The sequence below is a fragment of the Microterricola gilva genome (assembly GCF_004217495.1).
GTDB lineage: Bacteria > Actinomycetota > Actinomycetes > Actinomycetales > Microbacteriaceae > Microterricola > Microterricola gilva.
In genome coordinates this window covers 398,940-456,610 of sequence record NZ_SHLC01000001.1, presented here as the reverse complement: position 1 = coordinate 456,610, position 57,671 = coordinate 398,940, and the positions used below count along the sequence as shown (strand labels likewise).

Sequence of the window (57,671 nt, the reverse complement as noted above, 5' to 3'; positions counted from 1 at the left end):
GTGATCGGGTGCACGTAGAGCCGGTGCACCTGCGCCTGGGCGTGCTCGCGCCGGAGCAGTCCGACGGGGTCGGTGCGCAATGTCGTGACCGGCCCGATGTCGATGATGCCGCGGTGCGGCGTCGGGATCGTGACGACCTCGCTGTGGTGGGCACCCGGCCGCAGCAGGGGAACCGAGATCTCGGTCGTTCCGTGCCCGATCGGCACGTCGATGCGCCCCGGCAGCTCGAAGTTCTTCGCGACGTTCGTGACGTCGAGGGTGCCGAGCACCTCCCCACCTGCCACGACGCGTTCGACGGGAACATGGAAACTGACCGAGTAGGCCTTGCCGCCGGCGAGGAACGGCAGGGCGATGAGCAGGATGCCGGCGGCGATGGCCCCGGCGACAATCAGCTCCGTCCAGCCCAGCACCAGGCCGACGGGCAGCGCAAGCACGGCCAGCAGCGCGAGACAGCCGGCGGCCGTCACCGTCTCCCGCAGCCAGCCCCAGGTCGCGACGGCCGCAGAGCGCGCGGCCTCCCACACGCGGACACACCAGACGAGCGCGCGCACGAACAGCCCTCGACGCGACGTCGAGTAGCGTGTGTGCGTCGTGAGGCCCGTCGACGTCGCGGTCTGAGTGCCCCGCGACTCGGTGTTGAATGTCACGCCCGGTCGCTCCCCTGGCTTGCCTGCTTCACGCCTATGCCAACTCGCTGCGGAGCGGCGGAACGATGTCGAGCAGGATCTGGCCGATCACGGCGTTGGCCGTGACGCCGTCGAACTCGGCCTCCGGGTCGACGACGACGCGGTGCGCGAGGATGTGCTCGGCGAGCATCTTGACGTCATCCGGGATCACATAGGAGCGCTCGTGCGCGGCCGCCCAGGTCTTGGCGGCCTTGGTCAGGGCCCGCGCACCGCGCACACTGACACCCATGCGCAGCTGGTTCGTGGTGCGGCTGGCTTCGACGATGCGGGCGATGTAGTCGAGAACGAGCGGGTTCACGAACACACCACGCGCGAGGTCGCTCATGCCGACGAGTGCCTGCGGCGTGATGACCGGGTTCACCGTCACCTGCGCCGAGCTGGTGCCCTCGAGGATGCGGATCGTCGAGGCGAGATCCGGGTAGCCGAGGGAGGTCTTCATCATGAAGCGGTCGAGCTGTGCCTCTGGCAGGCGGTAGGTGCCGGCCTGCTCGATGGGGTTCTGCGTCGCGATCACGAGGAACGGCGACCCGGTGCTGCGGGTGATGCCGTCGACCGTGACCTTCCCCTCCTCCATCGCCTCGAGCAGCGCCGACTGCGTCTTCGGGCTCGCGCGGTTGATCTCGTCTGCGAGCACGATGTTGGCGAAGATCGGGCCGGAGTGGAACTCGAACTCGCCGCGCTTCTGGTCGTACACGGTGATGCCGGTGACGTCACCCGGCAGCAGGTCTGGTGTGAACTGGATGCGCGAGTTCGTGCCGTGCACCGTCTGGCCCATTGCCCGCGCGAGCGAGGTCTTGCCCGTGCCCGGGAAGTCCTCGAGCAGCAGGTGGCCCTCGCTGATCATCGCGGTGAAGGCGAGCTCGATGACGTGACGCTTGCCGAGCACGACCGTCTCGACGTTCTCCACCATCGAGCGGAACGTCGCGGCGAACCAGGCTGTCTGTTCTGGACTGATTGTCATCGTGTTGTCGCCTTCTGAGGGGTTGGTGCTGTCTGAGCTGTCGGTCGTGCGTTGTGGTCGTGATCCGTGGTGCGGATGCCGCAGGCGTCAGCCACAGCTGAACTCGCCTTTCAGCGTTCCGCCGAATGGCGCAAAGCCCTGTGCTTGCTGCGCTCCCCACGCGAGCGTCCACGCGATCTTGCGGACAGCGGTCGCGCTGCTGGGCAGGATGCGGTCGGCCGGCGCCGGCAGCCACTGGTCGGGGGTCGCGGGGACGGCGGGGATCGCCGGGCTGCCTGGGGTGGGGTTGCCATCGGCATCCTCTCCCGCCGGCACTTCTGGCACCGCCGGGTTGCCGGGCACGAAGTACTCGTAGCCGTCGGCGGTGACCGTTGGCGCGGCACTGGCCGTTCCCCGCCCGCTGATGGCGAAGGCGAGGAGAGTGCCCGGCGTGCAGGACGAGAGCGACACCGGGTCGAGCGTCATCTGCCATGCCTTGTTCGGGTCGGCGGCTGGCACGGCAGCCGCCGGGCTGCAGCGCTCCGGGTTGCCGACAACGCAGTACCTGACCGTGATGCCGGGGTCGGCTCCCCAGACGTCGCTCGGGTAGCCGCTCAACACGGCCTCGTAGCCCCGCGCCGGCCGCTCGGCGCTCGTCGGTTCGTCGATCCTGTAGTCGCCGTTCGATCCGCTGACGGTGTAGCTGTACCCGGTGGGCGCGGACGGCTGGTTCCACGTGTATGCGGCACCCAATGACTGCTGCGCGTACCCGAAACCGTTGGAGAAGCAGACGTCAACGGTGTAGTTCGTGAACGGCGACAGGCCGGTGATCGTGCTGCTGGACGAGACGACGCTCCCATGGCCGGTGGCGCGGAGGTTGCCGCCATCCCCATCGACCCGGCACACCGCGGCTGCAGGCGCCGGCGTTGCGATGTAGAGCATCGTCTGCCCCCGGTCGCTGTAGTTGCTCGCGCCGCTGGCGGCCGGCACCGTGATGGAACTCTCCGTCGCACTCAGCCCACCGCTGACGCTGAGACCCGGCTGGCCGGCCACGCGCACGCCCACCGCGTCCAGCTTGTCATTCGGGCCTGTTCCGCTCGGCCGTTCGAAGCGGCTGAGCGGCTGGATCGTCACCGTGTTCGGGCCGACGGGCAGCACGAGGGTGAGTTTCGTGGCGCCGCTGCCCGCGGAGGACGCCGGGAACTCGCGGTCGCCGACGAGGTAGGAGCGCGTCGACGGATCGGTGTTCTGGATCGTGACCTCGGCGACGCCCTGGGTGAGCGTCGTCTGGGCGGAGTCGTAGACGGGTTCGGCAGAGACGGACCCCATTCCGGGAACCTGATACGCCCAGGCCGTGACGCTGACCGCGCCCTGCGAGCGACCGGTCGCGTTGACCGCACGCGCCTCGTAGAGCGACTGTTCGCCGTTCTTCACGCCGGTGATGGGTGGGCAGACGCCACTCGCGTTGCAGCTGACCACGTCGGTGCCGCCGCGGGTGATGACGAAACCCTGCAGGGCCGGGTGCGCGGTGGTCGCTCCGCCAGGGGCCACGGCCAGTGTGAGCGTGCCGTCGCCGTAGGCCACCTGGGTCACGGCATCCGGAGGCCTCGGCAGGCCCTGCAGGTCGAGAGTCACGGAGCCGTTGCGCTCTGCGGCGCTGCGCTTGCCCTGCGCGTCTTCGACGACGAAGCTGGCCTGGCAGATGCCGCCTGGCGCGTCGGACGACCAGCTCGCGCGCACCTGAGAGCTGCCCTCGCCGGCGAAGCTCACACCGGCGCAGCTGTTGACTGCGCTCACCGAGACCAGCTTGAGCGGGGTGTTCGCGAAAGCGTTCGCCTCGCCCGGGGCGCCGATCACGTCGATGACGCAACTGCTGCCCGCCGTCTGGCTGCACTCCTGGGCGACGGTTCCGCCCTTCGGCAGCGCACTCGGTGCGGGGCCGACGCGCAGCGAGAGCACGGCGGGCGGGGTCTCTGGGTGGCTGCTGAGGCGCACAGTCACCGGGTTCTCCCGGCCGGGAACGGCGGCGTCGAGCGCCGTGACCGTGAGGCGGGCGCCATCCTGTGTCACCGTGAACTGATCGGCTGCCTGTTCGATGGCGAAGACGAGCGAGGCGGGGTCGGCCTTGCCCTGCCACTGCACCATCTGCTTCAGGTCGTAGCTGACGGCGCTCGAGCCAGGGCTCGCGGTGATCGAGGCCGGACGCAGCTCCGGCTGCGGGTCCTTCGGCGTGACCTCGATCGGCACGACGAGGTGGGTGTAGTCATCGCCGCCGGCCAGGCGCACCGGTACGACGCAGGAGTCTGTCCACGGCTGGCCCTCGCCCGCCTCGTAGCCGATCCGGGTTCCGCTGCCCGCCTGGCAGCTGCCGCCAGGGCGTTGACCGGATGCCGCGACCTCGCCGCGCCCGATCTCGAGCGTCTCGCCGGCCGGGATGGCCACAAGTGGCGCCATGTCGAAGGTGAGTGATTCGCCCTCCTTGACCTTCTGCGGGGCGAGGTCCGGCTTGAGCGAGAGGATCACGTCCCGCACGGGCGGGATGCGCAGGAAGCCGTAGCTGGTGACCTCGACGCCGGCGAAGTTGGTGCCGGTCAGGGCGAACGGCAGCAGCAGGCCGGCATCCGGTGCCTCGCCTCTCAGCTTCCACCCTGATGCGCGCACGCCGTGCGGATCGCCCCAGATGCTGAGGGTGAGGTCGTTGACGTCGCCGGCCGTCCACGACACCTTGCCGGTGACGACGTCGATGCCGGATTCGAAGGTCGCGCGCTCGTCGAGGGTGACGATGGTGTCGGCGATGACGGGGTGGTCGGGGATCGATGCGCGCAGGACGGTCATCACGATGAGGCCGACCCCGACGTCGCCGCGGCTGTTCTCGACGGTGTAGGTGAACGCCATCGTGCCTGGCTCCGTCCCCGCCTTGAGCACGACGTCGTTCCCGCCGTCGCCGTTCACCGAGAGGATGTGGGTGGCGAGCTCCGCATGCTCCTCCGTGCCCTGCACCGCATCGGGCAGCACCGCGGTCAGGCTGAGCTCGCCGCCCGTCGGGTCGACGTCGTTGGCGGCCGGGTGCAGCACGACCTGACGGTCGGCACCGGCCTGCACCTGCACGTAGTCGCTGAAGGTGATCGGGCTCGGGTCGGACTGCTCGTCGAGCACGCCGATGCGCACCGTCGCGGTACCCGTGTCGCCCTGCGCGTCGCGCACGCGGTAGTCGAATTGGACCGGGCCACGGAAGCCCTTGACGCTGCTGTAGACGATGGCGTCGCCTGCGGCCGAGATCGAGGCCGTTCCGCTGCTGGGCTGGCCGAGCACGCGGTCGAGCGACACCTCGTCGCCATCCGGGTCGATGCCGAAGCTGTCGAAGGGGATGCGAACGGTCTCGCCGGAGAGCACGCGCCCGGTCAGCATGCGCGGCAGCGGCTTCTGGTTCTCGCCCTCCGGGGTCACGGTCACGGTGACGGCGGCGGTGTCACTGAGCTCAGGGGCGCCGGCGATCGAGATCGAGTAGCGCAGCTCGTAGTCGCCAGGCGTGCTCGGCGCCAGGTAGCGCAGAGTCGTTCCAGCGGCGAACGCCAGACCTTCGCCGGACTGGTTGACGATCGAGTCGGGATTCAGCGTGATCCGGTTGCCGTCCGGTGCCAGGTCGTTGGCGAGAACCGGAATGTCGATCTGCGTTCCCGCACGCACACGGATGCTGTCGCCGACGGCGATCGGCGGTTGCGGTGTCGGCGCAGGGAGCAGGTAGACGCTGGCCTCGCCCTCTGTCTGGAATCGCGGATCGCCCGTGCCGTCCGAGACCGTGTACGCGACGACACCGAGCAGGCCGGGCTGCTCATCGGCCGTCGTCCCGCGCATGCGCAGGAGCTTCTGGCCGACGACGCTCACCTCGAGGGCCGCTCCGGGTTCCGGGCGCGGCAACGGGTCGCTCACGAGCAACACCCGGCCGGACGGGTTCGACACCGCCGTGAACACGTCGACGCTGGCATCGGCCTTGGGTCGCACGAACACCGTCACGGGTGCGGTGCTGAGGCTGACGGCATCCCGGGCGAGCACGGTGACCCGCACGAAGGAGGCCACCTCGCCGACGGCGTCAGCCACCGAGTAGCGCACGATGTAGTCGCCGGGGTTCGTCGCGCTGAAATCGAGGGTCGATGCGCCGCTGTTCACGCTGACGGCCACACCCTGCGCGGTGGGCGGTGCGGTCGCCGAGACGATCCGGTAGCTGCCGGAGACGCCGTCGAGGTAGGAGCTCGGGTCGATGGTGAGCGACTCACCGACGGCCGTCGTGAGGGCGAATGGGGTCGCGACGAGGCGCGGCGACGGCGTGACGAGCAGCGTGAGCGTCTTCTCGGCCGTTGCGCCCCTGGTGTCGGAGACGGTGACGAGGATCGACACGCTGAGGGGCTCCGCGAGCGCCGGGTTCGGATGCCGGTACACGACCTCGCCTGCCTGCGTCGTGCCGACGCTGCCGACACCGCTCTGGTTGATCGCGGAGGAGACGAACAACGGGTCGCCGTCCGGGTCGACCCAGCCGGGGAGTACAGGCACGCTCACGGTCCCGCCCGGGGCCAGCTCCGGGGTCGGCCAGGCGGCGAGGCAGCGTTCCGTTCCGCACCAGACGGGTGCCTCGTTGCTGAGCTCGTCGCGCACGGTGAGCGTGACGGTCGTGGGTTCCGAATTCAGGCCGTCTGCCCTGGTTCCGTCGGTGACGGCATAGCTGAAGCTCGCACTGCCCTGCGCATCGGCGGGAACCCGCACCGCGATGCTCTGCGACTGCTCTGTGAGGCTCACGGTTCCGAACTCGGCGGGCAGCCCGCTGATGGAGCCGGGCAGCACGGTGAGCACGTCGGCGTTCGGGTCGTGGTCGTTCAACAGCACCGGCAGCATGACGAGAGCGCCCGCCCGTACTCCGAGGTTGTCCGGCTCCGCGATGGGCGGCTTCGGGTCGAGAACCTCGGCCGTCTGCTCCTCCTCTGCGCTGCTCTGCTCCTGCTCGGCCGAGAGCACACCCCAGTCCTGCGAGCTCGGCACGAGGGCGCCGTCCGGCAGCGTCCACACCCAGCCGCTCTGGGTGTCATTCAGGATCAGCCTGGCTCCGTTGCTCTGGAACACCGGTTGCGCGTCGTCGCTCAGCGTCTGCGCGCCGAAGTCGAGCGGGAGTTCACCGCCATCGCTCGTCCACAGCGTGCCGTCGGAGGTACCGCTCGGCAGCCAGGCCGCGTAGCTCTGTCCGCGGAACACGGTGGGCTTGGCGGGTACGCCGAGCCGCGGCGATGCCGTGCCGTCCGGCTCCCCGAGAATCCGATCGACCGCGCCGTCGGCCATGCCGACGCTCAGCAGGCCGCGATCGTCGGCGATGAAGAGCTGGCGGCCGGTGCTGCTCGGCTGCTGCAGCACGAAGAGCTCCGACACGAGCGGATCGATGGGCGCGTCGCGTCCACGCAGCCAGAGCGCGTCCCCCTCCTCTGAGGCCAGGGCCCAGCCGTCGCCGACGAGGCTGAGCTGCGGGGAGCCCTCAGTCGGCCCGTCGGCAACGGGGTCGACGCCGGCGACGGCGGCATCCGCGATCGAATAGCGGAGAACACTCTGGTCGGCCGCCGAGTAGCTGACGAGGGTGCCGTTGTCGCTGATTGCGATGGCGTCGGAGCGGTAGAAACGGCGTTCCTGCCCCGGCTCGACCTCGTCGGCGGCGTAGGGGTCGACGGCGAGCGGCACGGCCGCGGCCCCATCGCTCAACTTGGCGACGTAGACGCTGCCCGTGCTCGTGCGGTAGGCGATGGTGTCGCGCGAGCTGACGACCTGCACCGTGCCGGCCGGGGTGTGGCCGAACTCCGAGCTCGTGGCGTCGAGGTCGATGGGGCGAACCGCGTCGATGTCGACGAGTTGCTCGTTGTTCTGCGCGAGCAGCAGGGTGTGCTCGGCGTTTTGGGCCAGGGCGCTCGGATTGCGCACCGTCTTGATGGTGTCGAGTTCGCCGAGGTCGGTGTTCACGCGGGCGTAGCGGTTGCCATCGCCGCTCTGCAGGGCCCAGATCGAGGCGTCGTTCACCGGGGTCTGCTTCACGTCGAACCCCGCCGCGACCACGGCCGCGCCAACGAGCACGGCGCCGATCACACCGACGGCGATGCCCTGGAACACGCCTTTGGGCATCCGGCGACGCCCGGCGCGGCTCACTGGCGCGCTCCGAGCTGCATCAGATCAGCCCCAGCATGGCCATGACGCCGACACTCAGGCCCACGCCGACGACGGCCGCCGCCCCCAGCTTGAGCCAGAGGTGTGCGCCGGCCGTGCCGTTCTGCGTGCTGCCGTCATCGCTCGGCTGCGCCGTCACGGAGCGGGGTCTGGCCGCCCTGGCACGCGCCCTCGCGCGAGCGCGGGCACGCGAATCGTCGACGAGAACGGAGGCGACGACGGGTTCGCGCACGACCGTGTTGGCGAAGTCGATCGGGGCGCCGGCCGATGCCCACTCGTCGACGGCCACCTCGAGCGCTGTCGGGGTGAGCCCGATCTCCGCCTGGATCGCGCGCAGCATCTCGGCGCACTCCAGCAGGCTCGCCGGGCGCTTGCGCGGATCGGCGCTCATCATGCGTGAGAGTGCCGTTTCGAGGCTGGCCGGAACGTCTGCGCGGTTGATCGGGGTGTACTTGGCGCGCCGGATCCGTTGGCGCAACTGCTCCGTCGTCACCTTGCCGCCGTCGGCCGGCTCGAACGGGGTGCGCCCGGCCAGGAGCGAGTACAGCGTCGCGCCGAAGCCCCACACCTCGCTGGCGACGGTTCCGGTCGTGCGCTCCTCGATCACCTCCGGTGCGCTCCACGGCACGCTCATGGCGAAGAGTTCGGCGGAGCTCGAGTGTGAGAGTGAGCTGGCGATGCCGAAGTCGCTCAACACGGCCGCCCCGTATGCCGTCGCGAGAATATTCGACGGCTTGATGTCGCGGTGCAGCACACCCGCGCGGTGGGCGGTCTCCAGCGCGCTGGCGATGCGCACGCCGACGTCGAGCGCATCGGTCGTGGCGAATGGGGTGCGACGGAAGCGGCCGGCCGGGCCGCTCGGGCAGTACTCCATGACGAGGTACGGCCGGCCGTCGGCGGAGATGCTGGCGGAGTAGACGGTGAGGATCGACGGGTGCGAGCTGAGTCTGGCCATCACGTCGGCCTCGGCGTTGAACATGCGCAACACTTCGGCGTCGACGACGCTCTGCAGGAGCACCTTCACGGCGACGGATCGGCGGGGCAGGTTCTGCTCGAACAGGAACACGTCGGCGAAGCCGCCCGCACCGAGCGGGCGCACATAGTTGTAGCCGGAGAGCACAGGGGGAGTCGAAGGCAGCCGACTGGCCATTGCAGCGTCCCCTTCCCTCGCGGCCGTCGGCCGTGACATATGCCCCTCTAGCCTAAATTACCCTCGGCCCGATCGCGGACTCCCCCAACACCCGGAAACCCCCGGCGTCTTCTCGCCGAACTCCCGGGCATGCAGAAAGGCTCCGGACACCGCGTGACGCGGCATCCGGAGCCTTTCTGGTGACGTTCTACAACGCCCGGCTGCTACAAACTAGCTGTAGTTGCCAGGGGTGAAGTCGTCGGAGCTGAAGCTGTCGAAGTCGACAAAGCTCAGGTCACCCTCGTTGAACGTGGCATCGTCGGTGAAGATGCGGTTCGGGTAACGCTCGGCCTTGGCCTCCTCCGTCGCCTCGACGGTGACGTCGCGGTACCGCGGCAGACCCGTTCCGGCGGGGATGAGCTTACCGATGATGACGTTCTCCTTGAGGCCGACCAGCGGGTCGCTCTTGCCTTCCATGGCCGCCTGCGTCAGAACGCGGGTGGTCTCCTGGAAGGAAGCGGCCGACAGCCACGACTCGGTCGCCAGCGAAGCCTTGGTGATACCCATGACTTCCTGACGGGCCGAAGCCGTCTTCTTGCCCTCGGTGAGCGCAGCACGGTTGAGCTCGTTGTACTTCATCCGGTCGACGAGCTCGCCAGGCAGGAGCTCGGTGTCGCCGTGGTCGACGACGGTGACCTTGCGCAGCATCTGGCGAACGATGACCTCGATGTGCTTGTCGTGGATCGGAACACCCTGCGAGCGGTAGACGCCCTGGACGCCGCCGACGAGGTGCTTCTGCACCTCGCGGACACCCTTGACGCGAAGAACTTCCTTCGGGTCGAGCGTGCCGACGATGACCTGCTGACCGAGCTCGACGTGCTGGCCATCCTCAACGAGAAGCGTGGAACGCTTCAGGACGTTGTAGATGATCGGCTCGTCGCCCGAGTCGGGGGTGAGGATCACGCGACGGTTGCGGTCGGTGTCTTCGATCGTGATGCGGCCGGGGGCCTCGACGATCGGCGATGCACCCTTGGGGGTACGGGCCTCGAAGAGCTCCTGCACGCGGGGCAGACCCTGCGTGATGTCATCGGCGGATGCCGAACCACCGGTGTGGAAGGTACGCATCGTGAGCTGCGTTCCTGGCTCACCGATCGACTGGGCCGCGATGATGCCGACGGCCTCTCCGATGTCGACGAGCTTGCCGGTTGCCAGCGAACGGCCGTAGCACTTCGCGCAGACACCGACGGCCGACTCACAGGTGAGGACGGAGCGCACCTTGATGCTGCCGACGCCCTTCTCGATGAGCTGGTCGATGAGCACGTCACCGACGTCCTCACCGGCCTCGGCGACGACCTCACCTGCGGCGTTGACCGCTGCTGCGGCCAGGCTGCGGGCGTAGACCGCGTTCTCGACGTTGGAGTCGCGAACCAGAACACCGTCGACCTCGGCCGCGATGGGCAGCTCGAGGCCCTTGCCGGTGCCACAGTCGTCCTCACGGATGATGACGTCCTGCGACACGTCGACCAGACGACGCGTGAGGTAACCCGAGTCTGCGGTACGCAGAGCCGTGTCGGCCAGACCCTTACGAGCACCGTGAGTAGCAATGAAGTACTCGGCGACGGACAGGCCTTCGCGGTAGCTCGAGATGATCGGGCGAGGGATGATCTCACCCTTCGGGTTGTTCACCAGACCACGCATACCGGCGATGTTGCGCACCTGCAGCCAGTTACCACGAGCACCAGAGGTCACCATGCGGTTGATGGTGTTGTCCTCGGGGAAGTTCGCCCGCATGGCCTCGGCGACGTCCTCGGTCGCCTTGGTCCAGATCTTGATGAGTTCCTGACGACGCTCGAGGTCGGTGGTCAGACCCTTGTCGAACTGGCCCTGGACCTTGGCGGCCTGCTTCTCGTAGCCGGCAACGATCTCGCGCTTGTTCGGCGGCGTGAGGATGTCGCTGAGCGCGACGGTCACACCGGAACGGGTTGCCCAGCGGAAACCGGCGTCCTTGATGTTGTCAAGGGCGGCGGCAACTTCCACCTTCGGGTACCGCTCGGCGAGGTCGTTGACGATCTCCGAGATGGTGCCCTTGTCGGCCACCTTCTCGAAGTACGGGTAGTTGGCGGGAAGCGCCTCGTTGAAGAGGGCGCGACCGAGGCTGGTCGAAACCAGAACCGTGCCGACTGCCTTGCCGTCAACCAGCTCGACGCCATCGGGCTGCGTGCCCTCTGCGAAGTGCTGGTCGGTGAGACGGATGCGAACCTTGGCGTTCAGGTCGAGCGACTTCTGGTCGAAGGCGAGGATCGCCTCGGAGACAGAGGAGAACGCGCGGCCCTCACCCACGACACCATCCTTGACGGTGGTGAGGTGGTGCAGACCGATGATCATGTCCTGGGTGGGCAGGGTCACCGGGCGGCCGTCGGACGGCTTCAGGATGTTGTTCGAGGCGAGCATCAGGATGCGGGCCTCGGCCTGGGCCTCGACCGACAGCGGCAGGTGAACAGCCATCTGGTCACCATCGAAGTCGGCGTTGAACGCGGCACACACGAGCGGGTGCAGCTGAATGGCCTTACCCTCGACGAGCTGAGGCTCGAAGGCCTGGATGCCCAGGCGGTGCAGGGTTGGTGCGCGGTTCAGCAGAACGGGGCGCTCGCGGATGATCTCCTCGAGCACGTCCCACACCTGCGGGCGTGAACGCTCGACCATGCGCTTGGCAGCCTTGATGTTCTGAGCGTGGCTCAGGTCGATCAGGCGCTTGATCACGAACGGCTTGAAGAGCTCCAGGGCCATCTGCTTGGGCAGACCACACTGGTGCAGCTTCAGCTGCGGGCCGACGATGATGACCGAACGGCCGGAGTAGTCAACGCGCTTTCCGAGCAGGTTCTGACGGAAACGACCCTGCTTACCCTTGAGCATGTCGCTCAGGGACTTGAGGGCGCGGTTGCCGGTACCGGTGACCGGGCGGCCACGACGACCGTTGTCGAACAGCGCGTCAACGGCCTCCTGCAACATGCGCTTCTCGTTGTTCACGATGATCTCGGGGGCACCGAGGTCAAGCAGACGACGCAGACGGTTGTTGCGGTTGATCACACGACGGTAGAGGTCGTTGAGGTCGGAGGTCGCGAAGCGGCCACCGTCGAGCTGCACCATCGGGCGCAGCTCCGGCGGGATCACGGGAACCACGTCGAGCACCATCGCGGCCGGCGAGTTGCCGGTTGCGAGGAAGGAGCTGACAACGCGCAGACGCTTGATGGCGCGGATCTTCTTCTGACCCTTGCCCTCGGTGATCTGCAGGTGCAGGTTCTCGGCCTCGGCGGCCAGGTCGAAGGCCTCAAGACGCTTCTTGATGGCCTCGGCGCCCATGTAGGCCTCGAAGTACATGCCGAAGCGGTCCTGCAGCTCGTGGAAGACGGCATCCTCAGGCTTGAGGTCGCCGACCTTCAAGTTGCGGAAGTCTTCCCAGACGCGCTCGAGGTGGGCGATCTGCTCGTCGGCCGCCTTGCGGGTCTGAGTCATCTCCTTCTCGGCTGCGTCCTTGGTGCGCTTCTTCTGGTCGCTCTTGGCGCCTTCCGCCTCGAGGGCGGCGAGGTCTTCCTCGAGCTTGGCCAGGCGAGCCGCAATGCGGGAGTCGCGACCGTCGCCGAGCGTCTTGATCTCGAGACGGAGCTCGTTCTCAAGGCCGGGCATGTCCTGGTGGCGGCCGTCCTCGTCCACGTCGATCACCATGTAGGCGGCGAAGTAGATGACCTTCTCCAGGTCCTTCGGAGCCATGTCGAGCAGGTAGCCCAGACGGCTCGGAACGCCCTTGAAGTACCAGATGTGCGTGACGGGGGCGGCGAGCTCAATGTGGCCCATGCGCTCGCGGCGCACAGACGACTTGGTGACCTCTACGCCACAGCGCTCACAGACGATGCCCTTGAAGCGGACACGCTTGTACTTGCCGCAGGAGCACTCCCAGTCACGGCTCGGGCCGAAGATCTGCTCACCGAACAGACCGTCCTTCTCGGGCTTGAGGGTGCGGTAGTTGATGGTTTCGGGCTTCTTGACCTCACCGTGCGACCAACGACGGATGTCGTCAGCGGTGGCCAGGCCAATACGAAGCTCGTCAAAGGTGGTTGCGTCGAGCAATTTCTCTCCTTGGAAAGTTTCTGAAGTCTTCACTGAGGCCGGGCTTAGATCTCGTCAACAGACGAGGACTCAAACCGGGCGGAGATGTTGATGCCGAGCTCTTCCGCAGCGCGGAACACCTCGTCATCCGTGTCGCGCAGGCTCACCGCGGTGCCGTCGGCCGAGAGCACCTCGACGTTCAGGCAGAGCGACTGCATCTCCTTGATCAGAACCTTGAAGGACTCGGGGATGCCGGGCTCCTGGATGTTCTCGCCCTTGACGATGGCCTCGTAGACCTTGACGCGGCCGAGGATGTCATCCGACTTGATCGTGAGGAGCTCCTGCAGTGCGTAGGCGGCGCCATAGGCCTCGAGGGCCCACACCTCCATCTCACCGAATCGCTGTCCACCGAACTGCGCCTTACCACCGAGCGGCTGCTGGGTGATCATCGAGTACGGGCCGGTCGAACGAGCGTGGATCTTGTCGTCGACGAGGTGGTGCAGCTTCAGGATGTACATGTAACCGACCGAAACCGGGTGCGGGTACGGCTCGCCGGAGCGACCATCGAAGAGCTGGGCCTTGCCGGTGCGGTCGATCAGACGGTCGCCGTCGCGGGTGAGCGTCGTGGAGTCGAGAAGACCCTCGATCTCTTCCTCGGACGCGCCGTCGAACACGGGGGTCGCAACCTTGGTGCCAGGGGCAGCCTCGTGAGCCTGCTTGGGCAGCTTCTTGGCCCAGGCGGGGCTTCCCTCAACCTTCCAGCCCTGCTTGGCGATCCACCCGAGGTGGGTCTCCAGGACCTGGCCGAAGTTCATTCGACCCGGGATACCGAGCGGGTTCAGGATGACGTCGACGGGGGTGCCGTCGGCGAGGAATGGCATGTCCTCGACCGGGAGGATCTTGGAGATGACACCCTTGTTGCCGTGACGACCGGCGAGCTTGTCACCCTCGGTGATCTTGCGCTTCTGGGCGATGTAGACGACAACGCGCTGGTTGACGCCAGAGCCGAGCTCGTCGTCCTGCTCCGAGTCGAACACCTTGACACCGATGATGGTGCCCTGCTCGCCGTGGGGAACCTTGAGGCTCGTGTCACGGACTTCGCGGCTCTTCTCGTTGAAGATCGCGCGCAGCAGGCGCTCCTCGGCGGACAGCTCGGTCTCGCCCTTCGGCGTGACCTTGCCGACGAGGATGTCGCCGGGGCGAACCTCGGCACCGATGCGGATGATGCCACGCTCGTCGAGGTCGGCCAGCAGCTCCGGGCTCACGTTCGGAAGGTCACGCGTGATCTCTTCCTTGCCGAGCTTGGTGTCGCGGGCGTCGACGTCGTACTCCTCGATGTGAATCGAGCTGAGCACGTCATCCTTCACCAGGTTCTGGCTCAGGATGATGGCGTCCTCGAAGTTGTGACCCTCCCACGGCATGAACGCGACGAGCAGGTTCTTACCGAGAGCAAGCTCACCGTTGTCGGTCGCCGGGCCATCAGCGATGACCTCGCCGGCCTCGATGCGGTCACCCGCGGAGACGATGACGCGGTTGTTGTAGCTGGTGCCCTGGTTGGAGCGGTCGAACTTGCGCAGGAAGTAGCTCTGCGTTCCACCCTCGTCGAGCTGGATGGTGACGGCGTCGGCCGAGACCTCGGCAACGACACCGGACTTCTCGGCGGTGACGACGTCGCCGGCGTCGATGGCCGCGAAGCCCTCCATGCCGGTTCCGACGAGCGGCGAGTCGCTGCGGAGCAGCGGGACAGCCTGACGCTGCATGTTGGCACCCATGAGGGCGCGGTTCGCGTCATCGTGCTCGAGGAACGGGATGAGCGAGGTTGCCACCGACACCATCTGGCGCGGCGAGACATCCATGTAGCCGATCTCGTCGTGAGCGAAGAGGTCGACCTCTCCACCCTTCTTACGAGCGAGGACGCGGTCCTCGGCGAAGCGGCCGTCTGCCTTCAGCGGCGCGTTGGCCTGGGCGACGATGTAGTCGTCCTCTTCCATCGCGGTGAGGTAGTCGATCTGCTTGGTCACGACACCGTCGACGACCTTGCGGTACGGCGTCTCGATGAAGCCGAAGGAGTTGATGCGCGCGAACGATGCGAGCGAACCGATCAGACCGATGTTCGGGCCTTCAGGCGTCTCAATCGGGCACATGCGGCCGTAGTGGGACGGGTGAACGTCTCGCACCTCGACGCCGGCGCGGTCACGGGAGAGACCACCCGGGCCAAGGGCCGACAGGCGGCGCTTGTGGGTCAGACCCGCGAGCGGGTTGTTCTGGTCCATGAACTGCGACAGCTGCGACGTTCCGAAGAACTCCTTGATCGCGGCGACGACGGGGCGCACGTTGATCAGGGTCTGCGGCGTGATCGCCTCGATGTCCTGCGTGGTCATGCGCTCGCGGACGACGCGCTCCATGCGGGAGAGACCGGTGCGAACCTGGTTCTGGATGAGCTCGCCGACGGCGCGGATGCGACGGTTGCCGAAGTTGTCGATGTCGTCGGTGTCGAGACGCAGGTCAACAGCCTTGCCCTGACGGGTGCCACGCATGGTGGTCTGGCCGTCGTGCAGCGACACGAGGTACTTGATCGTCGCGATGATGTCCTGGACGGTCAGCACCGAGTCGGTCAGCGGGGCTTCGAGGCCGAGCTTGTTGTTGATCTTGTAACGACCCACCTTGGCGAGGTCGTAGCGCTTCGGGTTGAAGTAGAAGTTGTCGAGCAGCGCACGCGCGGCCTCAGCGGCAACCTGCTCGCCCGGGCGGAGCTTGCGGTAGATGTCCTTGAGCGCCTCTTCCTTGGTGAGGATGGCGTCCTTCTCAAGGGTGAGCTCGATGGACGCGAAGCCCTTGAACTCCTCCATGATCTCTTCGGAGGTGAGTCCGAGAGCCTTGAGGAACACGGTGACAGACTGCTTGCGCTTGCGGTCGATGCGAACGCCGACCTGGTCGCGCTTGTCGATCTCGAACTCGAGCCATGCACCACGGCTGGGGATCACGCGGGCAGAGAAGATGTCCTTGTCGGAGGTCTTCTCCTGCTGACGCTCAAAGTACACACCGGGCGAACGAACGAGCTGCGAAACGACGACGCGCTCCGAGCCGTTGATCACGAAGGTGCCCTTGGGGGTCATCAACGGGAAGTCACCCATGAACACGGTCTGAGTCTTGATCTCGCCGGTGAGGTGGTTCATGAACTCGGCGTTCACGTAGAGGGGCGCAGAGTAGGTCTTGCCCTTCTGCTTGCACTCGTCGATCGTGTACTTCTCAGGCTCGAGCTCCGGGTTGGTGAAGCTGAGCTGCATCGTTTCGCCGAGGTCCTCGATGGGCGAGATCTCCTCGAAGATCTCGTCGAGGCCGGTGTGCTCCGGCAGGTCTGTCCGGCCGGCGGCCTTCGCCTCTGCAAGACGCGCCTTCCAGGCGTCGTTACCGACGAGCCAGTCAAAGCTCTCGGTCTGCAGAGCCAGAAGGTCCGGGACCGTCAGGGTGTCAGTGATCTTTGCGAACGAGAGACGCGATGCGGCGCGACCGTTCTTGGGTGAGTTGGTGGTTGCGTTGCGCGCAGCAGCCAAGGAAATAACCTCCGTGGACCCCGTCGGGTCGTAACGATCAGTAAGGAGAACTCCGCAGACGCTATGTGCGTGGCGCCTGAATGAAATCAGGAGACACAAGGCCGACCGCAATATGAAGGCATAGTTATGTCTGGGAGCGCAAAGAACAAGCATACGGCTTTTGACGCGCCGTGTCCAGCCAAATCTTGACCTGATTTCGATTCTCCGGTATAACGGCGCGTCGCGCTCCGATCGGCATCGTTCGCGGGCCCTCATGCGCGGCCGCTCGTTACGCTGGACACATGAGTTCACGGCGCGGCAACGACGACATCCCGAGCGTCACGCTCGCCCTCAGCGGGCACAAGGCGGAGATCACCCCGGACAGCTACGTCGAGGGCGCGTACCAGCTCGTCGTCGACGGCACACCGCAGTCGCACGTGAACATGGACGACCCGAGCGAGCTGTTCTTCGAGTACATCCAGCGCATGGGCCACGTGATCGACCTGATCGGCGATCCGGGCGAACCGATCACGGCGGTGCACCTCGGCGCCGGCGCGCTCACCCTCCCCCGCTACGTCGAGGCGACCAGGCCGGGCTCCCGCCAGCAGGTCGTCGAGATCGAGAGCGACCTCGTCGACCTCGTGCGCTCGGCTCTGCCGTGGTCGAAGCGGGCGCAGATCCGGGTGCGCCACGGCGACGCCCGCGAGGTGCTCGGCAAGCTGCCACCTGGGCTGCACGGCACCGTCGACCTCGTCGTCATCGACATCTTCTCCGGCGCGCGCACCCCGGCCCACGTGACCAGCCGCGAGTTCTACGCGCTCGCCGCTCCCCTGCTCTCCCCGCGCGGCGTCATGGTCGTCAACGTCGCCGACGGTCCGGGTTCCGCCTTCGCCAAGTCGCAGGCCGCGACGCTGCGCTCCGTGCTGCCGAACGTCATCGCGATGGCGGAGGCACAGGTTCTGAAGGGCCGCCGCTTCGGCAACTTCGTGTTCGTGGCAGCGCCGAACCCGATCGACACCGACTGGCTGCCCCGGCTGCTCGCCGGCGGGCCGCACCCGGCCAAGGTCATCGACGGGGCGGAGCTCGACGCCTTCGCGAACGCCGGCACCGTCGTGACGGATGCCACGGCAACCGCCTCGCCGCTGCCGGAGCGCACGATCTTCCAGCTGAAGCGCTAGCTGGATTCGGCGCGCGCGAGCGCGCAGACTGGAGAGAACCGACGGCGGGAGGACCGGTGCACGGCAGAGGACGGCAGGGACTCGTTGCGGCGCTGGGCGCGCTGGTGCTGTCCGTGGCCGCGCTGACCGGATGCACGGCGACCGTGCCGGAGCGCGCGCCGAGCCCGGCGCCGTCGAGCCCCGCTCCGCGGCCGACGGCGAGCGCGCCGGCATCCGCCCAGCCCGTGCTCGTCCCTGTGCAGCCGAGCGGGGAACCGGGGGCCGTGGCGGGTGGCCTCGATGCGCCGTGGTCGATCCTGCGGATGACGGCAGCCGGCGTCGGCGCGGCGGGCGACGCCGCGTCCGGGGCGGAGCCTGCCGTCACGACGGCTGACGGCACCGTGATCCCCGACGGAACGACCCTGCTGAGCGAGCGCGACACCGGCGACATCCTGGAGCTGCTCGGCGACGGCAGCACCCGCGTCGTCGGAACCGTCGACGGCGTCGCCCACGGTGGAGAGGGCGGCCTGCTCGGGCTCGCAGCACGCTCGGTCGGCGCGGCGCTGGCGCCCGGCGCCGGTGCTGGCACGGCCACGCAGCCGCCTGCGGCATCCGGCACCTGGGTCTACGCCTACTTCACGAGCGACTCGGACAACCGCATCGTGCGGATGCCGCTGCAGGGGGCGGCAGGCGCGCTGGCGCTCGGGGCGGCAGAGCCGGTGGCGAGCGGGATCCCGCGCGCGAGCAACCATGACGGCGGGCGCATCGCCTTCGGTCCGGACGGCATGCTCTACGCGACGGCCGGTGACGCGGGCGACAGCGCCAACGCGCAGAACGTCGACAGCCTCGGCGGCAAGATCCTGCGCATGACGCCGAGCGGGACGGTGCCGGACGGCAACCCATTCGGCACGCTGGTCTGGAGCATCGGCCACCGCAACCCACAGGGCATCGGATGGGACTCGCGCGGGCGGCTCTGGGCGAGCGAGTTCGGCCAGAACACGTGGGACGAGCTCAACCTCATCACCCCCGGCGCCAACTACGGCTGGCCGGTCGTCGAGGGCGCAGCGGGCGACCCGAGCTTCGTCGACCCCGTGCTGCAGTGGTCGACCAGCGACGCCAGCCCGAGCGGCCTGGCCGTCATCAGCGACACCGTCTTCATCGCCGCGCTCCGCGGCGAGCGCATCTGGCGCTGGGTTCCGGATGCCGGCCAGGCGCCGACCGCGCTGTTCACCGGGGAGTTCGGGCGCATCCGCGACGTGGCGGCCGGGCCAGACGGAACGCTGTGGTTCCTCAGCAACAACACGGACGGGCGGGGCGACCCGGCCGTTGGCGACGACCGGCTCTGGCAGGTCGCGCTCGTGCCGGCCGGCGGCTGAGGCGCAGACGCGGCTCCCGCGATGGGCGTGGCGGCCCCCGTCCGTGGGCCCTCACCGGGTTATCGTGGAGAGGAACACCCCGCCACGCGAGAGCATCGCGACGCACGTCTGGATAATCCACTGAGCATCATTCTTGGCTACGACCCCGTCACACTGCGCGAGAAGGTCGACACGGCAGCCGCCGCAGACCGGCTCGCCGAGATCGCCGAGCTGCGCAGCCTCAGCGCGCTGGCCGAACGCACCTCGCTGCTGCGCCTGCTCGGGCGCCTCGACGAGGCATTCGACGTCGCGAACGAGGCACTGCGCCTCACCCGCTTCACCGGCCAGCGCAAGGATCTCGCCGCCGCCAGGCTGCGCCGCGCGCAGGTGCTGCAGTTCCAGGGCAAGCTGGCCGAGGCGGAGGCCGAGATGACAGCAGTCGCCGAGGATGCCGCGACGCACGAGTGGACCCGGATCGAGGCCTTCGCCCGCCAGCACCGCGGCAAGGTGCACTTCGACGGCGGCGACCTGCCAGCAGCACTCGCCGACTTCAAGGCCGCGGTCTTCCTCCGTGAGAAGCACGGCGCCCCCGCCGACCAGATGGAGACGTCGCTCACCTCCGTGCTCGTCGTCGAGTCCCTGATCGCGGAGTCCATGTCGGCCACCGTTCCGCTCATCGGCCGCGTCGAACGCAGCGCCTGAGCACCCTGCCGCAACGCACCGGGCGGCGGGCATTCCGTCACGTCGGTGCTCGGCAGTATTCTCATGCCATGGCAGATCTCGAACGGGTGAGGCACTGGGCGAACGCGCTCATCGCCCTGCACCTCAACCCTGCCATCTGGACCTTCGGCTTCGACAATGCCAAGAAGCGCGCCGGCCTCTGCAATTTCACCGCCAAGCGCATCACGGTCTCCCGCTATCTCGCCGCCCGCTACGACGACGACGAGATCCACCAGATCCTGTTGCACGAGGTCGCGCACGCGCTGGCCGGCTCCAGGGCCGGCCACGGTCCGCGCTGGGCGGCGATCGCCCGCGATCTCGGCTACGAGGGCGAACGCACCCACCACGGCGAGATCGCCGACGAGCTCGCCCCCTGGCTCGGCCTCTGCCCCGCCGGCCACACGCACTACCGCTACCGCAAGCCGGTGCGCCAGCTCTCCTGCGGCGTCTGTGGCCGCGGATTCTCGATGGCCAACCTCATCGTCTGGGAGCACCGCGTGATCACCCCGGCCGCCAGGCGCCTGGCGGCGGCGCGCAGCAGCTGAGGCGGTCGGCCCTTCACCCGCCCCGTCCGGCGAGCCCCCGGTAACCCGATACCGTAGTTACATGGCAGTTGCGAGTGTTGTGATCCCCACGGGTCAGTGGTTGGCCCCGGATGACGGCACACGCTGGTGGTTCGATTCCGGCTCGGCCGCGCTCGATTTCGCGTACACCGGCAGCATCGTCGCCGAGCAGGCAGACGGCGGTCCGCGCGACGATTCCGGTGCGGGCGTCGAGCTGCTGCACAGCCTCGACAACCTCATCGCCTGGCTGGCCGAGCGCTTCGGTTCCGTGCAGGGCGCGCCCAGGCCGGGCGACCTCGACGATGCGCGGGGCCTCCGTGACTCGATCGCGCGCCTGGCGGTCGCCTCCTCCCTCGGCGAGGAGCTCGCGGCATCCGACATCGACATCGTCAACCTCTTCGCCGCGACCCCCGACGTTCCGCCAGCCCTGTCCGGCGGAACGCGCCAGGCCGGGCACGCCAGCGTGCGAACGCAGCAGGCGCTCTCCACCCTCGCCCGCGAGGCCGTGCGCCTGTTCGGGCCGGAGGCGGGCGGGCGGATCCGCAGCTGCTCGGCCGAGGACTGCTCGCTGATCTATCTCGACACCTCGCGTGCCGGCAGCCGGCGGTGGTGCTCGATGCAGCGCTGCGGCAACCGCGCCAAGGTGCGCAAGCACCGCGCCAAGGCCGCCAGCGCGGCGTAGGCCGCGCCGCGCTCCGCCGCGACATCACGATTGCCGAACAGTGCAATGTCACACATCAGCACGCTATCGTTGAGCCATGACGATGACGCCATCACTCTCTGTCCGCACGGTCGACTACCACACGGCCGGCGAGCCGTTCCGGATCATCCTCGACGGGATGCCGGCCATCCCCGGCGAGACGGTCGGGGCGCGGCGGGTGTTCGCCCAGCGCAGTGAAGAGATCGACCGCTACCGCCGCCTGCTCTGCAACGAGCCGCGCGGCCACGCCGACATGTACGGCGGATTCATCGTTCCGCCCGACGACGACGGAGCGGACCTCGGCGTGCTGTTCTGGCACAAGGACGGCTTCTCGACGGCGTGCGGGCACGGCACCATCGCCCTGGGCGTGTGGGCCGTCGACTCCGGGCTGGTCGACGCCGCGGATGACGGCGTCACCACGGTCACCGTCGACGTCCCGTCCGGACGCGTCGCCGCCAGGGTCGAACGGGTCGGCGGCCGCACGACGCGGGTGACGTTCCGCAATGTGCCGTCCTACGTGATCGCCCGCGGCGTGCCCGTCTCCACCAGCCGCGGTGACGTGCTCGTCGATCTCAGCTACAGCGGGGCGATCTACGCCTCGCTGCGCGCCTCCGACGTCGGGCTCGCGGTCACGCCGGAGAACTACACCGATCTCATCGCGATCGGGCGCGAGGTCAAGTGGTTGCTCAACGACTCCGACCACGCCAGGCACCCGGCCGACGAGCGGCTCTCCGGCGTCTACGGCACGATCCTCTTCGACGAGCTCACCGCCACGGCATCCGGCCCGCACCAGCGCAACGTCACCGTCTTCGCCGACGGCGAGGTCGACCGCTCCCCCTGCGGCTCCGGCACCGGCGCCCGCGTCGCACTGTTGGCCGATGACGGAACGCTGCGGGCGGAGCAGACGCTGCGCCACGAATCGATCGTGGGCACGGTCTTCGAGGCCGGCTTCGAGCCCGGCCCGCTCGCCGAGCACGGCGCCGCCACCGTCATTCCAGAGGTGACCGGCTCCGCGCACAAGACCGGAGAGCACCTCTTCGTCCTCGACGGCGACGACGAGCTCGGCACGGGATTCGTGCTGCGATGAGCGCCGCGCCCCGCTTCATCTCGGCCGACGAGGTCTTCGGCTCCGTCGACTTCGCTCGTGCGGTCGCCGCCATCGACGCGGCGCTGCTGGCCGGCCTCGACCCGGCCGCCGGCTCGCCGCGCAGCATCGTGGACGTGCAGAACGGGCAGCTCCTGCTCATGCCGGCTGAGGGTACCGGCTTCACCGGGGTCAAGCTGGCCTCCGTCGCTCCAGGCAACCCTGGCCGCGGTCTCGAGCGCATCCAGGCCGTCTACCTGCTGATGGATTCGGACACGCTGACGCCGCTGGCCCTCGTCGACGGCACCGCCATCACCACGCTCCGCACGCCGGCCGTCTCGGCGGTCGCGGCCGACCACCTCGCGGAGCCAGGCGCAGCCGAGCTCGTGGTGTTCGGATCCGGGCCGCAGGCGTGGGGGCACGTGCAGGCGTTGCGCGCCGTGCGCCGACTGGACCGCGTGACGATCGTCGCCCGCAACGCCGACCGCGCGGGGGCGCTGGCCGCGCGGCTGCGGGGCGAAGGCCTGCATGCCGGCGTCGGCGATGCAACGGCCGTGGCGACCGCGACGCTCATCGTCTGCGCGACGACCGCGAGCGAACCCGTCTTCGACGGCGCACTGGTGCGGGATGACGCGTGCGTGATCGCGGTCGGCTCGCACGAGCCGACGATGCGCGAGCTGGACTCGACGCTGATGGCCCGCAGTCAGGTCGTCGTCGAGGATCGGGCGACGGCGCTGCGCGAGCCGGGCGACGTCATTGTGCCGGTGAACGAGGGCGTGCTGGATGCCGCAGCGCTCGTGCCCATCGCCGAGCTCGTGACCGGGCGCGTTCCGACCGACCGCTCCCGCCCGCGGGTCTTCAAGAGCGTCGGACAGGGCTGGCAGGACCTCGTCGTCGCCGCCGAGGTGTTCCGGCTGCTCCCCGCGGCATCCGCCGACGCGGCTCAGGCGCCGAGGTAGGCCTCGATCACACGGGGGTCGGCGGCGAGTTCCGCCGCCGGCCCCGACATCGTCACCGCTCCGCTCTCGAGCACGTAGGCGCGGTCGGCGATCCGCAGCGCGGCACGCGCGTTCTGCTCGACCAGGAGCACCGTCGTGCCCTGCGCCTTGACGGCGGCGATGATCTCCATCACCTGCTTCACCACGAGCGGGGCCAGCCCCATCGACGGTTCGTCGAGCAGGAGGAGCTTGGGGCCTCCGACCAGGGCGCGGCCGAGGGCGAGCATCTGCTGCTCGCCGCCTGACAGCGTTCCGCCCTGCTGCGCCCGGCGCTCGGCCAGGCGCGGCATCAGCGCATAGGCCTGCTCGATGCGGTCGAGCACCAGCTTCTGGTCGGCGACGAGGTAGCCGCCGATGAGCAGGTTCTCGTGCACCGTCATCGTGGAGAAGATGCGCCTGCCCTCCGGGATGTGCAGCAGCCCGGCGCCGACGATGTCCCACGGGTTCATCGCGGTGAGGTCGGCGTCACCCCAGCGCACCGTGCCGGAGCGCGGGCGCACGAGACCGGAGATCATCGACAGCGTCGAGGTCTTGCCTGCGCCGTTGTTGCCGAGCAGGGCGACGATCTCGCCCTCGTGCACCTCGATGCTGAGCCCGCGCAGCGCCTGCACCCTGTGGTAGAACAGCTCGACCTGGTCGAGTACGAGCACGCTCATTCCGTCTCCTCCGCTCCGAGGTAGGCCTCGATGACAGCCGGGTTGTTCTTGATCTCGACGGGGGTTCCGTCTGCGATCTCCTTGCCGAAGTTCAGCACCACGATGCGCTCAGACACCTCCATGACGAGACCCATGTCGTGTTCAATCAGCACGATCCCGACCCCGAGCTGCTGGATCCGCCGGATCAGCACCATCAGCTCGGCCTTCTCCTGGTGGTTGAGACCGGCTCCGGGCTCGTCGAGCAGCAACAGCCGCGGCTGGGAGGCGAGGGCACGGGCGATCTCGACGCGGCGCTGCTCGCCGTATGGAAGCTGGGTGACGAACAGCTCCTCGTCGCCGCGGAAGCCGACGAAGTCGAGCCAGCCGCGGGCGTCGAGCGTGCACCTCCGCTCGCTCTCCCGGTAGCGCCGCGTGTGCAGGAGCTGGTCGAAGACGTTCTGCCTGATCCGGCTGTGCATCGCGGTCTTCACGTTGTCGAGAACGCTCATGTCGGAGAACAGGCGGAGATTCTGGAAGGTGCGCGCCATGCCGTTCATGGTGATGGTCGACGGCCGCACCCGCGTGATGTCCTCGCCGCCGAAGAGCACGCGGCCGGCATTCGGGCGGTAGAAGCCCGTGATGCAGTTGAACGCGCTCGTCTTGCCCGCTCCGTTCGGCCCGATCACCGAGACGATCTCACCCTCGTGCACATCGAAGCTCAGTCCGTCGACGGCGCGCACGCCGCCGAAGTGCACGGCCAGGTCGCGCACCGAGAGCAGGAGCTCGCCCCGCTGCGCTGCGTCGCTCGGCTGGGTCTCCGTCACCTGGGTCATTGCCGGCTCCCTTGCTCGGTGGCATCCTGCTGGCTCACGGGGCCCTGCCCGGCCAGGGGCGCGGCCGGTGGCCCTGGCGCTGCGGCGTCCAGCTCCTCCTCCGCGGCGGCGATGTCGGCCTTGGACGCCGCGGCCCACGGGATGTTCGTGGTCGGCACCGGCGGGGCGACGCGCTTCTTCAGGAACGGCAGCACGTAGTTCGCCGGCCAGAGTCCAGCCGGCCGGAAGATCATCACGACGACGAGCAGCACGCCGAAGATCAGGTAGCGCCACTCCGCGAAGTCACGGAGGAACTCTGGTGCGAGCGAGACGAAGAGCGCACCGATGATGACGCCGGGGGTTGAGCCCATTCCGCCGAGTACGACGGCCATGAGCACGAGTGCCGAGTAGAGGAACTCGAAGCTCGGCGGCGAGATCGCGCTCAGGTGGGTCGCGAGCAGGGAACCGGCGACGCCGCCCCAGACCGCGCCGATCACGTAGGCGGAGAGCTTGGCCTTGTAGCCGTTGATGCCCATCGCCTCCGAGGCGTCCTCATCGTCGCGCACCGACTTCCACGCCCGGCCGAGCTTGCCGCCTGCCAACCTCGCTGCGCCGACGGTCGCGACGCCGAGTGCGATGAACACGACGAAGTAGTAGAACAACACCTTCGCGCTGAAGAAGATGCCGCCGAGCTCGACCCCGTCGGCGAACGACCAACCGAAGAACTCCCAGGTCGGGATGCCGTGGATGCCGCTGGCGCCACCGGTCACCTCGAGGTTGGTGGCCGTGATGCGAATGATCTCGCCGAAACCGAGGGTGACGATCGCGAGGTAGTCCGAGCGCAGCCGCAGCGTCGGGCCGCCGATGATCAGGCCGGCGAGGATGCAGGCGAGGATCACGAACGGGACCGTCTCCAGCATGGTGAAGCCGAACTGGGTCGAGAGGATGCCGGAGGTGTACGCGCCGACGGCGACGAAGGCGATGTAGCCCAGGTCGAGCAGGCCGGCGTAGCCGACGACGACGTTCAGCCCCATCGCGATCATCACGTAGATGAACGCCGAGGTGAGGATGGAGATGACGTAGGGCGAGGCGGTGATGAATGGCAGCAGCAGCGCGCAGAGGAAGAGCACCAGGCCGAGCATGCTCATGAACCGCTTCGGCGCCAGCAGGCCGCTGAGCGCAGGAGGGCGCTCGCGCATCGGCAGCGGTGCCGTGATGCGGGAGAGGCGGTCCAGCCGCGGGAGCAGGGTCTTGTCGGTCACGCAGATCACATCCTTTCCACGACGCGGGCGCCGAGGATGCCGGTCGGTCGGATCGAGAGGAACAGGATCAGGCAGGCGAAGGTGAACACATCGCGCCACTCACCACCGAGCACGAAGGTGCCGAACGACTCGAGCAGGCCGAGCACGAGCCCGCCGAGCATGGCGCCGTAGAGGTTCCCGATCCCGCCGATGACGGCGGCCGTGAAGGCCTTGAGCCCGATGGTGAAGCCCATCAGGAAGTCGATGGAGCCGTAGTAGGCGCCGGCCATGACGCCGGCAGCTCCGGCGAGGGCCGAGCCGATGAAGAAGGTGCGCGAGATCACCCGGTCGACGTTGACGCCCATCAGGAGGGAGGCCCGAGGGTCCAGCGCGATGGCGCGCATCGCCCGCCCCTCACGGGAGCGCATGATGTACGCCTGCAGGATCCACATCAGGCCGCCGGCGATCAGCATCAGCACGACCTGGGGCAGCGAGATCCGGCCGCCGAGGACCGAGAACGTCTCGCCGCCCATCCGGAACGGGAAGACCTTGGGCTCCGCGCCGAAGATGAGACGCACGCCGTACTCGATCGTGAATGACACGCCGACGGCGGTGATGAGCACGGCCAGCCTGGGGCTCGAGCGCAGCGGCTTGTACGCCACCCGCTCGATCAGTACGCCGATACCGCCGGTGAGGATCATGGTGATCAGCAGCACGAGCAGCAGGATCGGCAGCGATGCCGTTCCGAGCAGTCCGACCGCTCCGCCGAGCACGACGAAGGCGATGAACGAGCCGAGCATGTAGATGTCGCCGTGGGCGAAGTTCAGGAGTTTGATGATGCCGTAGACCATGCTGTAGCCGAGGGCCACGAGCGCGTAGAACGAGCCGACGAACAGTCCGTTCCACACCAGCTGGAACAGCTGGTCGCTGAAGAAGTCAATCACGGGAGGGCGATCCTCACTGCAGGGTGCGGGCGCGGCACGGTGGCCGCGCCCGCACGCGGTCGGTTAGCTCTGGAGGTCGTCCTTCAGCACGAAGGTGCCGTCCGGGCCGATCTGCACGATGGCGAAGCCGCCCTCGCTGAGGGTGCCCTCCTCCGTGAAGGTGAGCGGTCCGGAGAAGATCGGGAACCCGTCGAGCTCGCGCAGCGCGGCGACGACGGCATCCGTCTCGGTCGAGCCGGCGTTCGAGATGGCCTCGGCCATGACCCGCACGGCGTCGTACGACTGAGTCGAGTACGGGCCGGGGTCTGCGCCGAAGGCCTCGGTGTACGAGGCGATCCAGTCGCCAGCGCCCTCGAGCATGTCCGGCGTCTGGGTGAAGGTGCCGACAACGGTGTCGGTGTAGCCGGGGCCGGCGATCTCGGCGAACTTCTTGTCGACGCTGCCGTCACCGACGAGGATCGGGCCGGTGTAGCCGGCGTCGATGAGCTGGCGCGTGATGAGAGCGCCCTCCTGGTAGTAGCCGGTCCAGACCACGAAGTCCGGGTTGGCGTTCATCACGTTGTTCACGTTCGCCGAGTAGTCCTTCTCGCCCGGCGTGACCGACTGGTCGAGCACGATCTCCAGGGTGCCGTCCTCCGTTGCCTGGTTGACGAACGACGTCGCCAGGTCCTTGGAGTAGTCAGTGTTGTCGTTCAGCACCGCGACCTTGGTCGCGCCGGACTTGAGCGCGTACTTCAGCGTCGCCGCCGCCTGCTGCGTTCCGGTTCCATTGATGAGGAACACCGTGTCGAGTCCGGCGTCGACGAGCTTGTTCGAGTTCGCGGCCGGGATCACCATGGGGATGCCGGCATCGTTGAAGATCGGCAACGTCGGCAGGGTCGCGCCGGAGCAGTAGCCGCCGACCGAGGCGACGATGCCCTGGGTGACGAGCTTGTTCGCGGCGGCGACGGAGGCGGTCGCGTCGCAGGCGTCGTCCTCTGTGATCAGTTCGAGCTCGCGCCCGTCGATGCCGCCTGCCGCGTTGATCTCGTCGACGGCGAGCTGGCCGCCGTTCTCCATGTAGACGCCGAATGCCGACTCCGAGCCGGAGAACGGCGCGAGCATGCCGAGCTTGATGGGGCCGTCTGCGCTGTCCCCGCCCCCGGTGTCCTGCCCGCCGAGGCCACCGGCGCAGCCGGAGAGGATCAGTGCGGCCGTTGCCGCCAGGGCGAGTGGGACGAGCGCGCGGGCGGCTCGTGGTTGTCCGTGCATTGTCATGGTGTTCCTTCCGGGATACGTCAGTGGATCGTCGGATCGGGCGCCGGGTTCTGCGCCCGTGAGGTGGAGCTGAGTCTGCTGTGTGACATGTTACATAGTGCGATGGTGTGGGGGAAGCCCCCGCATCCTCTCGTCGATCACGATTCGGACACGGGGGCAGCCTGCACCTCGTGGCTCAGCGGGAGGCGCTTCCCCAGCTCGCGGACTCGCCGGCCGGCGCGAAGCGCTGCGGCACGTTCCACGGGTTGGCCGAGCGGAGGGGCGCGGGGAGCAGGTGCTCTGCCGCGCCCTGATAGGCGACAGGACGGAGGAACCGGCCGATCGCGGCGGTGCCGACCGAGGTGCTGGAATCGTTGGTTGTGGCCGGCCACGGGCCGCCGTGTTGCATCGCGGGCGTCACCGCGACACCGGTCGGCCAGCCGCCGAACAGCACGCGTCCTGCATGACCGGTCAACACGCGCACGAGAGCACGAAGCGCCGGCGCGTCCTCGGAGTCGCCCGCGTGCACGGTGGCCGTCAGGTTGCCCTCGAACAGCGTCGGCACGATGGCGGCGAGATCGGCATCCTCGTCGTACTCGACGAGGATCGAGAGCGGGCCGAAGCACTCGTCCAGGAGCTCGGCCCGCCCGGCGATCAGATCGGCGAGCGAGACGGCGACGATGCTCGGTGTCACCCAGCCGTGGCCGTCCTGATCGAGGCGCACGGATCCGGCTGCCACCACGCGAACGCCTGGCGCAGCCAGGATGGCGGCGCGGCGATCGGCGAAGCCGGCCGCGATCCGCTGATTCAGCATGCGGTGCTCCGGAACGGCTGCCGCGGCATCCGCGATCGCGGGGTCGAGCCCGTGCCCGGCAGGCACGAAGACGAACCCGGGCTTGGTGCAGAGCTGACCGGCTGACCCGGCCACGCTGGTGACGAGGCCGGTGGCGATCGCGTCACCGCGCTCCTCGAGCGCCGCCCGTGTCACGAACACCGGGTTGACGCTGCCGAGCTCGCCGAAGAAGGGGATCGGGGCCGGGCGCTCCGCCGCGATGTCGGCGAGCATCCGCCCTGCAGGGATCGATCCGGTGAATGACCCAGCCTTGACCCGCGGGTCCTTGAGCATCGCGACGCCCTCCTGCTGACCGGTGACGAGCTGGAAGACGCCGTGCGGCATGCCGGCGTCGGCCAGGGCCGCCGCGACGATCTGCGCCGTGCGTGCCGAGAGCTCCGGGTGCCCGGAGTGCCCCTTGACGATCACGGGGCAGCCGGCGGCGAGCGCGGCAGCGGAGTCACCGCCGGCGACGGAGAAGGCGAAGGGGAAGTTGCTCGCCGCGAAGTTCAGCACGGGGCCGAGCGGGATCAGATAGCGGCGCACATCGGGCCGCGGGCCGAGCACGAAACCGGGGTCGGCCTCGTCGATGCGCACATCGAGGTAGCCGCCGTCGACGACCGTGTCCGCGAACAGGCGCAGCTGCACGCAGCTGCGCGTGAGCTCGCCGCGCAGCCTGGCCTCGCTGAGGCCGGTCTCCCGCTCCGCGATGGCGACGAGTTCGTCTGCCGCGCCCTCGAGCGCCGCGGCGACCGCCACGATCGCCGCCGCCCGCTCGCGCGGGTTCGTCGCGGCGAATGGCTCGGCTGCGGCAGCGGCCGCAGCAGCGATCGCGTCCAGGTCCTGGGTGGCGGTGGTGCTCATGGTGACTCCTTGGTCGACGTGCGGTGTTCTAGAACGTGAAGCCGGTCGGGAACGGGTCGGCCGGGTCGAGCATGTACTGCCCGATCCCCGTCACCCATGCCCGCCCGGTGATGGTCGGGATGACGGCCGGGCGCCCGTCGACGTCCGTCTCGGCGATGAGCCTGCCGATGAAACGGCTGCCGATGAACGACTCGTTGACGAAGTCCGTGTCCAGGGCCAGTTCCCCGCGCGCCCAGAGCTCGGCCATGCGCGCGGACGTGCCCGTTCCGCACGGGGAGCGGTCGAACCAGCCAGGATGGATCGCCATCGCGTGCCTGGAGTGCGCGGCATCGGAGCCGGGGGCGATGAACTCGACGTGGTGGCAGTGGTCGACCCCCTGGATCGACGGGTGCCTCGGGGGCGCCGTGGTGTTGATGGCGTCCATGATCGCGAGCCCGGCCTCGATGATGGCCTGCTGGTGGGCGCGGTCGAACGGGAGCCCGACGGCATCGAGCTCGACCATCGCGTAGAAGTTGCCGCCGAATGCCATCGAGTATGGGACGGTGCCGAGGCCGGGCACCTCGATGCTGGCGTCGAGCACGTCGACGTAGCTCGGCACATTCTCGATGGTGACCGAGTCGGCGTGCCCGTCGCTGACCGCGACGCGCGCGATGACCAGCCCGGCCGGGGTGTCGAGCCGGATCGTCGTGACCGGCTCGATCACCTCGACCATGCCGGTCTCGACGAGCACCGTTGCGACACCGATGGTGCCGTGCCCACACATCGGCAGGCAGCCGGAGACCTCGATGTAGACGACTCCCCAGTCGCAGTCCTCCCGCGTCGGCGGCTGCAGAATCGCTCCGCTCATCGCGGCGTGCCCACGCGGCTCGTTCATCAGGAACAGGCGGATGTCGTCGAGATGCTCCATGAAGTAGAGCCGTTTCTCGTTCATCGTCTCGCCGGGGATGACGCCGACGCCGCCCGTGACGACGCGCGTCGGCATCCCCTCCGTGTGCGAATCGACGGCATTGATCAGTCGCGTTGAACGCATCGTCTGCTCCTCGAGGTCTCCGGCGGTGCTCAGCGGCCCGCGATGTACGCGAGCGCCTTCTCGGTGTCTGCGCGCACGCGGGACTCGGTCTCCGTGCTGAGCGGTCCGCGCGGCGGACGCGTACGGCCACCGTAGCTCTGCCCGGCGATGTCGATCGACAGCTTGATCGCCTGCACGAACTCGGTCTTGGAGTCCCAGCGGAAGACGGCAACGAGCGCCTTGTAGAGCTCGCGCGCCTCCTCGATCCGACCCTCCTTGACCAGGGTGTAGATCTCGACGGCCTCCTTCGGGAACGCGTTCGGGTAGCCGGCGAACCAGCCGGTCGCACCGACGACGAGCGACTCGAACAGCAGGTCGTCCGCTCCGGCGATGACGTCGATGTCGCAGAGCTCCTGGATCTCGAGCACGCGACGGATGTCGGTCGTGAACTCCTTGATCGCGACGACGTTTTCGAGCTGGGCGAGCTCGGCGACCAGATCGGGCGTGAGGTCGACCTTGGTGTCGATCGGGTTGTTGTAGAGCATGATCGGCAGCCCGACCTCGTTCACCTTGGCGTAGTGCTCGATGACCTCTGCCCGGTTGGCCCTGTAGATCGTCGGCGGCAGCAGCAGCACACCGTCCGCGCCGTCCTCCTTGGCGTACTCGGCCCACTGCACGGCCTGGTGCCAGCCGACACCGTGCACGCCGGCGACGACCAGGCCGCGCCCCGCGACGGTCTCGACGGCCACCTGGATGACGCGGCGACGCTCCTCGTCGGTGAGGCTGGAGTACTCGCCGAGCGAGCCGTTCGGGCCGACGCCGCGGCATCCGTTCTCGATCAGGAAGTCGCAGTGGGCTGCGAACTTGTCGTAATCGACGGCGAGGCCAGCCGGTGCCGACGCGTCTTCCTTGAACGCGAGGGTTGTTGCGACGACGACGCCGCCGAGGTCGAACTTCTTCTCAGACATTGGTGTCCTTTCCTTGGACGTGTTCGGTGGGTTCTTGCGGTGAAAGTGTTGCGGCGAGTTCGCCGATGCGCACGGGCGCTGCGATGGGGCGGCGGTCGCTGCTGACCGCCTCCGCTCCGCCGGCCGTTCCGAGCAGCTGCTCGACCGTGCGGCCACAGACCCGGCCCTGGCAGATGCCGAGGCCGGCCCTGGTGCTGAGTTTCAGGGAGCGCAGGCCGCTCGAGCAGGTGTGGTCGGCGATGTCACGCAGCCGCCCGTACGGCACCTCCTCGCAACGGCAGACGATCGTGTCGTCGCCGAGCCAGGCCGGCCAGCCAGGGCGGATGCCGTGTGCCGCCTCGATCCGCGCGGCGAAGCCGCCTGCGTTGTCTCGGGCACGCACGGTGCCGCGCAGCTCGGGGTCGCGTGCGTCGCCGCCGGCCGCGCAGTGGCCTGCGACACCGCCCTCGGCGAGCGCGGCGTCTGCTCCCCCGATGCCGGTGATCTCGCCGGCCGCGTACACGCCTGGCACGTTGGAACGCTGCGCGGTGTCGACCTCGACGAAGCCGTCGCCGGTGATCCGACACCCGGCGGCGATCGGCAGTTCGAGCCGCGGCGTGAAGCCGTGGCTCACGCAGACGGCGTCGGCCGCGATCCGGCGCTCGGTCCCGGCGATCGGCGCCCAGTCGGCGTCGAGCGCGGCGATCGTGACCGCCTCGACCCGCTCGTTGCCGTGCGCGGCGATGACCGCACGGCCGAGCCGGTACGGGATCCGGTTTCTGACGTGGCTGCCGACGTAGCCGGCCAGCTCGCCGCCCTTCTTCGCCGACGCGAGCAGCTGCCACGGCTTCGGTAGCCAGCCACGCAGCAGGGCCGAGGTGCGGCTCGCCTCGTAGACGCCGAGGACCTTCGCGCCCGTCTGGGCGAGGGAGGCGGCGACCGGCAGCAGGAATGGGCCGGCCCCGGCGACGACGACGCGTTGGCCGACGGCGACCCGCTCCCCCTTGGCGAAGGCCTGGGCCGCTCCGGCGGTGAAGACGCCGGGCAGCTCCCAGCCGGGGAACGGCAGCGTGCGGTCGTGGGCGCCGGTTGCGAACACCACGGCGTCCGGGGTGAAGCTGCGTCCGCGCCTGCGCCCGCCGTCGGACGGACCGATCAGTGCGTGCACCGTCGGTGCGGCATCCGCCCCGGCCTCGATCGCCCAGACCTGCGCGCCGGTGATGATCTCGCAGCCGGCGTCGGCCTCCAGCCCGTCGCGGAGCGCCGTGAACCTCGACCAGCCGTGGTGCAGGATGCGCTCGTCGGCCGCGGGGCGTTCGGCTGGCAGATGCCGCCAGTACTGCCCGCCGAGCGCGTCGGCGGCGTCGAGCAGGATGACGGCGGCGCCCCTGGCGCGCGCGGCGGTCGCAGCCGCGAGCCCGGCCGGGCCGGCTCCGATGACGAGGACACTGGTCACGCTGTCACCTCCGGGAGAGTGTCGTGCTGGCTCAGCACCTCGTCACCGTCGGCGGCACGGCGCATGCACGCGCGCACATCGCGATCGCCGTTGACGGTCACGATGCAGTCGAAGCACACCCCGATGCCGCAGAACAGGCCGCGCGGGGCACCGGCGGAGGATGTGCGCCGCCAGTCGAGGCGGCCGGAGGCCAGCAGCACACCGGCGATGCTCTGGCCGGCAACGCCGGCGGCGACGACGCCGTCGACCGTGATTTCGATCGGGCTTGGCTGGTGCGGGCGGGCGCGGTCATCGCCGAATGGAAGCAGTCTGGCGGCCATCTCAGGCCACCTCCGCGAGGTGAGCGGCCAGGCTGGCGCGATCGAGGCGGAAGGGGGACGGGTCGATCGGCGGGGTGCGCTGGAGCATGTCGGCCGCGATGATCTCGGCCGTCGCGAGGGAGAGCCCGATGCCCGCCCCCTCGTGCCCGCTCGCGTGCCAGAGCCCGTCGACGCGGTGATCCGCTCCGATCACGGGCAGGTGGTCTGGCGTGTACGGCCGGAATCCGCCGTAGCTGCGCATGATGCTCGCGCCGGCGAGGAAGGGGAAGATCCGCAGCGCCTTGACCGCGAGCTCGTGCAGCACGGGCACACGGAGGCGGTCGTCGAAGCCGATCTGCTCCCGGCTCGACCCGATCAGCACGGTTCCGGCCGCCGTCGACTCGACGACGCTCGAGGTCTGCAGCGCCGCGTCGCTCGACTGCGTCGCCCCGAAGTAGTCGCCGTCGTAGACCTTGTGGAAGATGCGGTGCGGCATCCGGCTCGTGACGAGAACGACCCCGCGTCGCGGGCGAACGGGGAGGCTCGTGCCGAAGGCCGCCGCGACCTCCCCTGACCATGGGCCGGCCGCGATGAGCACCGCGCCGGCCGGGATGTCGCCAGCGCTCGTGCGCACACCGCTGATGCGGCCGGCCCCGTCGCGGAGCGCGCCGATCACCTCGACACCCGTGTGCACGACGGCGCCGCTCCTGCGGGCGGAGGCCAGCAGTGCCTCCGTCATGATCACCGGCTGCACCTGGGCGTCCTCCGGGTAGTGCACGGCGGCCGTGATGCGGGGGTTCAGCTCCGGTTCGAGCGCGATGGCGCCGGCGACGTCGAGCTCGCGGGCGTCGACGCCCGCTGCACGCTGGCTGCCCGCGAACGCCAGCAGTGGGGCCGCTCCCGCCTCGGTCGTCGCAACCACGATGCCGCCCTTGCGCTCGTACTCGACCCCGGGGAAGCGTGGGCCGAGCTGCTCGGCCAACTGGGCGGTCACGGCGGGCCAGAGCGAAGCCGCGTACTGCGCGAGCCGCAGCTCGGCGCCCGGACCCTTGTCGGAGACGAGGAGGTTGCCCTCGCCCTTGGCGCTGGTGCCGGATGCCGCTGCGCCACGATCGAGGACGGTCACCGTCATGCCGGCTTCAGCGAGGGTGCGCGCGCACGCGGCGCCGATGATTCCGGCACCCACGATGAGTACATCCGTGACCATCTCGACTCCTCCTTTGGCGTGGCGACATTAGTAATATGTCACACATTGCTAAAAGTTGCGAGCCCCGATTTCCTCCGCGGTCAGCGCTCCACTCTCTGGGGCCGTGCGGCGGCGTGCTCGGGGCTCGCCGACGCAGCTGTGAGCGCCGGCACGTGCTCCATTCGGCTCAGTGTGCCGACTCTGCGTCATCTTCTGGCAGGCCGGCCCACCAGCCGAGGGTGTGGCCGATGTGGCGGTCCATCAGGGCGCGTGCGCCGTCGCCGTCACCGGATGCCAGTGCCTCGAGCAGCTCGATGTGCTCGGCGGCCGAGCGCTCCAGCTGGGCGGACTTCACGAGGGAGACGAGGCCGACGAGTCGGGTGCGTGAGCGCAGGTCGGCGACGACCTCGACGAGGAGCGGGTTGCCGAGCAGCGCCGTGAGCCGCAGGTGGAAGCGCTGATCGGCTTCCAGGTAGCTGCGGAGGTCGCCGGACTGGGCGCCGGCGACGATGGTCTCCGCCATCTGACGCAGCTCGGGGAGCGCCGTCTCCGGCAGCGAGCCCGCGAGCTGCTGCATGGCCTCAGGCTCCAGCAGACGACGGACACCGACGATCTGGCGGAGGTCGTCCTCGCTGACATCCGTGACCCTGAACCCCTTGTTGCGCACGGCTTCGACGAAGCCGCGCTTCTCGAGATTCAGCATGGCCTCGCGCACGGGTGTCGCCGACACGTTGAACTGGGCGGCGAGGCCGGGGGCCGACACGAGTTTGCCCGGCGGCATCTCACCCGAGATGATGGCCGCGGCGAGCGCGCGTTCGACCATCTCGCGCAGGCTCACCCCGCGCTCGAGGCGTTCGACTCCGACAAACGTCATACTCTCAGCCACGACGGCCTCTCCCTGCAGCAGCTCGAACACCGGGCTCGCCCGTGACGCACGGCATGCGCCTGTTCCCCTTGAATCGTAGGGCACGGCGTGCGCGGTTCGGTGTCACTGGAGCCCCCGCACCCAGTTTTCGAGTCCGGTCGCGTCGCGCGGGAGCGCCGCGCTGAGGTTGTCTGCCCCTGTCGCCGTGACGACGAGGTCGTCTTCGATGCGCACGCCGATGCCGCGCAGCTCAGGTGGAACGCTCTGGTCGTGGGCGTGGAAGTACAGGCCGGGCTCGACCGTGAGCGCCATGCCGGGAGCGAGTTCCGCGCCGTTGTAGTGCTCGTGCCTGGCCTTGCTGCAGTCGTGGACGTCGAGGCCGAGGTGGTGCCCGATTCCGCAGATGAGGTAGCGCCTGTGGTGCTGGCCCTGCTCGCTCAGCGCCTCGTCGACGGACACGCCGAGCAGGTCCCAGTCGTGCAGGCCCTGCGCGATCACGGCCATGGCGGCGTGGTGGAAGCCGGTGAAGGTGTTTCCTGGGCGCACCGCGTCCATGCCGGCCTCGTGAGCGGCCTGCACGAGGTCGTGCACCTGCCGCTGCGCTGCCGTGAAGCCGCCGTTGATCGGGAAGGTCCTCGTGACGTCGGAGGTGTAGAAGGTGCGCGTCTCGACGCCGGCGTCGAGCAGCAGCAGGTCGCCGTCCCGGATGGGCCCATCGTTGCGGGTCCAGTGCAACACGGGTGCGTGCTCACCGGCCGCGACGATGGTGCGGTACCCGGTCGTGTTGCCTCGCGTGCGCGCGATCCGATCGAAGGTTCCCTGCAGCCAGCGTTCGCCGCCGTCCTCGCTCGCCCGGCGCAGCTCGGAGGCGACCGCCTCGAAGCCCTCGACCGTCGCGTCAACGGCCTCGCGCAGCTGTTGGATCTCCCAGTCGTCCTTCACGACGCGCAGCTCCGAGATGCTCCGGCCGAGCTCTGCCGCGCCGCGGGCGTGCAGTTCGACAGGCAGGCCGGATGCCGCGGTCGGCCGACCGGCCGAGTAGAGCGCAGAGGTCCGCGCGACACCGAGGTCTCCCGCGAGGCTGCCGAGCCCGCGCACCTCGACGGCCAGCGCCTCCGACCATTCCCGCAGCGTCGGGGCACCGCCCATCCAGAGTTCGCTGCGCTCCCGCCCCGAGACGTAGTCCGGGTCGCCGGCGACGATCGGCTCGCTGAGGTAGAGCACGCTGTCGTGCCCTGCACCGCCCGGGTACATGACCAGGACCGCGTCGGGGGACGGGCATCCGGTCAGCCAGAGGAAGTCGCTGTCAGCCCGAAACGGGAAGAACTCGTCGTCGTTGCGCAGCATCGCACCGCCGGCGGAGACGACGAGCGTCGCGCCAGGCCACTCGGCGCTCAGCCGGTCCCTGTGCCCGGCCGTCGAGGCGGAGAGCCCGGCGGCGAGGCGCGGTGCCCGGTCGGGAACGCCCCAGTCCTCTGCCATGCGGCGTTGGAACCCCGCGTTCTTCGTCAGGACCGGCAGGCGGCCCCGTTCGCTGGTCGTGATCGTTGTCATCGTGCTCCTCCGCGGTCGTCCAAGAGTGTGAAAAGTCGCTCGGCCACGACGGGGCCGTGCAGCCCGTCGTGCTCGAATTCGTTGGTGATCCAGGCCGTGGCGTTGCCCAGTCGGGCCGCCGTGCACCTGGAGAGCCCGGAATCGATGTACATGTCGTCGTCGTAGACCGCGGCAACGAGCGGGACCTCGTTCGCGGCGAGCCGCTCCGCGTCATAGAGCGGGGTGTGCTCCTGCCACGCGGCGAGCCCGTCGACGGCGGCTCTGAACGGCCGCAGCGAGCGGATCTCGTCGAACATCCACGGGTACATCATCTCGCCGGTGAAGGCGAGCGGGCGTTCGGCCGGGTCGAACTGCGGATGCCGCGCGCGCTCGCGCTCCGCCGCCCAGGCGGTGGCGGCGGCATCCTGACCGTAGATGCTCTCCTGCATGACGGCGAAGAGCGGGTTGTCGTCGTAGCTCGTTCGTGTCATGACCTGGGCGAGGAAGGTGTCGCTCAGGCCGGTGCCGTCTGGGCTCTCGCCGTCGAAGGCCTCCTCGAACAGCCAGTGCAGCCGTTCGGCGCCCGGCCCCATGCCGAGGTCGATGCCGAGGGTCTGCAAGCGGCGCACGGTGAGCCGGTCGCCGTCCGGCAGGCGGGTGTCGGTTGCCTCGAGGTGGTCGGCGACGGCGGCGATCCTGTCGCGGTCGTGCTCGTAGCGCTCATAGAAGCGCCGGGTCTTGGCGGCGACACGCGGGTAGGTTCGCCTGTACGTCTCCTCCGCGGTGGCGTCCAGTCCGGCCAGGCCGCCTGCGACGTAGCAGGCGGCCAGGCCCTCCGGCGCCGTCGACAGGTAGCTGAGTGTGATGAACCCGCCGTAGCTCTGGCCGAGCGTCCGCCACCGCACACCGCCGAACACGGTGCGTCGCATGTGCTCGAGGTCGCGCACGATCGAGTCGGCGCGGAAGTGCATGAGGTGGGCGGCCGCGTCCCGCTCGGCGAGCGAGCGGACCGTCGCGGCGGTCACGCGGGAGCTCCTGCCCGTGCCGCGCTGGTCGAACAGGATCACCCGGAAGCGCTTCAGCGCCGCGCCGAGCCAGCCGTCCCGCGACACGGGCCGCGGCGACTTGCCGCCTGGCCCTCCCTGCAGGTAGACGAGCAGCGGCAGCTCCTCCGCGCGGCGGGCCGGATCGACCACCTCGCGGGCGAACAGCTGGATCGACCCGGCATCCGGGTTCGCCCAGTCGAGCGGGACATCGATGCGGTGCTCCCGCACGTGCATGCCCGGGATCGTGTACTCGATGGTCATCGCGGTGTCCTTCCCTGGTCCGTCATCCCGCTCACGAAGCCGTGCGGATTCGGGAGTCCATGAGTGCATAGAGGGTGTCGACAATGATGTTGATGACGACGATGAACAGGCCGCCGACGAGCACGACGCCGATGATCACAGGGCGGTCCTGGTTCGCCACGGACGTGACAGCGAGCCGGCCGAGGCCCGGGAGGCCGAAGACGGTCTCGATCACGATCACGCCGCCGAGCATGAGTCCGATGTCCGTGCCCAGCTGCGTGACCAGCGGCGGCATCGCGCTGCGCAGCGCATGCCGGTAGACGACGCGGCGCTCGGTGAGGCCTTTGGCCCTGGCCGTGCGGATGTAGTCCTCGCCGAGCACCTCGAGCATCTGCGCCCTGGAGAGCCTGGCGTAGATCGCCGCCGACACGAGCGCGAGGGTGAGCCATGGCAGCAGCAGGTGCCACGCCCACTGGCCCGCGCTCTCCGTCAGCGGCACGTAGCCGCTCGGCGGGAACAGGATGAGGCCGGCGCGTGTCGGTATGAAGTAGAGCAGGTACAGCGCCATCATGCCGAGCACGAAGGTGGGGAAGCTGATGCCGACGACGGCGAAGGCCTGGCCGGCCCGGTCGCGGAAGCTGCCGGGGTGGCGGGCAGAGGTGATGCCGATCGGGAGTCCGATCGCGAGCCAGAGCACGACGGCGCCGAACACGAGGGACACCGTCACCGGGATGCGGTCGGCGATGATCTCGGACACCGGCAGCTGACTGCGGTACGAGTAGCCGAGGTCGCCCTGCAGCAGATTCGACATGAACACGCCGTACTGCACGTAGATCGGTTCGTTCAGTCCGAGGTTCTCCCGGATCTGGGCGAGCACCTCGGTTGTCGCCTTGTCGCCGGCGATCGCGCGTGCCGGGTCGCCCGGCGCGATGTAGAACAGGGCGAAGACGAAGAGGCTGAGCACGAACAGCACGAGCAGGGCGAAGCCGACCCGTTTGAGCAGATATCTCCAGAGCATGGGTCAGGCCTTCCTGCTCGCGCGGGGGTCGAGGGCGTCGCGCAGACCGTCACCCAGGGTGTTGAACGCCAGCGTGGCGATGAGCAACGCCGTTCCCGGAATCAGCACGAGCCACGGCGCGACGAGGTAGATCGAGTTGTTCGCCGCCTCGGCGAGCATCCCGCCCCAGCTGGCCGTCGGCGGGACGACCCCCATCCCGAGGAACGACAGCGTCGCCTCGAAGACGATCGCGCCCGGCACCATGAGCGTCGTGTAGATCAGGATCGGAACCATGAGGTTCGGCAGGATGTCGCGCACGATGATCGAGAACTGTCCGGCGCCGAGCGAGCGCGCCGCCTCGACGAACTCGCGCTGGCGGAGCGCCAGCGTCTGCCCGCGGATGACGCGTGCGAGCGGCGTCCAGGTGAAGAACACAATGACGCCGGTGCTGAGCGCGAGGCTCGGCCCGACGACCGAGACGAGGGCGATCGCGGCGAGCAGGAACGGGATGCTCATCACGAGGTCCATGACCCGGCTGAGCACGGTGTCGACCTTGCCGCCGAAGAAGCCGGCTGTGATGCCGACGAGCACGCCGATCATGGCGGCGGCGAGCGAGGCGACGACGCCGACGACGAGCGAGACCCGTGCCCCGTATGCGAGGCGGACGAGCACGTCGCGGCCGAGCTGATCCGTTCCGAAGAGGAAGGTCTCCCCCGGTGGGACGGGCAGCCCCTCCGGGGTGAGGCCGATATCACGGAACTGCTCGTTCGGGCCGTGCCCGGTGAGCTGGGCGATCAGCGGCGCCGCGATGGCCAGCACAACGATCAGGAGGATCCCCGCGACGGCCACCATGCTCGCCGGGTCCCTGACCAGGCGTCGCACGGTGAGCGAGGCCGACCCCCGCTGCACGACGGCATCGGGGCCGACGGTCTGCGCGCCGCCACGGGCGACGGCGACCGCGGTCGTCGCGGCTCCGCTCGCCCTGGCCGGCCGCGAGTTGGGCACGTTCATGCTGCGCCTTCTTCCTGGAGCTGTGCGGTCGCCCGCGAGTCGATGAGCCTGGGCGTCGCGCCCCGCTCCGGCCTGGCGAGCGGCGCGGATGCGGCGAGCAGCGTCTTGGTGAACTGCTGCTGCGGGTTGCGGTAGAGATCCTCGGTCGGGGCGAGTTCGATGATGCGGCCGGCATCCATCACGGCGATGCGGTCGCAGACGTGCCTGACGACGGAGAGGTCGTGGGAGATGAAGAGATAGCTGAGGTTGAACTCGCGTTGCAGGCTGCTCATCAGGTTGAGCACCTGGGCCTGGATCGACACGTCAAGCGCCGACACCGGCTCGTCACAGATGATGAGCGCCGGTCGCAGTGCGACGGCTCGCGCGATGCCGATGCGTTGCCGCTGGCCGCCGGAGAACTGGGCGGGGAAGCGGTTGTAGTGCTCCGGGTTCAGGCCGACGAGTTCCATCAGCTCCTGCACCCGGCGCTTGCGCTCCTCCCCCGAACAGACCTTGTGCAGCCGGAAAGGGTCACCGATGATCGATCCGACCCGCCTGCGCGGGTTGAGCGCGCCGTATGGGTCCTGGAAGATCAGCTGCACATCGCGCCGCAGCCCGCGCCACTCGTCCCTGTTCATCGCCGAGAGCCTGTGGCCGGCCACCTCGACCTCGCCGGAGCCGGCCGGGATGAGCCCGGCGATCACCCGCGCCAGCGTCGATTTGCCGCATCCGCTCTCACCGACCAGGCCCAGGGTCTCTCCCCGTTCAACGGTCAAGTCGATTCCGCGGAGCACCGGCACGTCCTCGCGCCTGCGCTTGTTGCGGAACGAGAGCTCGACGGCGTCGAGGCGGACGAGCGGAGGCACGACGGCGGTGGCGATCGCAGTGACGGGGCTCTGGCCGGCGATCGTGAGCGACCGCTCACCGCGTGCAGCCTGCGGCGCAGCCGCGGCAGCCTCGGCCGGCGGCTCCTCCAGCCAGCACTGCGCCTCGCTGCCGTTCTCGTAGCGGCGCAGCGGCGGCCGCTCGCTGTGGCAGCGCTCCATCACCTCTGGACACCGCGCGGCGAACACGCATCCGGTGACGGCGTTCAGCAGGCTCGGTGGGCGTCCGGGGATCGGGACGAGCGCGGTGCCTGGCTCGTAGTTGCTCGGAGAGGATCGCAGCAGTCCAGCCGTGTACGGGTGAACGGGCAGGCCGAACACCTGCTCGGCCGCACCGAGCTCGAGGCGGTGCCCCGCGTACATCACCATCAGGGTGTCCGCGACGCGGCCGAGCACGTTGAGGTCGTGGGTGATCATGACGATCGTCGCGTCGAACTCCTTGCGCATCACGTCGAGCAGCTCGAGGATCTGCGCCTGCACGGTCGAGTCGAGCGCGGTGGTCGGCTCGTCGGCGATCACGAGGCGCGGGTTCAGGCTGAGCGCCATCGCGATCATCACGCGCTGGCGCATGCCGCCGGAGAACTGGTGCGGGTAGGAGTCGAAGCGCTCGGCGGGATTCGGGATGCCGACCTTGCCGAGCATCTCGATGGCCATGGTCTTGGCCTCGGCCTTGCTCACGGAGCGGTGCGTGCGGATCTGCTCGATGATCTGCCAGCCGATCGTGAACTGCGGATGCAGGCTGCTGAGCGGGTCTTGGAACACCATGCTGATCGAGGCACCCCTGATGGCGCGCAGCTCGGCCTCCGACATCGTCAGTAGGTCCCGGCCGTCGAAGAACACCTCCCCGGTGACCTCCGCCTGCGGGATCAGCCCCATGATGGCCTGCACCATGACGCTCTTGCCCGATCCGGACTCCCCGACGATGCCGAAGAACTCACCGGCCTCGACCGAGAACGACACATCTCGCACGGCGTGGATCACCCCGTCCTCCGTCGGGATCCTCACATTGAGGTTGCGGGCCTCGAGAACGGCCATGGTGTCTCCTCTGTCGTCAGTGAACGCGTGTCTGCTCGCCGCGCCTCATCGGCGCGGCACGGGGTGGCGCACCGCAGAAGCGGTCCGCCACCCCTGTGGCCCTGCTGTTACTCGGAGAGCCAGACGTTTGCCCAGTCACCCTGCACGCTGAGTGCGTACGGCGTGAAGTCCTGGACTCGCTCCGAGTGGTAGAGGATCGCCTTCGACGACGCGATCGGGATCGTCGGGGAGTCCGCGAGCACGAGCTCGTCGACCTGCGCCCACAGCTCGGCGACCTCATCGGGGTCGGTGGCCTTGATGGCCTCCGCCGCGATGGCGTTCGCTTCGTCGTTGTTGTAGTCGACGTAGTTGTACGTCTGCGGCGCACCGGTGAAGGTGTACTGCGGCTGGAAGACAGAGCGCGCCGCCCCACCCTGCCAGTCCGGCGTCCACCCGGTCGGGGCGATGTCCCACACGCCGGCCGCTGTCGCATCCCGGTCGATGAGGAACTTCGAGTAGTAGTCGGTCGGGTTCACGGGAACGAGTTCGATCGTGAAGCCGGCCTTCTCCAGGCTGGCCTGGATGGTCTGTGCGATCTCGGAGTCACCCGCGCGGCTGCGGAACGGCATCTTGAGCGTGAGGCCGTCGGGGTAGCCGGCCTCGGCGAGCAGTTCCTTGGCCTTCTCGGGGTCGCCCTTGCCGCCGTCACTCGGGTACGGGGCGAACTCGTGGAAGCCGAGCACGCCGGGTCCGAAGATGCCGTTCTGCACCACGGCGATGTCCGGGCCGCCGAGCGTCTGCACGACGGCGGCCTTGTCGACCGCGTACTGCAGCGCCTGGCGCACGGTGAGGTCCTTCAGGGCGCCGCCGTTGTTCTCACTGACCGTGTTGATCCAGATGTTGGGCTGGACGCCACCGCTGGCGACGAAGCTGAGCTTCGGGTCGCCTGCCGCCTTCAGCTGCTGCACGACGGCCGGCGCCGGCGCGGTGTCGAAGAGCATGTCGCCCGTTCCCGCCTGGAGCTGCTGCATGATGGCGTCTCCGGTGAGACCGACCGTCAGCTCGATGCCGTCGACGTTTGCAGCGCGGAGCGGGTCGCTCTCCTTCTTCCATGCCGGGTTCCGCACGAGCACAAGCGACTTGTCCGGGGTGTAAGACTCGACGGTGTACGGGCCGCTGGCGATGAAGTTGGCACGGTACTCACCGGAATCCGGAACGTACTCGAGTACCTCGACCGGCGCAGGGGAGGCCGGGCTGAGCGAGAGCATGTAGACGAAGTCACCCGCCGCCTTGTTGAGGTTGATCTCCAACGTCTGCTCGTCGACGGCGACCAGGCCGGAGATCGTGTTGGCCTCGATGTACTCCTTCATCGGGGCGGCCTCTGGCGCGACGCCGGAGAAGCCTTCACAGAAGGTGTCCATGCCCTCGATGAGGTCGTAGAAGTAGCCGAGCATCGGGCTGGACTGCGAGGGGCTGCAGAGCCGCTGGAAGCCACGGATGAAGTCGGCCGCGACGATCGGTCGCGCGCCGTCCGGCGCATCCCACTGGGCGCCGTCGCGGATGGTGAAGGTGTAGGTTAGTCCGTCGTTCGTCGGCTCCGGCACCTCGGTGGCGAGGTCGCCCTGCGGGGCCAGCCGCTCGGTCTCGTCGTCGATCGTCTTGTAGCTGATGAGCTGCCTGCTCACCGCGCGCATCAGCGCGGTGACGGGCACGAAGGCCGTCAGCGCCGGGTCGAGGTGGTCAATGTCTCCGGTGCCGAGCACCTTGAGCGTTCCGCCGGTCTTCGCTGCCCCGCCGCTCTCCTCTGTCGTGGCCGGGGTGGCCGAGCAGGCCGCGGTGCCGAGCAGCACCGCGGCGGCGAGCACCCCGATCGACTGCAGCTTCAGGCTGTATCTGGTCATATGTGACTCCTCGTTGATATCACTCGGGTGGTGCAAGGGATGAAAGTGGGTGCTGCGCCCGTCTGGGGCCCACGCCCTGCCCGATCATGGCCACCGGCCACGGCGATCGATTCCTCGTCGAATTGGTCGGTGCATCAACGGGGTGCCGTCGATGTGTGATCGGTGACATATTACTAACTCGAAATGAAATATACGGGAACTCCCCGCATTTCCGCTAGCCCTCTGCGGAACCGATTCAGGCGCGTAGGATTCCGGGCGTCTCGCCGGTGTCCAGCGCCCCGGCTGCACGGATCGTCGCCGCGTCGACGCCGGCCGCGACGAGCTGCTGCGCCGATGCGCTGGCCGTGAGCAGGTGGGCGACGGCGCCGCGCAGCCCGGTGAATGCCGCGCAGCTCGCGGCGGCCTCCGGCGAGCAGTAGTCGATGCCGAGCGTCGCGAGCGCATCGATGATCGCTCCGGCTGCCAGCTGGTTCTCCACGGCGAATCGGATGCCTGGCGCCTCGGCGCCGCCTGCCGCGACGATCGCGATCATCGCGCGCCGCCCGAGCGCGTGCTGGCGCTCGGTGATCCAGCGGGCTGCGGCGGCGGCCGTCGTGAAGCCGGCGCTCAGCACGGCGGCCTCCGTCGGCAGCAGGGCGAGCAGCTCGGCGACCGGGTCGGCTCTCGTGTCGGCGGCGGTGCTCGTCGCCTCGCTCAGCGCGCGGAACCGACTCCCGAGCACGTCGACGAACACCACGACGTCGGCGCCGTCCGCGATCCGCTCGGCACCCGCCACGCCCCAGTCGAAGCGCACCTGGTACTTGGACTGGGCAGCTGGGTCTGGGCGCGGGGCGGAAGTCACCCGTCCATCGTGGCACGGCAACGGGAGGAGAAAGGCCGCGCGGGAGGACGGAATCGGCACAACTGGCCTCCCGAGCGGCTTAACTCCTCCCGAGCGCGGGCGTGAGCCAGCACTGGCGTGCGGCGCGGCGGCGCTAGTTGCCGCGGACCTCGGCGTCGTAGCGGGCGAGAGCCTCGGCGTCATCCGCGTGGCGCACGGCACGGCGGGCGATGTCGAGTGCGCTGACGGGGTCGGATTCCGTCTCGGCGAGCATGAGCTGCCGCTCGGCCTCGGCCAGCCGGGTGCGCGCAGGCGCCCCGACGATGCCGCGCCGCTCGACGATGCAGTCGCGGGCGACGGCGATGTGGCTGCGCGCGGCGACGAGCGCGCCGCCGAGTGCGAGCTTGGCGTGCTCGAGGCGATCCTGCTGACCGCGGGCGGCCGAGGTCGCGATGTCGAGCCGGTCGATCGCGCTGCGCAGTGCGTCGAGGTCGGAGAGCGGGTCGGCCATGACGCTGCCGAAGCGCGCGGAGCGGGCGTGCTCGGCCATGGCCATCGCGGCCTGATCGATGCCGAGGTTCAGCGTCGCCGCCGCCGCGGGGTCGACGTGGTCGTCGCGAACCTTGCGCGCCTCCTCGATGCCGTCGCGCAGCTGGGCGGCGAGGCCCGTTGCCGCCACCTCCGCGGCTGCGATGTGCGCCGCTGCGGCCTCGGCTGCCGCGAGCGCGGCGCCCGAGCGCGTCACATCGTCGTGGGCGGAGCGCAGCGCATCGGTGACGGGGTCGATTCCGGACCCCTGCATGCGCATGGCGGCCGTCTGGAGCAGACCGGATGCCGACACCAGCAGCTCGCTGGCGTCGTCGAGGTGCCGTTCGAGCACGGTGAGGGCCGTCGGCGAGAAGCGCGCGGCGAGGGCGACGCGCACCGCGCGGATCTCGTCGGCGCGTGCCTCGGCCTCGGCCAGCTGGGCCTGCACGACGAGGAACTGCTGCGGCGCGTTGCGCTCTGTACTGCGCAGTTCCCGGAAGCGGGCGTCCTCACCGGCGAGTGCGGCATCCGCCGAATTGCAGAGTTCGATGATCTGGGTGTTCCACCGTCGGCGTTCGTCGATGGTGTCCGGCTCGGCGTCATCGAGGCGCTGCTGCAGCAGGAAGGCCTCGCGCAGCCGGCGCCTGGCCGTCTCGATCGCGCGCCGGTAGTCGACGACCGCGGCGTCGCCGAACTGAGCCATGGCGAAGCCGAGCTCGTCCTCGCTCTCCTGCACCCGGTTGTCGGTGCGCACGAGCAGCCCGCCCGCGCGGCGTTGCAGCTCGACGAGGCTCGAGTCGGTGACGGCCTCACGACGCTCCGAACTGCGGCGCAGCGCCGCGATGCCGACGATGGCGATGACCGCTGCGATGGCGAAAATCAGCAGCGACGGCAGCCACCAGAGCGAGTCAGACATGCCGCCAGCCTAGAACGCGCGGGTGGGAGCAAGCTGTCTGTCGTCTGTGGGCCAGCGGCACGTTGGCCGAGAGCGCGGGCCGACGCCTGGCCATCCCGCCATGCGCCACGTAGCCTCGCCGCATGATCGTGATGCTCAAAGTCGTCTTGGACTGTGACCCGGATGCCGCGTGGCACGCGCTGCGCAGCCCTGGTGCCCTGCGCGAGGTCGTCTCACCGTGGCTGGACTTCGCCTCGCTGGAGCCCACGGGTTTCCCCGCCCAGTGGCCGGAGGGTGAGCACCTGATGACGACACTCGCGCTCCGCACGATCGCCGTCGGAACGAGCGCGGTCGACGTGAGCTACCCCGGCGGCCTGCCGGATGGCGTTCGCATGCTGCGCGACACCGGCGGCATGCGCACCGGCCCCGGCGCGATCATCCGTTCCTGGGATCACCGGATGGCCGTCTCGCCTGACCCGGCCGGCTCCGGCGGCACCCTCTACCGAGACCGGCTGCGCTTCGGTGGACCGCTCGCCGCGGCATCCTGGTACCCGGTCTGGCTGTTCTGGCAGTGGCGGGCGGCGAGGCTCCGTCAGCTCGCGCCGACGTGGAGCGACGACGGCGCGGCTACAGCACCGCCCGCTACAGTACGGCCCGCATTTGGGCCTTGATGGTCTCGAAGTCGTTCCTGCTCAACTCGATGAGGCCGCGGCGCAGTTGGAACCCCCAATTCGGCGACGCCGAGGTGAAGTCGAGCACCGGAATGAGCGGACGAACGGATGTCGGCACCGCGAACCGGTCGTAGTCGACGCGCCTCCGCCACGGCCGGTACGGCTCGCCGAACGCGTTGGTCATGACCGCGCCATCGCCGTCCTGGAACACGGTGTCGTCTGCCACCCGCCCGATCGCGGTGAACTCCCGCAGTGGCGCCCCGTCCGGCCAGCTCACCCGTGGTGAGTAGTAGATCAGCCCGTCGGCCTCACGCAGCTGCGAGACGGCCTGCTTCGAGCCGTGGTTGAGCTGTGCGATCCCGAGCTCGACGCCGCGCAGCACGTGATCGCGCTGCACAACCCCGAGCCAGTACCGAATCGCCATGGCTCGATTGTTGCGCATCACGGCGGCAGGTGACGCCACCGTCGTCCCATCGGCGCACGCGCCCGGAGAAAGGGGTGGGGGCTCAGGAAACCAACCCGAATGGTCACCTGAGCCCCTCGACGCACATCTCGCGACGAACGTGTGAAGCCATAGTGGCATAGACCGTCGCCGCAACGGCGAGATTCTGCGAGAGATTCTCGGCGTGGCGTCAAAAAAGTGTCGGCGTCTCCGCGAAGCCCGTGAGCGCGCTCTCGCCGCGCGGGTACACCATCGCCAACCGTTGCGTCGGCCGTGTCGCGGCAACGTAGAGCGCGGCTGCACCGCGCGGCGTCTCTGCGACGATTCCACGCGGGTCGACGATGAGCACGGCGTCGAACTCCAGCCCCTTCGCCTCGCGGGCTGTGAGCACAGCGAGCGGCAGTTCCAGGCCGGCCGCTCCCCTGCCGACGATGCCGCGCGTGGAGACGCCGCCCGGCGCGCCTCGGCCTGCCCCACCGGTGGCAGCCACGCTGCCGGCCTCACCGTCCAGCGCCGCGCGCAGGGTGTCGGCGATGTCGTCGACGGACTCCGCCGGCACGATCACGGCGAGGTTGCCGGCATCCGCCAGCAGCAGCTGCACGGTGTCGAGCACGGCGTCCGCGAGGTCACTGGCTGCGAGCACGGTGTGGATCGGCCAGTCGCCCTCACGCACGGCACGTGCCGGCGTGATGGGCAGCTTGGCATGTCCGGCGAACGACTCGGCCGCCCTGGCGATCTGAGCCGGCGTGCGGTAGTTCACGCTCAGCTCCTCGAGCCGCCAGCGGTCGCCGAATCCGGCGTTCAGCGCCTCGGTCCAGCTGCGGGCGCCTGCCGGCGAGCTCACCTGGGCGATGTCGCCGACGATCGTGAACGAGCGCATCGGCGACTTGCGCACGAGCAGGCGCCACTGCATCGGCGAGAGCTCCTGCGCCTCGTCGACGACGACGTGACCGTATGTCCAGCTGCGATCGGATGCCGCCCGCTCCGCGACGGTCATCCGCTCGCCGCGTTCGGCGAAACCGTCGGCGAGCGCCTCGGCGCTGACCATGCCCTCGACGCCCATGTTGCGAATGGCTGCGCGGGCGTTCTCGATGTCGGCCTCGCGCTGACGCTCACGCTCGCGGTCGGCGGCGCTGCGGCGGGCCGGCATGTCACCGAGCAGCTCGGCTGCCTCATCCAGCAGCGCGACGTCGCTCACGGTCATCGGCGCGCTGCGCTCGCGGGCGAGGAGCGCGCGCCGCTCTGGAGTCCAGCGCGGGGTCAGCTCGGCCAGCCACTCCGGCCGCGCGTAGAGGTCGCCGAGCAGCTTCTCCGGAGTGAGCGGCAGCCAGGCCGTGTTGAGCAGCACCCGCACCTCGTAGCTCTCGCGGAGGTCCTCGCGGAGTGCGGCGACATCGGAGTCGTCGATCGTCGCCCCCGCCGCGGCCAGTTGGGTCGCCAACTGGTTGGCCAGCTCGGCGATGGCGTGCTTGACAAAGGTGACGCGGGCGACGTTGTGCGGCTTGCCCGTGCGCTGGGCGCGGTGGATCGCGTTCTCGATCAGCGCCGGCTGCACGGTGAGCGTGTCGCCGTTCAGCGTGATCTGCTGCGCCTCGGCGGGAACGCGCTGGCGCGAGCGCACGGCCCGGGCGAGCAGACCGCTCATCTCGAGCCGGCCCTTGAGCGCGGCGACCTCTGCCCGGTCGTCGGCGTCGGCCTCGACGCCGGGGAAGAGCGAGCCGAGCGTGCGCATGACGACGCCCGTCTCGCCGAGCGATGGCAGCACGGCCTCGATGTAGCGCACGAAGGCGGCGCTCGGGCCGACGACGAGCACACCGGCCGATTTGAGGCGCTCGCGGTTGGCGTAGATCAGGAAGGCCGCGCGGTGCAGCGCGACGGCCGTCTTGCCCGTGCCCGGCCCGCCCTGCACCACCAGGGCGCCGCGCATTTCGGAGCGGATGATGCGGTCCTGCTCGCCCTGGATGGTGGCGACGATGTCGTGCATGTGGCCGGTGCGCTCTGCGGTGAGGGCGGCGAGGAGCGCACCCTCGCCCTGCAGGGTTCCGGATGCCGCTGCGCTGCCGTGTGCGGCGATGTCGGCCGCGCCCGACGGCGCACCGCGCAGCTCGTCGAGCAGCGTGGCGTCGAGCACCTCGTCGTCGATGCGGGTGAGCTCGCGCTCGCGCATCGTGAGGTGGCGCCTGGCCCGCACGCCGAGGGGGTGCGCGGCGGTCGCCTGGTAGAAGGCACCGGCCTGTGGGGCACGCCAGTCAAGCAGCATCGTGGACTGGTCGGTGTCGCGCAGGCCGATCCGTCCGATGTAATGGATCTCGTCTGAGTCGCGGCCGGGCTCGTCGGCGGCCACCTGCAAGCGCCCGAAGGCGATACGGGCGTCGACCTCGTTCAGCTGGGCGAGGTTGTCTTCGTGCAGGCGGGCGAAGGAGTCGCGTTCGCTGCGCGCCTGGTGGTTGCTGCCGACATTGCCGCGCTGCACGGCGCCGAGGCGCGCCTCGACTTCGGCGCGCAACTGGTCAAGACGACGGTAAAACGACGCGATGACAGCGCGTTCCCGTTCGAGTTCCGATGACGGCACACGACCCCACTTTCTCCGGCCCGAAAGTCTACGCCCCGTGAGCGTGCCGAAGCTGAATGCGCGATTTTCGCGCCATGTCGGTACCCGCCCGCCCGCTGCCCTGCCGAAACGCCACAGATGGCCCCTTCATCGAGCGTGATGGGGCCATCTGTGGCATCTCGCGGCCGCGGGCCGGGGGGGGGCTAGTCGACGATGAGGGTCGTCTGCACCGGGGTCGGGTTGGCGAACAGGTCGAGCACGGGGCAGTGCGCGTCGACGGCGGCGTGCAGCTCGCGGTAGCGCGCCTCCGTCTCCGGTCCGCTCACGTTGACGGTCACCCGCACGGCGGTGAAGCCAGGACGCACGGACTCGTCGAGGCCGAAGAAGCCGTGCACGTCGAGGTCGCCCTCCGCGCTGGCCTCGATCGTGTCGAGCACGATGCCGAGGTTCAGTGCCCAGACGCGGTACGTCACGACCTGGCAGGAGATGATCGCGGCGAGCGCCACCTCGACGGGGTTGGGCGCCGCGTTGTCGCCGCCGAGCCCGGCCGGCTCGTCGATCTGGAAGCTGTGCTTGCCGGTGCGGATGGTCGTGCCGACCGAGCCAACGCCCTCGCCCTGTGCACTGAAGACGAGCTGCGCCTTCGCCGGCTGCTCCTTCAGCGTGCCGACCCAGTTGGTGGCGACGGCGGTGAGGCGCTCCTGGCGCGCCTCTGGCGTGATCGACGGGACGGCGGACGGAACAGGCTCGGTCAGAACAGCGGCATCGACGCTCATGGCAACTCCTCGAGTATGGGGCGCGCGATGCGCGCCGCTGCTGTGACGTTAGTGACGGCATCCGCCCGCCGCGAACGCCCGCGTCACAGTCCGCAATCCACAGCCCAAACGAGCGCAAAGCCGCCTCGTGCTAGACTGAGGGAACTTGCGAGTGCGTTGTTGCGCTCCTTGCGTCGTAGAACGCATTCTCTCGATGTGCGCCGGGCCTGGCCCCGCTGCATCATTTGACTCTTCATACGGCGAACGGATGTGCCCATCGGCACCTTCGCCATTTATCCCCGATCGTCGGTCGTGTGGGTTGAACCGCTCCGTGCAGCGCACGGTGTGGATCCGCCCAGAAATCCGACCGAGACCGGTGCCCTGCGCGCCACTCGCCCCGGGGTCTGCCCGAAAGGCACCACTTTGTCTGAAATCACCTTTGCTTCGCTCGGCCTCCCGGCCCCGCTCGTCGCCGTTCTCGCGGCCGACGGCAAGACCGAGCCGTTCCCCATCCAGGCGGACACGCTGCCTGACACCCTCGCCGGCCGCGACGTGCTCGGCCGCGGAAAGACCGGCTCCGGCAAGACCATCGCGTTCGCGCTGCCCATGGTCGCCCGCCTCGGCGGCGTGCTCTCCGGCGGCAAGCGCCGCCCGGGTCGCCCGCTCGGCCTGATCCTCGCTCCGACCCGCGAGCTGGCCACGCAGATCACCGCGACCCTCTCCCCGCTGGCCGACGCCTACGGCCTGAAGACCACCACGATCTTCGGCGGCATCTCACAGGCCCGCCAGGTTGCGGCCCTCCGCGACGGCGTCGACATCGTCGTCGCCTGCCCCGGCCGCCTCGAGGACCTGATGAAGCAGGGCTTCGTCACCCTCGACGCCGTGGAGATCACCGTGCTCGACGAGGCCGACCACATGGCCGACCTCGGCTTCCTGCCCGTTGTCACCCGCATCCTGAACAAGACCCCGAACAACGGCCAGCGCCTGCTGTTCTCCGCCACCCTCGACAACGGCGTGGACAAGCTGGTCCGCCAGTTCCTGCACAACGAGGTCCTGCACTCGGTCGACGAGGCGAACTCCCCCGTCGCCGCGATGACCCACCACGTCTTCGAGGTGTCGGATGTCGACGCCAAGAACGAGCTCGTCAAGACGCTCGCCTCCGGCACCGGCCGCCGCATCCTCTTCATGCGCACCAAGCACCACGCCAAGAAGCTGGCTAAGAAGCTCACCGAGCAGGGCATTCCCTCCGTTGACCTGCACGGTAACCTCTCGCAGCCGCAGCGTGACCGCAACCTGGCCGCCTTCGCCGACGGCTCGGCCCGCGTGCTCGTTGCCACCGACGTCGCAGCCCGCGGCGTGCACGTGGACAACGTGGAGCTCGTCGTGCACGTCGACCCGCCCATGGAGCACAAGGCGTACCTGCACCGCTCCGGCCGCACGGCTCGCGCCGGCAGCGAGGGTGATGTCGTTACGGTCATCATCCCCGGCCAGAAGCGCGACCTGCAGCAGCTCATGCGCAAGGCCGACATCAACGTCACGATCCAGACGGTCACCCCGAACGCCCCGGCCGTCTCCGCGCTCGTCGGCGAGGTTGCCGCCTACGTCAAGCCGGTCCCGGTCGAAGCACGCCAGCAGCAGGGTGGCGGTGGCCGTTCGCAGGGCGCCAACGCCCAGCGCAAGCGCGCGCTGCGTGACGGCGGCGACGTGGCCGGTGGCCGCGGTGCGGGTTCCGGCGAGGGCCGTCCGCGTCGGGACCGTTCGGGTCGCCCGGCCGGTTCCTCCTCGTCCGACTCCTCGCGCGGTGGCTCAGCCGGCGGCGGTCGTGGCGGCCGTGACGGCGGCAATGGCCGCGACGGTGCATCTCGTTCCTCTCAGGGTGAGCGCTCCGGCGCCGCACGCAACAGCTCTGCGCAAGGCGGCCGTGGCCGTTCCGCACAGGGTGAGCGTTCGGCATCCGGCTCGCAGGGCGGCCGCTCCGGCGGCCTCCAGGTCGGCAGCCTCGTGCGCGGATCGGCGCAGGGCCGCGGCCCGCGTCGCGCACAGGGCTAGTCACTCCGCCCATCACCCAGGTGCGCATCGGTCGCACGCGTCTTTCTGCGCGTGCACCGGTGCCCACCCCGCCTCGTTCCTCCTCGCGTTCGCGCCGATGCCGGTCAGCGTACGAGATCAGGAATGACGGCGGCGCGCGAGCGTCTTCGCGCGCCTCATCTGCTCAGCTCATGTGAATCGCTGGGGCCAAGGGTATGTCTCGTGCCCCAGTCGATTCGCACATCTCGCATTCCACGAGCGCGCCCACATCAGCATTTCGGTGTGCGGCTCGGCGCTCACACACAGCAGGTCCGACAGGCCCGGTTGCGGCGCACACACTTGGTGAATTCTCCTGGGTGGGTGTGTTTAGCCCCGGGCCTTTTCGGCACCCATTCGCACGCCTCGTGCCGAAATCCGCCGGATCGACACCGGCCCGTGACACCATCGGTGCATGAGTTCCGACAACGGCACGCCTGAACCGGACGCACAGAACCCGACCGAGGCGGCCGGCGGGCCACCGTCGTCCCGGCGCACTCTCATCATCGTCGGGGTGATCGCCTCCGTCGCCATCCTCGGGCTACTCATCGCCTTGGTCTGGGCGCTGGCGACCCGGCCGGCGACAGCCCCGCCGACGACGATCCCGTCGGCATCCGTCAGCCCGTCGCCGACTCCGAGCCCGTCCGCCTCGGCAACCCCGACGGCGACCGCGACCTCCACACCGGATGCCGCAACCTGCACGGTCGACGAGCTCACGCTGAGCCTCGGGCAGTCCGACGGCGGCGCCGGCAGCACCGTCGTGCCGATCATCTTCGCGAACTCCGGCACGCGCGACTGTGAGCTCGAGGGCTTCCCCGGTGTCTCCCTCGTCGGCGACGAGAACGGCACCCAGCTGGGCGCGGCGGCCGCCGAGGACGACTCCGTGCCGATCGAGGCCTTCACACTGGCACCGGGCGACACCGTGCAGGCCCTCGTCACCGTGACCAACGCGGGCAACTACGACACGTGCGGCAGCGAGACCGCAGACGGATTCCGCGTGTATCCCCCGCACTCGGTCGACGCCGTGTTCGTTCCGACCACCGCGTACGCCCCGTGCACCGACGACTCCGTTGAGCTCATGCGCACGACCCCGGTGCAGGCGGGGTAGCGAGCCGGCAAATCACAACCAGGTCACCGTGTCATCCGGGCCTGCCCTGAGACCCCCAGCCGCGTCATCCGTGCCGCCGGAACGCTCGATTTCACAGAGCGACCGATGCTGGCCTAGTCTCTGGTCATGAGCACCAATGCAGTTGCCGAAGCAGTTATCCGCCCCGTTCGTGATGTCGACGCCGAAGCGCTCGGCCGCGTCCACGCCCAGTGCTGGCACGAGACCTACGACCACCTGATCAGCGAGGCGACCCTCGCCAATCTCTCCCCCCGCCGCATGGCCGAGCTCTGGACGCACTGGATGAGCCAGGGCCCGGACCACCACCTCTACGTCGCACTCGTCGAAGGCGAGATCGTCGGCTTCGTCGGCTCGGGGCCGGCCCGCGACGACGACGCCCCGCGCGAGCGCGAGCTGTACTTCATCTACCTGCTCGACGCCTTCCACGGCACCGGCATCGGCCAGAAGCTCTTCGACGCCGCCTGCGAGGCGCGCCCCGGCTACCTCTGGGTCGCCGAGGACAACCCCCGCGCGCACGGCTTCTACAAGCGCAACGGCTTCGTGCCCGACGGCGCCACCCAGCTGCAGCCGTTCCTCGGCGAGGAGATCAAAGAGGTACGCCTGGTGCGCTGACGCACCCCGATCCTCGGCCGATTCGGCCGAACAGGTGTGCCCGCCCGGTGTGTTTGCCCGGGCGGGCATCGCTCTGCCCGCCCGATGTCCCGCAGGTCCGGACTCCGCCGCTGTTGTTGCTCCGGGCGGGTCTGTCGGTAACTCAGGCAGAACGTCGTCCGCCTGGCGGAGCACCCGCGCGAGCGCCCGGCCCGCCCGTTCGTGCGCCCGCGCCGCCTGAGTTGCCGACGGACGATGACGCGATGCCCGCGGCCGTAGGCTGGTCGCATGCCTACGATTCCCGTCATCCTCGACGTCGACACCGGCGTCGACGACGCCCTCGCCATCCTCTTCGCCGTGAAGCACCCCGACATCGACGTGCTCGCCATCACCTGCGTGGCAGGCAACGCCTCGCTCGAACAGGTCGTCGACAACACCCTCAAGATCCTGGATGTCGCGGACGCCCCCGCGATCCCCGTTGCGGCCGGTGCGCTGCGCCCGCTGATCGAGCCCGCGCGTTCGGCCTCCCACGTGCACGGAGCCGACGGCCTCGGCGGCATCCAGCTGCCGGCGACCGCCCGCGTCGCCGAGACGGTGAGCGCCGTCGAGCTGATGCGCCGCACGATCATGGACGCCGAGCGCCCCGTGACCCTCGTGGCCCTGGCTCCGCAGACCAATCTGGCACTGCTGCTGCGCACCCACCCCGAGGTGGCCGAGAAGCTCGAGCGCATCGTGTTCATGGGCGGCTCGGCATCCGTCGGCAATGCGACGGCCGTCGCCGAGTTCAACGTCTGGCACGATCCAGAGGCCGCGGCCATCGTGCTCGGCTCCGGCGTGCCCACCTTCATGTACGGCCTCGACGTGTTCAACCAGGTCGCGGTCGAGCAGGATGCCGCGGCCGCCATTGCCGCGGGCGATGACGCCGTCGGCCGCATCGTCGGCGCGCTGCTCGGCAACCGTGTCGCCCTCAGCGAGGATGCGACCGCCCAGTACACCGGCCTGATCGGCGACGCCGGCGCGGTGTGCGCACTCGTCGAGCCGGAGACGCTCCGCATCGAAAACCGCCCGGTGCGGATCGAGCTCGGCGGATATGGCCGCGGCCAGACGATCGTCGACATGCGCGTCTACGGCGGAGAGGACCTCCTGCACGGCCTCGCCGAGGAGTGGACGAACATCGACATCGCCCTCGACGTCGACGCCCCGCGCTACGCGGAGCTGTTCCTGGAGACGCTCGGCCTCAAGTAACGCGACGCGAAGTGTCGCGCCCCGCTGGTTGAGCTTGTCGAGACCTGATTTCGACAGGCTCAGTCGGCGGGCGGGCGCATGCGCGATCTGCTGCAGCGCGGGTCGGCGCTAGGCCGCGGCGCGGGCGCGGGTGACCGCCGCCACCAACCGCGCGCGCAGCGCGTTGCCGCGCTCCGTGAAGCCGCGCTGGGCGCGCACGTACTCGGCCTTGCCCTCCGGCGTCTCGATCGCGACCGCATCGGCGCCCCACGCGCTCACGTCGTACGGCGATGCCTGCATGTCGAGCCAGCGGATGTCTCGGGCCAGCTCGAAGCTGTCGAGCAGCAGCTCCCCCGGCACCAGCGGGCCGAGCTTGGTCGCCCACTTGAACAGGTCCATTCCTGCGTGCAGGCAGCCGGGCTGCTCGAGCTCCGGCTGGTTGTCGCGGCTCGGCGCGAGCGCGTTCAGCGGCGCGGCCTCCGGGGTGAAGAAGCGGTAGGCGTCGAAGTGCGTGCAGCTGATGTTGGCCGCCTCGACGACGGCGTCGGTGCCGGCCTGGCCGAGTCGGAGCGGCGCCTGGTGGCGGTGCTCGCCCTGCCGGTAGACCATCGCCCACTCGTGCAGGCCGAAGCAGCCGAAGCGCGCGGTACGCTCGGCCGTTCGGCTGAGCAGCAGCGCGATGAAGTCGACACTGGCCGCCCGCGCCTCGATGAAGGCGTGCGCGTCGACGGCGACGGCGCCGGGGGCTGCCGGTGCCGCGCGATACCAGCGCCAGTCTGCCCGCTCGTCCGCGCCCTCCAGCAGGACACCCGTTCCGGGGTGCCAGCGCCGCAGCGCCGAGATGCGGGTCGGGTAGTAGGTGTGGAGGAAGTCCTCGACCGGGTGCTTCTCGCCGCGTTCGGCACGCTCGCGGCGTCCAGCGGTCAGCGCGTCGGCCCGCGCTTCGTGCGCGGCCTCGAGCGCGCGCCACTCCGCGTACGACAGCGTGCGCGGCGCGGCCGACGCGGGCGCCGCTTGCACCGACGCGGCAGGCACGTCGGCTGCATCGGCGAGAGTGGCGGTAACAGGCACCGTTCGAGGGTACGCGTTCCCGCTGAGTGTCTGCAGCAACCGCCAGCGGGCGCCGGGCACGGGCACTGGCGGATCTCCGCGGACACTCCTAGGCTCGACACGCAGTTCACTCAACCCTCGCCCGACACTGAGGAGGCCGCCATGGCCAAGTTGATCTACGACGGCATCTGCTCGCTCGACGGCTTCACCGCCGACGCGCACGGCAACTTCGACTTCGCGATGCCGGATGCCGAGGTGCACCGTTTCGTGAACGACTACTCGCGCTCCATCCGCACCTACCTGTTCGGACGCCGCATGTACGAGGTGATGACGTTCTGGAACTCGGTGGACGAGGAGACGGAGCTCCCGGACTACATCAAGGAGTACACCTCGGTCTGGCGGGCCGCAGACAAGATCGTGTACACGCGCACCCTGACGGAGCCGGCCGGCCCCCGCACCCGCTTCGAGCGCCGCTTCGACGTGGCCACGATCAAGGACATGAAGGCGGCATCCGACCACGACATCGGCATCGGCGGGCCGACGCTCGCCTCGCACGCGCTGCGCGCCGGCCTCGTCGACGAGGTGCGGATGCTCATCTCGCCGATCATCCTCGGCGCCGGGCTCCACATGTTCCCCGCCGACGTCCGGCACACGCTCAAGCTCATCGATGAGCGCCGCTTCGCCGGCGGCGTCGTGTACCTGAGCTACGCCGTGACGGGCTGAATCACCGCAGTTTCAGTCAGTGGTTCCGGTCAGCGGTTCCGGTCAGCGCAGGGCGCCGACCGCGGCGAGCGCCTGGCGAAGCAGCACGCCGCGACCGCCCTCCATCTCGGCGCTGACGGCGTCGGATGCCGCCTCCTCC

At 69.3% G+C, this 57,671-nt stretch carries 44 protein-coding genes (2 of these 44 cut by a window edge); 13 read left to right on the top strand and 31 right to left on the bottom strand.

Features of this window, described 5'->3' with window-relative positions; genetic code table 11:
• From EV379_RS01955 to rpoB, 6 genes are all read right to left on the bottom strand, one after another.
• Nucleotides 1-647 carry the 5' end (the start) of a DUF58 domain-containing protein gene (locus EV379_RS01955; protein ID WP_130504674.1) on the bottom strand. The gene continues 706 nt to the left of window position 1, outside the view, so only the first 647 of its 1,353 coding nucleotides appear in the window; its start codon is at nucleotides 645-647; its stop codon lies off the left edge, out of view.
• A 34-nt stretch (nucleotides 648-681) separates the two neighbouring features.
• The gene (locus tag EV379_RS01950; RefSeq protein WP_130504673.1) at nucleotides 682-1,647 is read right to left on the bottom strand and encodes an AAA family ATPase; all 966 of its coding nucleotides are present in this window, start codon (nucleotides 1,645-1,647) and stop codon (nucleotides 682-684) included.
• Between the two features lie 87 nt (nucleotides 1,648-1,734).
• Nucleotides 1,735-7,776, bottom strand: a complete 6,042-nt coding sequence (locus EV379_RS01945; protein ID WP_130504672.1) for an Ig-like domain-containing protein — start codon at nucleotides 7,774-7,776, stop codon at nucleotides 1,735-1,737.
• 43 nt (nucleotides 7,777-7,819) lie between these two features.
• Nucleotides 7,820-8,968, bottom strand: a complete 1,149-nt coding sequence (locus tag EV379_RS01940; protein ID WP_130504671.1) for a serine/threonine-protein kinase — start codon at nucleotides 8,966-8,968, stop codon at nucleotides 7,820-7,822.
• A gap of 210 nt (nucleotides 8,969-9,178) precedes the next feature.
• Complete coding sequence (gene rpoC, locus EV379_RS01935; protein ID WP_130504670.1) at nucleotides 9,179-13,072, bottom strand: DNA-directed RNA polymerase subunit beta'; 3,894 nt, start codon at nucleotides 13,070-13,072, stop codon at nucleotides 9,179-9,181.
• Nucleotides 13,073-13,116: 44 nt separating this feature from the next.
• Nucleotides 13,117-16,605 carry a DNA-directed RNA polymerase subunit beta gene (gene rpoB / locus EV379_RS01930; RefSeq protein ID WP_130504669.1) on the bottom strand — a complete coding sequence of 1,163 codons (3,489 nt, stop codon included), beginning with the start codon at nucleotides 16,603-16,605 and terminating at the stop codon, nucleotides 13,117-13,119.
• Nucleotides 16,606-16,886: 281 nt separating this feature from the next.
• On the opposite strand from rpoB, the gene EV379_RS01925 reads away from it, so the two are divergent.
• From EV379_RS01925 to EV379_RS01895, 7 genes are all read left to right on the top strand, one after another.
• Nucleotides 16,887-17,762: a spermidine synthase gene (locus EV379_RS01925; RefSeq protein ID WP_130504668.1), complete on the top strand. Its 876-nt coding sequence runs from the start codon at nucleotides 16,887-16,889 to the stop codon at nucleotides 17,760-17,762.
• A gap of 56 nt (nucleotides 17,763-17,818) precedes the next feature.
• Entirely contained in the window at nucleotides 17,819-19,117 is a 1,299-nt protein-coding gene (locus tag EV379_RS01920) for a PQQ-dependent sugar dehydrogenase (protein ID WP_130504667.1), read from the top strand.
• 21 nt (nucleotides 19,118-19,138) lie between these two features.
• Nucleotides 19,139-19,798, top strand: a complete 660-nt coding sequence (locus tag EV379_RS01915) for a tetratricopeptide repeat protein (protein WP_242616192.1) — start codon at nucleotides 19,139-19,141, stop codon at nucleotides 19,796-19,798.
• Nucleotides 19,799-19,866: 68 nt separating this feature from the next.
• Entirely contained in the window at nucleotides 19,867-20,361 is a 495-nt protein-coding gene (locus EV379_RS01910; protein ID WP_130504666.1) for a SprT-like domain-containing protein, read from the top strand.
• Nucleotides 20,362-20,422: 61 nt separating this feature from the next.
• The gene (locus EV379_RS01905; protein WP_242616191.1) at nucleotides 20,423-21,061 is read left to right on the top strand and encodes a CGNR zinc finger domain-containing protein; all 639 of its coding nucleotides are present in this window, start codon (nucleotides 20,423-20,425) and stop codon (nucleotides 21,059-21,061) included.
• A gap of 76 nt (nucleotides 21,062-21,137) precedes the next feature.
• Nucleotides 21,138-22,166 (top strand): proline racemase family protein, encoded by a 1,029-nt coding sequence (locus EV379_RS01900; protein WP_130504665.1) that lies wholly within the window; start codon nucleotides 21,138-21,140, stop codon nucleotides 22,164-22,166.
• Nucleotides 22,163-23,122 carry an ornithine cyclodeaminase family protein gene (locus EV379_RS01895; RefSeq protein WP_130504664.1) on the top strand — a complete coding sequence of 320 codons (960 nt, stop codon included), beginning with the start codon at nucleotides 22,163-22,165 and terminating at the stop codon, nucleotides 23,120-23,122. The genes EV379_RS01900 and EV379_RS01895 overlap by 4 nt, the downstream gene beginning before the upstream one ends.
• Here the strand turns inward: EV379_RS01895 and EV379_RS01890 are convergent.
• From EV379_RS01890 to EV379_RS01795, 20 genes are all read right to left on the bottom strand, one after another.
• Nucleotides 23,107-23,817 (bottom strand): ABC transporter ATP-binding protein, encoded by a 711-nt coding sequence (locus tag EV379_RS01890; RefSeq protein WP_130504663.1) that lies wholly within the window; start codon nucleotides 23,815-23,817, stop codon nucleotides 23,107-23,109. The genes EV379_RS01895 and EV379_RS01890 overlap by 16 nt on opposite strands.
• A complete protein-coding gene (locus tag EV379_RS01885; protein WP_130504662.1) occupies nucleotides 23,814-24,629 on the bottom strand; it encodes an ABC transporter ATP-binding protein in 816 nt (271 codons plus the stop codon). The genes EV379_RS01890 and EV379_RS01885 overlap by 4 nt, the downstream gene beginning before the upstream one ends.
• Nucleotides 24,626-25,870: a branched-chain amino acid ABC transporter permease gene (locus tag EV379_RS01880; protein ID WP_242616190.1), complete on the bottom strand. Its 1,245-nt coding sequence runs from the start codon at nucleotides 25,868-25,870 to the stop codon at nucleotides 24,626-24,628. Before EV379_RS01880 ends, EV379_RS01885 begins: the two co-directional genes overlap by 4 nt.
• Nucleotides 25,871-25,875: 5 nt before the next feature.
• On the bottom strand, nucleotides 25,876-26,793 hold the full coding sequence (locus EV379_RS01875) for a branched-chain amino acid ABC transporter permease (RefSeq protein WP_242616189.1): 918 nt from the start codon (nucleotides 26,791-26,793) through the stop codon (nucleotides 25,876-25,878).
• Nucleotides 26,794-26,856: 63 nt separating this feature from the next.
• Nucleotides 26,857-28,050 carry a branched-chain amino acid ABC transporter substrate-binding protein gene (locus tag EV379_RS01870; protein WP_242616188.1) on the bottom strand — a complete coding sequence of 398 codons (1,194 nt, stop codon included), beginning with the start codon at nucleotides 28,048-28,050 and terminating at the stop codon, nucleotides 26,857-26,859.
• A gap of 175 nt (nucleotides 28,051-28,225) precedes the next feature.
• Nucleotides 28,226-29,725 carry an aldehyde dehydrogenase (NADP(+)) gene (locus tag EV379_RS01865; RefSeq protein ID WP_130504661.1) on the bottom strand — a complete coding sequence of 500 codons (1,500 nt, stop codon included), beginning with the start codon at nucleotides 29,723-29,725 and terminating at the stop codon, nucleotides 28,226-28,228.
• Between the two features lie 28 nt (nucleotides 29,726-29,753).
• Nucleotides 29,754-30,755 carry a proline racemase family protein gene (locus tag EV379_RS01860; RefSeq protein ID WP_130504660.1) on the bottom strand — a complete coding sequence of 334 codons (1,002 nt, stop codon included), beginning with the start codon at nucleotides 30,753-30,755 and terminating at the stop codon, nucleotides 29,754-29,756.
• Between the two features lie 29 nt (nucleotides 30,756-30,784).
• Nucleotides 30,785-31,702: a dihydrodipicolinate synthase family protein gene (locus tag EV379_RS01855; protein WP_130504659.1), complete on the bottom strand. Its 918-nt coding sequence runs from the start codon at nucleotides 31,700-31,702 to the stop codon at nucleotides 30,785-30,787.
• Nucleotides 31,695-33,137, bottom strand: coding sequence for an FAD/NAD(P)-dependent oxidoreductase (locus EV379_RS01850; protein ID WP_130504658.1), 1,443 nt, complete (start codon nucleotides 33,135-33,137; stop codon nucleotides 31,695-31,697). Before EV379_RS01850 ends, EV379_RS01855 begins: the two co-directional genes overlap by 8 nt.
• Nucleotides 33,134-33,457, bottom strand: coding sequence for a (2Fe-2S)-binding protein (locus EV379_RS01845; RefSeq protein WP_130504657.1), 324 nt, complete (start codon nucleotides 33,455-33,457; stop codon nucleotides 33,134-33,136). The genes EV379_RS01850 and EV379_RS01845 overlap by 4 nt, the downstream gene beginning before the upstream one ends.
• A gap of 1 nt (nucleotide 33,458) precedes the next feature.
• On the bottom strand, nucleotides 33,459-34,643 hold the full coding sequence (locus tag EV379_RS01840) for an NAD(P)/FAD-dependent oxidoreductase (RefSeq protein WP_130504656.1): 1,185 nt from the start codon (nucleotides 34,641-34,643) through the stop codon (nucleotides 33,459-33,461).
• Nucleotides 34,644-34,809: 166 nt separating this feature from the next.
• Nucleotides 34,810-35,496 (bottom strand): GntR family transcriptional regulator, encoded by a 687-nt coding sequence (locus EV379_RS01835; RefSeq protein WP_130504655.1) that lies wholly within the window; start codon nucleotides 35,494-35,496, stop codon nucleotides 34,810-34,812.
• 114 nt (nucleotides 35,497-35,610) lie between these two features.
• Nucleotides 35,611-37,041, bottom strand: a complete 1,431-nt coding sequence (locus EV379_RS01830) for an aminopeptidase P family protein (RefSeq protein WP_130504654.1) — start codon at nucleotides 37,039-37,041, stop codon at nucleotides 35,611-35,613.
• Entirely contained in the window at nucleotides 37,038-38,327 is a 1,290-nt protein-coding gene (locus tag EV379_RS01825) for an alpha/beta fold hydrolase (RefSeq protein ID WP_130504653.1), read from the bottom strand. Before EV379_RS01825 ends, EV379_RS01830 begins: the two co-directional genes overlap by 4 nt.
• Before the next feature lie 31 nt (nucleotides 38,328-38,358).
• A complete protein-coding gene (locus EV379_RS01820; protein WP_130504652.1) occupies nucleotides 38,359-39,324 on the bottom strand; it encodes an ABC transporter permease in 966 nt (321 codons plus the stop codon).
• A gap of 3 nt (nucleotides 39,325-39,327) precedes the next feature.
• Nucleotides 39,328-40,314, bottom strand: a complete 987-nt coding sequence (locus EV379_RS01815; protein WP_130504651.1) for an ABC transporter permease — start codon at nucleotides 40,312-40,314, stop codon at nucleotides 39,328-39,330.
• On the bottom strand, nucleotides 40,311-42,212 hold the full coding sequence (locus EV379_RS01810; RefSeq protein WP_130504650.1) for a dipeptide ABC transporter ATP-binding protein: 1,902 nt from the start codon (nucleotides 42,210-42,212) through the stop codon (nucleotides 40,311-40,313). Before EV379_RS01810 ends, EV379_RS01815 begins: the two co-directional genes overlap by 4 nt.
• 107 nt (nucleotides 42,213-42,319) lie before the next feature.
• Complete coding sequence (locus EV379_RS01805; RefSeq protein WP_130504649.1) at nucleotides 42,320-44,092, bottom strand: ABC transporter substrate-binding protein; 1,773 nt, start codon at nucleotides 44,090-44,092, stop codon at nucleotides 42,320-42,322.
• 235 nt (nucleotides 44,093-44,327) lie between these two features.
• Nucleotides 44,328-44,933: a hypothetical protein gene (locus EV379_RS01800; RefSeq protein WP_130504648.1), complete on the bottom strand. Its 606-nt coding sequence runs from the start codon at nucleotides 44,931-44,933 to the stop codon at nucleotides 44,328-44,330.
• 133 nt (nucleotides 44,934-45,066) lie between these two features.
• Nucleotides 45,067-46,356, bottom strand: a complete 1,290-nt coding sequence (locus tag EV379_RS01795; protein ID WP_130504647.1) for a hypothetical protein — start codon at nucleotides 46,354-46,356, stop codon at nucleotides 45,067-45,069.
• A 122-nt stretch (nucleotides 46,357-46,478) separates the two neighbouring features.
• Here EV379_RS01795 and EV379_RS01790 point away from each other — a divergent pair, with 122 nt between their 5' ends.
• The gene (locus EV379_RS01790; RefSeq protein WP_130504646.1) at nucleotides 46,479-47,006 is read left to right on the top strand and encodes an SRPBCC family protein; all 528 of its coding nucleotides are present in this window, start codon (nucleotides 46,479-46,481) and stop codon (nucleotides 47,004-47,006) included.
• Here EV379_RS01790 and EV379_RS01785 read toward each other — a convergent pair.
• From EV379_RS01785 to EV379_RS01775, 3 genes are all read right to left on the bottom strand, one after another.
• Nucleotides 46,978-47,430, bottom strand: coding sequence for an EVE domain-containing protein (locus tag EV379_RS01785; RefSeq protein WP_242616187.1), 453 nt, complete (start codon nucleotides 47,428-47,430; stop codon nucleotides 46,978-46,980). The two genes, EV379_RS01790 and EV379_RS01785, sit on opposite strands and share 29 nt — an antisense overlap.
• Nucleotides 47,431-47,638: 208 nt before the next feature.
• Complete coding sequence (locus EV379_RS01780; protein ID WP_130504645.1) at nucleotides 47,639-50,020, bottom strand: HelD family protein; 2,382 nt, start codon at nucleotides 50,018-50,020, stop codon at nucleotides 47,639-47,641.
• A 182-nt stretch (nucleotides 50,021-50,202) separates the two neighbouring features.
• Nucleotides 50,203-50,775 (bottom strand): OsmC family protein, encoded by a 573-nt coding sequence (locus tag EV379_RS01775; RefSeq protein WP_130504644.1) that lies wholly within the window; start codon nucleotides 50,773-50,775, stop codon nucleotides 50,203-50,205.
• A 402-nt stretch (nucleotides 50,776-51,177) separates the two neighbouring features.
• On the opposite strand from EV379_RS01775, the gene EV379_RS01770 reads away from it, so the two are divergent.
• The 4 genes from EV379_RS01770 to EV379_RS01755 all read left to right on the top strand — a co-directional run bounded on the left by EV379_RS01770 (nucleotide 51,178) and on the right by EV379_RS01755 (nucleotide 55,780).
• Complete coding sequence (locus tag EV379_RS01770; protein ID WP_130504643.1) at nucleotides 51,178-52,803, top strand: DEAD/DEAH box helicase; 1,626 nt, start codon at nucleotides 51,178-51,180, stop codon at nucleotides 52,801-52,803.
• A 430-nt stretch (nucleotides 52,804-53,233) separates the two neighbouring features.
• Nucleotides 53,234-53,926, top strand: coding sequence for a DUF4232 domain-containing protein (locus tag EV379_RS01765; RefSeq protein ID WP_130504642.1), 693 nt, complete (start codon nucleotides 53,234-53,236; stop codon nucleotides 53,924-53,926).
• 126 nt (nucleotides 53,927-54,052) lie between these two features.
• Entirely contained in the window at nucleotides 54,053-54,556 is a 504-nt protein-coding gene (locus EV379_RS01760) for a GNAT family N-acetyltransferase (RefSeq protein ID WP_130504641.1), read from the top strand.
• A 267-nt stretch (nucleotides 54,557-54,823) separates the two neighbouring features.
• Nucleotides 54,824-55,780 (top strand): nucleoside hydrolase, encoded by a 957-nt coding sequence (locus EV379_RS01755; protein ID WP_130504640.1) that lies wholly within the window; start codon nucleotides 54,824-54,826, stop codon nucleotides 55,778-55,780.
• Between the two features lie 108 nt (nucleotides 55,781-55,888).
• On the opposite strand, the gene EV379_RS01750 is transcribed toward EV379_RS01755, so the two are convergent.
• Nucleotides 55,889-56,779: a 3-methyladenine DNA glycosylase gene (locus EV379_RS01750; RefSeq protein WP_130507229.1), complete on the bottom strand. Its 891-nt coding sequence runs from the start codon at nucleotides 56,777-56,779 to the stop codon at nucleotides 55,889-55,891.
• A 192-nt stretch (nucleotides 56,780-56,971) separates the two neighbouring features.
• Between EV379_RS01750 and EV379_RS01745 the strand changes: the two genes are divergently transcribed.
• Entirely contained in the window at nucleotides 56,972-57,532 is a 561-nt protein-coding gene (locus EV379_RS01745; protein WP_130504639.1) for a dihydrofolate reductase family protein, read from the top strand.
• Nucleotides 57,533-57,574: 42 nt separating this feature from the next.
• On the opposite strand, the gene EV379_RS01740 is transcribed toward EV379_RS01745, so the two are convergent.
• Nucleotides 57,575-57,671, bottom strand: the final stretch of a protein-coding gene (locus tag EV379_RS01740; protein ID WP_130504638.1) for an NUDIX hydrolase family protein. Its footprint extends 491 nt past the window's final position; 97 of the gene's 588 nt are visible here — the last part of the coding sequence; its start codon lies beyond the right edge, outside the window; its stop codon occupies nucleotides 57,575-57,577.

Excerpts from the sequence above, each read along its gene's own strand:
- EV379_RS01860 (WP_130504660.1), bottom strand. The coding sequence starts at position 30,755 with ATGCGTTCAACGCGACTGATCAATGCCGTCGATTCGCACACGGAGGGG.
- EV379_RS01820 (WP_130504652.1), bottom strand. The coding sequence starts at position 39,324 with ATGCTCTGGAGATATCTGCTCAAACGGGTCGGCTTCGCCCTGCTCGTG.
- EV379_RS01840 (WP_130504656.1), bottom strand. The coding sequence starts at position 34,643 with ATGGTCACGGATGTACTCATCGTGGGTGCCGGAATCATCGGCGCCGCG.
- EV379_RS01865 (WP_130504661.1), bottom strand. The coding sequence starts at position 29,725 with ATGAGCACCACCGCCACCCAGGACCTGGACGCGATCGCTGCTGCGGCC.
- EV379_RS01815 (WP_130504651.1), bottom strand. The coding sequence starts at position 40,314 with ATGAACGTGCCCAACTCGCGGCCGGCCAGGGCGAGCGGAGCCGCGACG.
- EV379_RS01925 (WP_130504668.1), top strand. The coding sequence starts at position 16,887 with ATGAGTTCACGGCGCGGCAACGACGACATCCCGAGCGTCACGCTCGCC.
- EV379_RS01915 (WP_242616192.1), top strand. The coding sequence starts at position 19,139 with ATGGGCGTGGCGGCCCCCGTCCGTGGGCCCTCACCGGGTTATCGTGGA.
- EV379_RS01885 (WP_130504662.1), bottom strand. The coding sequence starts at position 24,629 with ATGACCCAGGTGACGGAGACCCAGCCGAGCGACGCAGCGCAGCGGGGC.
- EV379_RS01785 (WP_242616187.1), bottom strand. The coding sequence starts at position 47,430 with ATGGCGATTCGGTACTGGCTCGGGGTTGTGCAGCGCGATCACGTGCTG.
- EV379_RS01895 (WP_130504664.1), top strand. The coding sequence starts at position 22,163 with ATGAGCGCCGCGCCCCGCTTCATCTCGGCCGACGAGGTCTTCGGCTCC.
- EV379_RS01910 (WP_130504666.1), top strand. The coding sequence starts at position 19,867 with ATGGCAGATCTCGAACGGGTGAGGCACTGGGCGAACGCGCTCATCGCC.
- EV379_RS01745 (WP_130504639.1), top strand. The coding sequence starts at position 56,972 with ATGGCCAAGTTGATCTACGACGGCATCTGCTCGCTCGACGGCTTCACC.
- EV379_RS01890 (WP_130504663.1), bottom strand. The coding sequence starts at position 23,817 with ATGAGCGTGCTCGTACTCGACCAGGTCGAGCTGTTCTACCACAGGGTG.
- EV379_RS01940 (WP_130504671.1), bottom strand. The coding sequence starts at position 8,968 with ATGGCCAGTCGGCTGCCTTCGACTCCCCCTGTGCTCTCCGGCTACAAC.
- EV379_RS01845 (WP_130504657.1), bottom strand. The coding sequence starts at position 33,457 with ATGGCCGCCAGACTGCTTCCATTCGGCGATGACCGCGCCCGCCCGCAC.
- EV379_RS01805 (WP_130504649.1), bottom strand. The coding sequence starts at position 44,092 with ATGACCAGATACAGCCTGAAGCTGCAGTCGATCGGGGTGCTCGCCGCC.
- EV379_RS01835 (WP_130504655.1), bottom strand. The coding sequence starts at position 35,496 with ATGACGTTTGTCGGAGTCGAACGCCTCGAGCGCGGGGTGAGCCTGCGC.
- EV379_RS01795 (WP_130504647.1), bottom strand. The coding sequence starts at position 46,356 with ATGTCTGACTCGCTCTGGTGGCTGCCGTCGCTGCTGATTTTCGCCATC.
- EV379_RS01950 (WP_130504673.1), bottom strand. The coding sequence starts at position 1,647 with ATGACAATCAGTCCAGAACAGACAGCCTGGTTCGCCGCGACGTTCCGC.
- EV379_RS01900 (WP_130504665.1), top strand. The coding sequence starts at position 21,138 with ATGACGATGACGCCATCACTCTCTGTCCGCACGGTCGACTACCACACG.
- EV379_RS01830 (WP_130504654.1), bottom strand. The coding sequence starts at position 37,041 with ATGACAACGATCACGACCAGCGAACGGGGCCGCCTGCCGGTCCTGACG.
- EV379_RS01755 (WP_130504640.1), top strand. The coding sequence starts at position 54,824 with ATGCCTACGATTCCCGTCATCCTCGACGTCGACACCGGCGTCGACGAC.
- EV379_RS01765 (WP_130504642.1), top strand. The coding sequence starts at position 53,234 with ATGAGTTCCGACAACGGCACGCCTGAACCGGACGCACAGAACCCGACC.
- EV379_RS01760 (WP_130504641.1), top strand. The coding sequence starts at position 54,053 with ATGAGCACCAATGCAGTTGCCGAAGCAGTTATCCGCCCCGTTCGTGAT.
- EV379_RS01810 (WP_130504650.1), bottom strand. The coding sequence starts at position 42,212 with ATGGCCGTTCTCGAGGCCCGCAACCTCAATGTGAGGATCCCGACGGAG.
- EV379_RS01775 (WP_130504644.1), bottom strand. The coding sequence starts at position 50,775 with ATGAGCGTCGATGCCGCTGTTCTGACCGAGCCTGTTCCGTCCGCCGTC.
- EV379_RS01825 (WP_130504653.1), bottom strand. The coding sequence starts at position 38,327 with ATGACCATCGAGTACACGATCCCGGGCATGCACGTGCGGGAGCACCGC.
- EV379_RS01870 (WP_242616188.1), bottom strand. The coding sequence starts at position 28,050 with ATGACAATGCACGGACAACCACGAGCCGCCCGCGCGCTCGTCCCACTC.
- EV379_RS01790 (WP_130504646.1), top strand. The coding sequence starts at position 46,479 with ATGATCGTGATGCTCAAAGTCGTCTTGGACTGTGACCCGGATGCCGCG.
- EV379_RS01855 (WP_130504659.1), bottom strand. The coding sequence starts at position 31,702 with ATGTCTGAGAAGAAGTTCGACCTCGGCGGCGTCGTCGTCGCAACAACC.
- EV379_RS01905 (WP_242616191.1), top strand. The coding sequence starts at position 20,423 with ATGGCAGTTGCGAGTGTTGTGATCCCCACGGGTCAGTGGTTGGCCCCG.
- EV379_RS01945 (WP_130504672.1), bottom strand. The coding sequence starts at position 7,776 with ATGCCCAAAGGCGTGTTCCAGGGCATCGCCGTCGGTGTGATCGGCGCC.